The following is a 57,671-nucleotide window of genomic DNA, read 5'->3' as shown; positions in this document are numbered from 1 at the left end:
GTATTTTGTAAAGGTGAAGGAGAACCTTTATGTGTCACACATAATTACTCTGAGTTTAATGATACAGGAGATTATTTTGCAAATTCATTTACTAAATTATTTAAAGTATTTTTAATAAATTTAAGAGAAACAGGTAATTCTGAAAAAGCACATTTCCCTTATGAATTAAGTATGTTAGAAACAATTTTTGATTTAGAAGAAATTAGGAAATCGTTAGGTTATCCAACCTGGAATTTTGCTGGACATTCAACTGGTGGAATGCTCGGAATTATTTATGGAATCTATTTTTCAAACTCATTAAATCATAATATTATTGTTGGAGCTGCAGCGAGAGACTATTCAACATTTACAAAAAACTGTATTTATAACAGAACTCATCCGCAATTTAATAAAATGCAAGAATTAATTGAAAAACTAAAAGGTACTGCATTGTCTAATGAAGAAAGAGAGGCTCTTTTAATTGAGCGGACAAAGTTATCTTTACATAAACCTGAACGATACGATGAGTATTTTAATTTACCAATCTCTAAAAAAATGTCTGCAATCCGACTAAATTATTTTAATAGAGAGTATCAAATCTACGATGTAACAAAAAAGTTAGCGTTAATAAGCTGTCCGACTTTAATTATATGTGGAATACATGATGTACAATGCCCAGTTGAATATTCAGAAGAAATCGCTGAGGGAATTGTAAATTCGAAATTAGTCATTTTAAATGAAAGTAATCATTATCCATTTTTAGAGGAGAAGGAACTGTTTTTTAAGGAAGTAAAACAATTTACCCAAAAAACGCTTGTTTAATTGATTTAATGGAGCTGAAATTAAAAATGTTCTATAGGAAGAAATCATATAAAATAAATCCAAATAAATTAGAGCAATTCAATCATTTTTTTCATCATTACCTATATCCAAACCAAATTAAGCATGGTGCTAAATTAATTGGCAGGTGGGTAAACGAATCAAAAGATAATATTGAAGCGATTTGGCAATATGATAGCCTTGAACAATATGAGGAAATTGAAAATAAAATAAGAGCATCAGAGCTACACCAAAAAGCCAAAGAAATCAGGGCTGGTATAGGAGAATTATTTCTAGAAAGTCGTCAAGAATTTCTTAATTCAACATCTCCAATTGGAACATATGAAGCTCCTAAACATATTGTTTCAGTTAGTGGGTTTATTACAAATAAAGAAGGAGAAGTCTTATTAGTTAGAAACGAGAATCGATCAGATACAATGGAAATGCCTGGGGGTCAAGTAGAAGAAGGTGAAACATTAGAACAAGCAATTCATAGGGAGATATACGAGGAGACCGGTGTTCGTGTTAAACTTTTTGGTGTAACGGGTATTTATCAAAATATAAAAAATAATATCATCTGTGTAGTTTTTAGAGGGAACTATGAATCAGGTGAATTAAGAATCGAAAAAGGGGAAACGACAGAAGTTATTTTTACTAAATTATCAAAAATAAAGCTTGAAAAAATCGTAACGAGACCACACTTGAGAAGTAGAATATTAGATACATTGAATGCCAATTATATTCCATATGAAAGTTTTAACGTTAGACCATACGAATTGATTAATCGATTTGAAGTAAAAAAGGAAATTTAATAATCAAACAAGGATTCTTATCCTAATTCCAAAGCGATTCAACTGAATCGTTTTTTTTGTATTGTTAGAGAACTGTTAATTCATGGTAAAATATTTTTAATATTATTTGTATTTAAAATTTGTTAACTTTTATTTTTAAGGAGAATATAAAATGAATTTGCCTATCCTTTTCGTTATTATTACGTTATTTTTATCATTAGTTTGTGGTTCTGGATTTAGCCCTTTATTAATATCAAATGTTTTACTTGCCTTAATCGCAGGTATATTATATGAGCGAAGAGAAGAAAAACAAGTTAATGAATAATTTACTAAAGCTGGAGGACTAAAGTTGTTAACAATTTATTTAACAAGACACGGTGAAACGGTGTGGAATATCGAAAATCGATTACAAGGCTCAAAAGATTCAGAGCTTTCTGCTAGTGGGATCAGTGATGCTAAATTATTAAGTGCAAAATTAGCAAAAGTGAGTTTTAGTAAAATATATACTAGTTCGAGTAAACGTGCAGTAACAACATCAACTATTTTAAAGAACAATCCCTCTATTCCAATGATTGAAGAAGATGATTTAAAAGAAATTAGCTTTGGTGTTTGGGAAGGAAAAACGAAAAAAGAAATAAATGAGTGCTTTGAAAATGAATTCGAATCACTTTGGAAAACACCACATTTATACGACCATAGTCCACATAAAGGTGAGAGTTTACTCGACTTAAGAGAAAGAGTAGGCAATGTAATTGATAACATTTTAAATTCAAATGAAGAAGGAAATATATTAATTGTTACACATGCAGTTGTTTTGGCAACAATTGTAGCTCATTTAAAACAATCGCCAATTGAAAAATTATGGGATCTACCTTATGTCCACGGAACAAGTTTAACAATCATTCATTTTGAAAATAAAAATATAGAGTTTGAAGTGCTTTGTGATACAAATCATTTAGAGCATCTATAACTCATTTAACAAAAGAATTTGGCCTACCTAATTTAAAAATAGGTAGGCTATTTAAATGATCAAATTGATTGAAAAGATTTTTCATTTTTATTGAATTTGTTCACTTCTTGATCAATCACTTTAATTAATAGGATTGTAACAAATACAAAAACAACGTCTATAAAATAGATTAATATGTTTAAATAAGTTTCCTGGAGCATAATGCCGAGCATTGCTCCCATCATCCCACCCATAATTCCCGCAGTAATACCTTCTAATAAAGCCATCAATGATAAAGGTTTTCCAGTTAAGTATCCTATTAATATGCCGGCAGATATTGAGATAATTGTAGGTATCGTTAAATCTGTATTCCGAAAAAAAATACCAAAGATTGTACCCACGGTGACACTTGTCATCATTGAATTCGTCATGCTGATCATTTTTCCGACTGTACAAGAAAGTTTTTCTTTTTTTCTATTTGCAATTATGATGACATATGATGAAAGTAGAACTGTTAATACAATGCTAGCCCATTCTAATAACATTAAGTTAAACTCCTTCCTATGTTGGATCCTTTGATGTTGAGTTATAACTAACGTTCAATTATATGTTGAAAAAGCTCAAATGTATGAATGAGATAAGAATAAATTTATTTTTATTTATGATTTCACTTTTTTATCACAAATTTAAATTATCCTTTTTAAGTAACGTAAGGGTAAGGATTTTAACTGAAAAAGGAGTGATGTTAATGAAGAAATTACATTACATATTCATGACCGTGTTCTGTATTTTACTAGTTTGTTCTGGTTGTGGGAAAAAGGCTGAAATTAAATCGAGCCCTTTTTTAGATCATATTCAATTATCAATTAACGAAAAAAGTATAACAAATAATAATCATACACATGTATATCAAGTAAATTTAGTAAATTCAGATGGAAAAGAAGTCGATGTGGATTCGGTTAATTTTAAAATGGAAATGAAAAGTATGAATCATCATGTTGAAGCGAGTATGAAGAAAATAAATAAAGGTATATATGAAGTGAGCTTAGAACTGCCAATGGAAGGGACTTGGAGTAAGCAAATTACGTTAAAAAAGGGTAAAAACGAGCGTAAAGTCTCAATAAGATAAAGATGAATCATAAAAAAGATAGTAAATTTAGTAAACTAGACTATATTTACTATCTTTTTTCATGAAATATAAATATTTGGTTGTCCATTTAGGATCGTTATGTTTACCTGCTTCTTTTACTAAAAAATTAATCTACAACAATATAACCAATCATAGGTACTCCGTCATGAGAATGTGTATCACAAATTAATCGGTATGTACCTTCTTTTTTGAAGAATAAAGGTACTTCAGTCGTTTTACCTTTAGTCACTACACCAGTGATATTCGTTCCTTCGATATGAAAACTATGTTCTTTTCCATTTATTCCATGAATTTTTAAATTTACTTTTTGATTTTTTTCAATAACAATCATACCTGGATCCCATCTATAAGCTTCAATTTCCGTTCCATCATCTAGCTTTGTACTGAATTCAGCTGTGATCATATCGATGTCTATTGTTTTTACATGCTGCTGCTCTACTGCAGTTTGAACTGATTTTGGTGCTAAGTAATACCAACCACTTAATCCGATTACTACAAGGAGAAAGGAAAATAATAACCATTTTTTCTTAATAAAAATAAAGTGCATAAGACACCTCCAAAATTAATTTCATATTTTAAAATATGCTTATCCTATTAATAACTTGTCTAATAATTCTACTTTGATTAGTTACATAATTATTTCTTATATTCATAATGTAATAGAAGGGAATAAATACGAAATTAGGATTATTCAAGATTGGTATTCTACTATATAATGGAAATATAGTAATTTTTTTGGAGGGGATCTGATGTTTAAAAAGGTACTAGCTAGACTAGGAATTGGAGCTGCTACTGTAAATACAATTATTCATACAAGAGATTTATATCCAGGAAAAAATGTTGAAGGTGTAGTTGAAATTAAGGGTGGTTCAGTTGCACAAGAAATTAATCATATTGGGCTTAAATTAAAGTCTTATGCTAAAAAGAAAAGTGGAGACGATGAGGTCAACGTTAAAATCCAATTACATGAAGAGCGTTTATCCGGTAAAATGAAAATTGAAGCGAATGAACAAAAAGTAATCCCTTTTTCGTTCCAATTACCATTTTACACTCCGATTACGATAAGACATGGTCAAGTTTGGATTGAGACTGATTTAGATATAGATTTAAGTATAGATCCGATAGATACTGATTTCTTAAAGGTTCATGCGCATGAAGAATTAGCAAACTTTGTAGAAGCATTTACAATTCTTGGCTTCCGTTTACGCCAGGTTGAGGTAGAGGCTCAAAATGGTCGATTCTACCAAGAGTGGGAGTTTGTACCAAGCTCTAAGAGAGAATGGCGATTTGATGAAATTGAATGTATGATTGAACCGAATAAAGATGGTCTGTTTATGATGGTAGCGGTAGATAAAGCTGGTTCACATCGTGGTTTAACAGGTTTATTACAAGAGTCATTAGGGTTAGATGAAAAGAAAACATCACTTAGCTTTAAAAATGAGCAACTTAAAGATGCGCATTCAATCGCAAAATCGGTTAGGGCATTTTTACAGCAATATAACTAATTAAAAAGTAAGAGACAGTTTTTGTCTCTTATTTTTTAATTTTTAAATTTTACAAAGTCGGAAATTCTCATTCTTTAGACTGAATTTAAATGGAATTTATAATAAAAACTATCCGTATATGAATTTATAGAATACAATAATATTATTAGAAAAAATTAACATTTTTATGTTGAAAAGGAGATTTTATGAGATCTAACGTTAAAAATATGAAATGGATTTCAGGTGGATTTGAAGCATTACTCGGTATACCCGTTCTTGGTGGTTCGATCGTAATTGGTTTTGGTTATACGCCATTGTTTATAGCTTTAATTCTCCATATTATTACACTAGTGTTAGCGAAAAAAGCTGGTGTCTCTGCTAATGGGAATATTTTTGGTATTATAACATCTTGTCTTGCATGGATTCCTATATTAGGTATGATCATGCATATTCTATCAGCCATTTTTATTTTAATTGGTGCAGCGACTCAACGTTCAAAATAAATGATTTAATTAAGTTTTCATGTTTATGACTAACACAAGACTAACATCAGGTTAGTCTTTTCATTATTTTTAAGAAAGAGTGGTAAAGTTGGTCTTTTTCTTAATCAGTGGTTTTTTTATACTTCTTATTTTAGGTATCGTTTTAATAGTAAAAGGTTTTTTAGTAAAAGGACTGTTAATGATTACAGCAAGTATCGTTTTTGGAATTGTTATGGTTATTTACTATGAGCGGAGAAGAAAGAAAAGTAGGGGAATCGATTGGTGTGATTGCGGTGATTTTGGCTTTATACCAGATTGTGACCTCCCTGATTGTCATCATCACACTCCTGATTGCACACCGGATTGTACTCCTGATTGTGACTGTAGTCCAGATTGTCCAAGCTAATAAGGGGGGGCATTTTATTTTAAATTGGATTCCATGCCATCGAAAACAAGATAGGTCATTTCATATAGGCTCTTATACTTTTCCACTTTGTGCAAGATGTACTGCAATTTTAATAGGTTATTTGTTTCTCCCATTTTTATTTATGATCTCATCATTCATATTTTGGTGGTACATCCCAATTTTAATGACTCCGTTATTAATTGATGGGTATACACAAAAATGGAAATGGAGAGAAAGTAATAATTTTTTACGTTTCATAACAGGTTTCTTATTTGGAATTGCTCAATCAATGTTGATTGTAAAGTCAGTTCTATTTTTCATAAAAATTCTTATGTAACTTCGATCTCACACTAATATGAATTTTTTCCTACCTGATTGGTTAAAGTAACATTTAGATTCTTTACTAAGGAGGATTAAAAAAATGGAAGATACACATGAATTTGTCGAAAAAATACATGAAAAACAAAGAAAAGACCAAAAAAATAAAGAACACCAAGGTAATGGAACACCTAACGAAAAATTACCTACTAAACAACATGGAACAAATAAATAATTATTTTTTTACTAGCTGTGGCAATTGTCATAGCTAGTTTTATTTATGTTAAAAGAAAGGAAGACATCAAAATGTCTTCCTGCTCCTTAATTATCCTTTTTTACCATCTATGTGCCTTAGCATTGCTTTTTAAAATGATCGTGTTTTGAGACTCCATAGTATGTCCATTGACTTGTGATTTAGCATGTTTAGGTCTAGTCCAATTGTGGTAAAACTTTTGAGAATGAGGATCTAAATGATTTTTTAATGTCATATTTGATTCACCTCTAAGATAATTTAGGATTTCTTTGATATTCAATTGAATATCGTAGTTAGTATTTGAAAATTAGTTAAAAATGATACTATTTTAAAACACTAAAATTAATTTGATCTTATTAAATTTGAAATGTTTTATAAGATAGCAACAAACTTAAGGAATTTTTGGGTGAAAATTGTTAAATCTAAAAAATGAATTGATAATTATGAGCGTTTTAATTGATAATCAACCTTTTTGTTTATTATTATTTAAATAATAGAAATTACATATTGCTGAAGTGAATTTTTTATAGTGTTTTTGCTTCAATTCCAAAAAAATATTTTAACAATTAGTTTATTTTCAAAGAGGAGAACTTAAAATAAATAATTTTTTTCAATTTATTCAAAGGGGAAACCATAATGGAGATTCAAAATGAGGTTTTACAATTTAAAATGGATATTGGCGTAAAAAAACCAGATAGTATTAAAAATAAAGAAGTTAAATGCCCATTCTGTGATCGAGAAAACTTAACTGATATTATCGATACATCTGGCTCGATCATTTATTTAAAGAATAAATTTCCAACATTGGAAGATACTTTTCAAACTGTTATTATTGAAAGCGATAATTGTGAAGGCGATCCATCGAACTATACTTTAACACATTTGACAGAATTATTAACCTTTGCAATTGATAAATGGGATGAAATGGAATCAACAGGAGAATTCAAATCGGTTATTTTATATAAAAACCATGGCCCATTATCTGGAGGAACACTAAGTCATCCACATATGCAAATTGTTGGATTAAAAAAAATTGATTACAACAAAAAGGTAACGGATGTGTATTTCGAGGGTATTACCATTTCATCGGATAATGGATATGAATTAAATATATCTACTCACCCAATTATGGGATTTAGAGAATTCAATATTCTAATTGATGATCAAAAATATATTCCACAAATGGCTGTATATTTACAAACGGTTACACATTATTTACTTAACCATTTTTATAAAGGACTTAAAAGCTATAATTTATTCTTTTATAAATGGAAGCGTAAAATTATTTGTAAAATTATTCCGAGATTTGTTGTATCTCCATTATTTATTGGCTATTCAATTTCTCAAGTGTCTAATCAGTTAGAAGTGCATAAAGATCAAATTCTAAGTCTTTATCAAAAAGAATTAGAGGCAATTTCTTCAATATAAAAAAGAGCTTACGAGTTGTAAGCTCTTTTTTATATTGCTAAGAGGTTTTGTAGTAAACCATAAATAATAAAAGGAAATCAGATGAAAAATATTTTAAAATTTGGTGTAATCAACTTCCAAGATAATGTGTTTATTTAATTAATAATTCGTTTTTTAATTCTCTAATTTGTTCAATATGACGTTTTTCATGAACGCCAATAAAAGGAATCCATTGTTTTAAATTGATTTTTCCAAAAATCGGATGTGGCATGCCTTTATCATCCAATTTATGATCTTTAGTTAGTTCAACAAAATTAAGTAGTGACTTTCTAGATTGGTTCAATTTCTCCGTCATTTCAATTTTCGTAATGAATTGATCAGTTGGTTCAAAATGAGGTGGAGAGGTTACTTTTTGAGTCCGATCAGTTGCTAGATGAATTGGTTTATCTGGTATTAATTCACTAGGTGCTTCATTAAATGTACGTGTCATCAGTTTTACTAATTTAGATTCCATTAAGTATAAATGTTCAAGAACTTGCATAATGGACCATTTTTCATTACTTACTTTCTTATTTAACTGTTCATCTGTTAAATGATCAATAACTTCCATAAGTTCTTCACGGATTTGGATATTCTCGTTCAAAAGATATTCCCCATTTCTATTTTATTAATTGATTAAACCTTTAAAGAAACTAAAACTTATACTAGACTCTATGAATCTAAAAATTGAGTACAACTTAAATTGATAAATAATATGAGTAATCATAAGAAATAATATAAAAAACAAATAAAAATACTAATTTAAGTTTAATGTAGCTTGTAAATTTTTACAAATTTGAGCGTGTTTGATTGATTTTGAACGTTTAAGAATGTTAATGAATGTTTTTGGAAGGAAATGATTGATTTTTTATTTTTTGTGACTTATACTTGGTTTTATGAAAGGATGAATTCTATGTTAACTCCGGAAAGACAACAATTCATTATAGATATGATAAAAAGAATGGGTATTGTGAAATTAAGGGATATTGTAGAAGCTACAAATACTTCTGAGTCGACCATTCGTCGTGATTTAGTTGAGCTTGAGTCTCTTAATCTCTTAAAAAGAGTTCATGGTGGAGCAGCTTCAATCAATAGCAAAGCCACAGAATTAAGTATGACTGAAAAAACATCCAAAAACGTTCAAAGTAAAAAATTAATCGCTGGGCTTGCAGTAACTCAAATTAATGAAGGCGATTGTATATATTTAGATGCTGGTAGTACTACATTCGAAATGATTCCGCTATTAAAGGGTTTAGATGTAACAGTCGTTACGAATGGATTAATGCATGTCGAAGCTCTTTTTGAGAATGAAGTGTCCGCCTATCTGATAGGAGGAAAAATGAAAGGGCATACAAAAGCATTGATAGGAAGTATGGCTTCTGAAAGTCTAAAGAATTATCGGTTTGATAAATGTTTTATTGGAGCGAACGGAATCCATCTCGAGTTTGGCTTTACAACGCCAGATCCTGAAGAGGCATTTGTAAAGAAAACAGCAATCTCTATTTCAGAGAAAGTTTTTATAATAGCTGATTATAGTAAATTTGGTGAAACAAGTTTTGCAAAAATTGGTGAAATTGAAGATGCGATTATTATAACGGACGAAATAGATGATGTACTAGCCAAACAATTAGAGGAAAAAACATCTTTGATAAAGGTAGTGAAATCATGATTTATACAGTAACACTTAATCCTTCAATTGATTACATCGTTGAGGTAGACGAGATTCAATTAGGAAAAATTAATCGAATGAAAAGGGAAAATAAATTTCCTGGTGGTAAAGGAATTAACGTTTCTAGAGTTTTGAAAAGATTAGATGTCGAAAGCATAGCACTTGGTTTCGTCGGAGGGTTTACTGGAGATTTTATTAAAAATGTGTTGGGAAATGAAAAAGTTACTACTGACTTTGTTCAAGTGGAAGGCGATTCTAGAATCAACATAAAATTAAAATCTCAATTAGAAACTGAAATCAACGGACCAGGGCCTGCAATTTCCGAGGAAAAACTAGATCAATTTTTTTATAAGCTAAAACAAATTAAAAAAGGTGATTATGTAGTATTAGCTGGTAATATTCCTAACACATTACCACCTGATTTATATGAACAATTGACATTATGGGGAAAAGAAAATGGGATTCATATCATTGTAGATGCAAGTGGAAAAGTACTTTTAGATGTAGTTAAACATCGACCATTTTTTATCAAGCCAAATCATCATGAATTAGGCGAATTATTTGATGTCAAAATTACCTCAATTGAGCAAGCAATCCCATACGGTAAAAAGTTAGTTGAAATGGGTGCTCAAAATGTAGGGATATCGTTTGCAGGTGATGGAGCGGTTCTTATTACCGAGTCTTCCGTTTATGTTTCAAATGTTCCAAAAGGAGTAGTCATCAATTCAGTCGGTGCAGGTGATTCACTTGTAGCTGGTTTTGTTGGTACTTATGTAAAAACAAATAGTATTGAAACTGCGTTTAAAGTAGGGGTAGCATCGGGTAGTGCTACTGCTTTTTCAGAGGATTTAACAAAAAGAGAGAAAATTGAAGAATTACTTAATCAAGTAAAGATTGAAAAAGTATAGGGGGGGCAATTTATGAGAATAACGGAATTATTAAAAATAGATACAGTTCTCATTGATTTGAATTCATCATCAAAAATGTCAGTAATTGATGAATTAATACAGGTTTTAGATCATGCAGGGAAATTAAATGATAAACAACAGTTTAAAGAAGCGATTTTAACACGTGAAGGTCAAAGTACAACAGGAATTGGAGAAGGAATTGCGATTCCACATGCTAAGACTGCAGCGGTTAAGACTCCTGCAATTGCATTTGGTCGATCAAAAGATGGAATTGACTATGAATCACTTGATGGTCAGCCGGCTCATTTATTTTTTATGATTGCAGCTAGTGAAGGAGCTAATAATGCGCATTTAGAAACATTATCTAGATTATCTTCATTATTAATGGATGAAGAATTTCGTGGCTCATTATTAAGTGCAAATGATGCAAGTGAGATTATTCAATTAATCGATCAAAAAGAAAAATCGTTAAATGCTGAAAATGAAGAAACTATTATTGAAGATTCTTCACGCCCATTAGTCCTTGCAGTAACTGCATGTCCAACAGGTATTGCTCATACTTATATGGCGGCTGATGCTTTAAAGGCAAAAGCAAAAGAGTTAAATATCGATTTAAAAGTTGAAACAAATGGATCAACAGGGATCAAAAATGAATTAACAAAAGACGAGATTAGTAGAGCATCAGCTATTATCGTAGCAGCGGATAAACAAGTAGAAGTAAATCGCTTTGATGGAAAACATGTCATCCAAGTACCAGTAGCAGATGGAATTCGTAAGTCAAAGGAATTACTTGAAAGAGCTGTTAAACAAGATGCACCAATTTTTTCTGCTAATAAAAATGGTGGAGGTAGTTCTTCAACTAATCAAGGTTCTGGTATTTATAAGCACTTAATGAATGGTGTAAGTAATATGTTACCTTTTGTAGTTGGTGGAGGAATTCTGATAGCGTTAGCATTTGCTTTTGGAGGAATTCATACAAAAGGTCCAGTGGCTGAATTACTAATGAAAATTGGAGGAACTGGTGCTTTTAGTTATTTAGTTCCTATATTAGCTGGTTTTATTGCAAGTTCGATTGCAGATCGACCTGGATTTGTACCCGGTGTAGTTGGTGGATTTTTAGCTTCAAGCGCTGGGGCGGGATTCTTAGGTGGTTTAATTGCAGGTTTCCTTGCTGGTTATGTTGTACTAGGATTAAAGAAAGTATTTTCTAAGTTACCTAAATCATTAGAAGGTATTAAACCGGTTCTATTATATCCAGTATTTGGGTTGTTAATTACTGGTATTTTAATGGAGTTAGTCGTAAATCCTCCTGTAACTTATTTAAACTCAGCTTTAACTCATTGGTTAAGTAGTTTAAATGGTGGAAACGCTGTATTGTTAGGTTTAATTCTTGGTGGAATGATGGCAGTAGATATGGGTGGACCTATAAATAAAGCTGCATTCACATTTGGTATAGCGGCAATTGCAGCAAATAATTTTGCACCACATGCTGCTGTTATGGCAGGTGGAATGGTACCTCCATTAGGTATTGCTTTAGCTACGACACTTTTCAAATCGAAGTTTACTGAAATGGAACGTAAATCAGGTATTACAAACTATGTTATGGGGATTTCTTTTATAACTGAAGGAGCGATACCATTTGCTGCTGCAGACCCAGTAAGAGTAATTATAAGTTCTGTTGTAGGTTCTTCGGTAGCAGGTGGACTTACAATGGCATTTGGTATTACACTACCTGCACCACATGGTGGAGCATTTGTTATTCCGTTAGTAAATAAACCGTTGTTGTATTTACTAGCAATATTAATTGGATCAATCATTACAGCGATCATGCTTGGGATTTGGAAAAAAAGAGTGAATGAATAATTAAGTCCAATAAAAAGGCGACCTTAAAGTCAATACTTTGACTTATAGGGTCGCCTTTTTTATTCAATCATTACTGGTTTTACAAATACTGGAATTTCTAAATGAATAAGAACCCTAATTTAACACAAAATAAGTCTAATTTATTGTATGAGTTTGGAAATTGGGTGAAATGCATAATGCGTTCAAATAAATATAACGAAAGTAATCGAAATTCAAAAATTGAAATTAGTGGCGATTTGGATATAAATATAGAGTACGTAAAGAAATCATTATTAAATTCGAGTGATTTAACGATTAGGCATTTAATGTTCCAAAATAAAAAGATTATAGTTGTCTATATTAGTACAATTATAGGTAGAGAAGCTCTTGAAGTCCAAATCATTCAACAAATTATTAATAATCCAAAGGATACGATTCCAAATACAGTATCAATTAATGATGTAAAAAGTTCGAATTCATTTGATGAATGTATTCTAAGTATCGTAAAAGGCAACACGCTCATTTTCACCGAAGATGAAAAAAGTGTATTTATTTTAGAAACGACTTCTTTTCAAAATAGATCAATTCAAGAGCCTAGTAGTGAACAAACAATCAGGGGCTCTCACGATGGATTAGTAGAATGTATATTGACAAATATTAATCAAATAAGACGAAGAATTAGTAATCCTAATCTAGTTGTTAAAACTTTATCAATAGGAGTAGAATCTGACACACGATTAGCAGTCTTATATATTGATACGATTGCAAATGAAGAGTTAGTAAAGGAAGTCCATAGAAGACTTTCATATATAAATGTTGATTATGTACATTCACCAGGTAATCTTGAGGAATTTATAGAAGATGACCCATATTCACCATTTCCACAAGTATTAACAACAGAGAGATCTGACCGAATAGCGGGCAATTTAATGGAAGGGAAAGTTGCAATTCTTACGGATGGCAGCCCTTCAGCACTTGTTTTACCTAGTACTTTTTTTACATTTTATCAATCACCTGATGACTATAATAGCCGATGGATGGTCGCATCATTTGCACGTATTTTAAGATTGGTTAGTTTTTTAATTTCTATATCATTACCGGCATTATATATCGCGTTAGTTTCTTTTCACTTCGAAATTATTCCGATTGATCTAGTGTTTAATGTAAAAAGTTCACTAGAAAACGTACCCTATCCACCATTAATTGAAGCACTAGGTATGCAAATAACATTAGAATTACTAAGAGAATCTGCTATAAGACTACCTAATCCAATTGCACAAACATTAGGTGTTGTAGGTGGTTTAGTAATTGGAACTGCAGTCGTACAGGCAAATTTAGTTTCAAATACGATGATAGTTGTCATTTCACTTACTGCAATTGCATCATTTGTTGTACCAGATAATGAAATCGGAACCTCTGTCCGCTTACTTGGATTTCCGCTAATGTTTGCAGCGTCATTAATAGGATTAATAGGAATTGTTTTTGGACTTAGTATTATCCTCATCCATCTATGTAAACTTGAATCGTTCGGGTCACCATATTTCGCGCCATTTGCTCCATTTAGAAAATCCGATTTAAAAGATACCGTTGTTCGCGTTCAACAATGGAAAATGAAAAAACGACCATTTGCACCTTTGCCAAAGAAATTCAAACGAGAAAATAATTCTAGAGGATGGGAAAATGATGAAAAATGAAAAGATGCTTTCAATAACACAATTTACATTCGTCATCATTCAAGCTCAAATTGGAGTAGGATTACTTTCACTGCCATATGTAGTCCATAAACATGCAGAACACGATGGTTGGATTTCAACATTAGTTGCTGGTATTGGGGTCTTTTTACTACTACTAATCATGTGGATGCTTGGTACGAGATTTCCGAAAGATACGATTTATGAATATTCAACGAAAATAGTTGGGAAATATATTGGGATTGTCATTTCGTATCTTTATATCTTATTTTTCTTTATTGTTGCGATTTATATCGTAATAATCACCATTTCAGTACTTAAAAAATGGATTCTTACATTTACTCCTCATTTTGTATTAATCTTATTTATAGTTGGTACAGGAGTTTATTTAGCAAAAGAAAATATGAAAGTAATCGCACGTTTTTTTACTTTCGTTTGTGTTTTAATTTTATTTTTAATTTTCTTTGAATTTTGTTCTTACAATAATGTAAATTATCGTTATTTATTTCCAGTAGGACAAGCGGGTGTTAAAAATATCCTTTTTGGAGCTCACGATGCGCTAATCTCTATGATGGGATTTGAATTCATATTAGTATTATTTCCGTATATAAAAGGAAGCCCTAACAAAATTTTGAAAGCTGGAACGATTTCCATTAGTTTTGTAAGCCTTTTATATACATTTTTTTTAATTACAAGTTATATGAGTTTTAGTAAAGCTGAAATTGCAATTGTTCCCGAGCCAATTTTATATTTATTAAAATCATTATCATACGAAGTAATTGAAAGGTTAGATCTTGTTTTTCTTTCCATATGGGTTGTACCAATTTTGACTTCATTTGTGACTTATTTATATTTAACTAGTTTTGGAATTAGTAAACTTTTAAAATTTAAAAACCATAGTAAAACAACCATGTTTACAGGACTTGCATTAGCGATAATCTGCTTTTTTATACCAAAAAATGAAGAATTTATAGAGAAATTTGGGACATTTCTTTCTTTTACTACTTATTTATTTATCTTTCTTATTCCCTTAATTTTATTAATTGTTTCGTTTATTAGAAAAAAGAAAGAACTTGGTAAATCATATGAAGTATAAAATAGTTCTTATTTCGTTAATATGTTTCTTACCCTTAACAAGTTGCTGGGACCAAAGACTACTTAAGGAGTCTAGGCTAGTCTATAGTGCAGGATATGATTTAACAGAGGATAATAATATGCTAATAACTGCAGTCATTAAATCAACTAGCCAAGGAGGGAGTGATCCCTCACAGGTTAAATCAACAAATGTTTTTATTAACGCTACAGGAAAAACCTCTGGTGATGCACGGTTAAAAGTTACTCGAAAAGTATCAGGTGATTTTGCTACGAATAAAACAAGGGTTTTATTACTTGGAAATGAGTTGGCTAAACAGGATATTTATCCTATATTCGATATCTTATATAGAGATCCAAGAAGTTCATTAGGGGCTAAAGTTATTTTAGCTAAGGGCCGAGCAGAAGAAATTTTAAAACTAAACACAGTAGAGGAAACTCTTGTAAGTGAAGAAATTTTGGATTTAATTACTACCGCAGAAAACCATACAATCGTTCCGATTGAAAATGTTCAAACAATCTGTACAATTATGTTCGACCCAGGTGAAGATATTGTTTTGCCACTAATTGAAAAAGTTGATGAAAAATTGATCGATATATCTGGTTTAGCTTTATTTAACAATCATAAATATACAGGGTATAATCTTTTAGATGATGAACCTACTATGTTACTTTTATTTAAAAATCAAATGGATAAGTTCGCGAGATTTAATGTCGAAGTTAGTCCGAAAGAAAAAGACATTAGGGAAAGATATATATCGATTGAAGTGAGAAAAAACGATCCAAAAATGAAAATCGAAGTGTCAAAAGAAAATAAAATAACAGTAAATTTAAATTTAAAACTAGAAGTTGATGTGCTTGAGTACGCACATGACGAATTAGATTCAAAAATTGAAATTGAAAAGTTAAACAAATCACTATCAAAGCAATTAACAAAAAAAGCCGAAAAGGTCATAAAGACTGTTCAAGAATCAAATTGTGATGCTTTAGGAATTGGAAGACAATTAATGTCATTCCATCCGGACGTGTGGAAAAAACTGGATTGGAACAAAGACTATGCTAAAATTAAAATTAATCCTAAAGTTGAAGTGAAAATTGTCGGTTCAGGTATCTTAAAATAATAAAAAACCATCCATTGTGTTCAATTTGAATGTTGAAGTGGATGGTTTTTTGTTTATTTAGATTACAAAGTAATAAACACAGAAGAAGTGACAAAGTGTTCCAAGCATAATAAAAATGTGGAAAATTTCATGGAAACCCCAATTTTTAAAAGATAAGAATTTAGGTTTTACGGCATAAATAACGCCACCAACTGTATAGAATATTCCACCTAAAATCAGTGCGAACATTCCTTTCATACTGATCGCATCAGATAAAGGTGCCGAAGCGAGTATAATGACCCATCCTAAAGCTATATAAAGGGACGTTGATAACCATCTTGGACAACTAAACCAAATCAATTTGAACAAAACACCACAAAATGCAATGAAAGAAACAATGGAAAAAATAATCCATCCTAATGTACCTTTTAGACTAATGATACAAAAAGGAGTATATGTACCGGCAATTAAGACAAATATCATTGAATGATCCATCCGTCTTAAAAAAGCGATTAGTTTATCGCTGGCTTTTGCCATATGATATGTAGTTGAAGCTGAATAAAGAAGAATCATACTTATACCGAATGCAATAACCGCAGATGTTTGCAAAACACTTCCACCAGAAAAAGTAGATTTAAAAACCATCGCTATTAACCCAAATAGTGATAATACCGCTCCAACTAAATGTGTCATGGAATTAATAGGCTCACGCATAAAGTTCCCCATGAATATCTCCTCCAACTATGTTATGTAGTTTTGATAACTACATATAAAGTTATCATCAACGATATTATATAGTCAAGTGTTTAAAGAACGATTTTTTTATGATAAGATTAACCCGTAAATTATATAAAAAGAGGACGAATAATGAAAAAGATTAATGAGATAATTGAACAAATAGATTCAGATAAAAAAATAGTATTAGATGATATACCTAATCTTGATTTATACATGGACCAAGTTATCCAACTATTTGATAATAAATTTGCAAAACCGAATTCTAATGAAAAAGTAATGACAAAAACAATGATTAATAATTACGCAAAAGCTAAATTGCTATTTCCAATAAAAAATAAGAAATACACGAAGAATCATATTATTTTAATCAGTTTAATTTATCATTTGAAAGGTGCACTTTCGATTAATGATATAAAAGAATCTTTAAGTGGGTTAAATCAAAGAATCCTTGAAAAAAATGAAATAAATATTGATGATATTTATTCAAGTTTTTTACATTTAAATGACTTAAACTTCGAAAAATTTAAAATTGAACTTCAACAAACTAGTGAAAATGTAAACAATGAAGTTGAACAGATCGATGATGAAAGTAAAGAATATATTGAGCAATTGCTTTTAATTACTTCTTTCGTTAATATGAGTAATTTATATAAAAATGCAGCTGAAAAATTAGTAATGGATATAATTGAGAAGCAGAAATAATTTCATTTTGTATACTTTGGAAATTAATTACATTTGCTAACTAACTTAGTATTCTCTAATTTTAATTGCCATTTTCAGATTTTATTTGGGTTCAGAAGAGAACTCTTTGAAAAAAAATTTCAAAATCTTGCTCTTTCATTCTAATAACAGTCCATTATTCTTAATTAAGTCTATAATAGGTTTTAAATAAGAACTTGAAAAATTAGTAGCAAAGGGTGATTTAAATTGCATTCAAATGAAAAATTAGTTTGGACTTTAATTGAACATAAAGACTGGAAGATTCATATTGCTGCAGCAAAAAAAGGGCTATGTTTCGTAGGTTCACAAAATGGAACTATTCAAGAATTACTTTTATTTAAGGAAAAATACTTTCCTACTTCTGAAATGGAAGAAGATGACGCAATATTAGAAGCTTATAAGACAGAGATTGTTGAATTTTTAGAGGGCGAAAGAACTAATTTTAAAAGCAGACTTGATTTTCGTGGTACAGCATTTCAAAATTCAGTTTGGAATGCGCTATGCTTGATCAATTATGGAGAAACTAAAACATATTCTGACATAGCCAGTTATCTAAATAAGCCAAAATCTGTTCGAGCAGTCGGTAGAGCAATTGGTGCAAATCCATTATTAATTATTATTCCTTGTCATCGAGTAATTGGTAAAGATGGATCATTAACTGGCTATCGTGGTGGTTTAGATATGAAGAAAAGCCTTTTGAAAATTGAAACTATTAACTAAATGTGTAATTAATTAGGAGGTGTTTGGATGAAAAGTGAAATATTTTATAAAAATCCAAAAACCATTCTAAATAAAGGTACAGGTTTTCTCTCAGGTTATACTCACTCTTTAAATCCTTATACTGGTTGCTCATTTGCTTGTTCATATTGCTATGTAAGGCAAATGCCAGTTTCACTTTTTCGGAAAAAAGAATGGGGTAATTGGGTTGATATTAAACAGAGTGCACATATTATACTAGAGAAAGAATTGAAAAAGGCTAAAAGAAAAGATAGGGTGACCATTTTTATGTCATCTAACACAGATCCATATCAACCGATTGAATTTAAAGAAAGATTGACTAGAAGTTTATTAGAAGTCATGCTTCAAAATCTACCTGATTTTTTATTCGTTCAAACTCGGAGTCCGCTTGTTAAAAGAGATATTGATCTTTTAAAGCTATTTAAAGAGAAAGTACGTGTAAGTATGACAGTTGAAACGGATTTAGATGAAATACGAAAGTCTTTCTCACCATATGCACCGTCTATTAATGCTCGACTTAAAACGTTAGAAGAACTTGTAAAAGCCGGAATTCCAACTCAGGCTACAATTGCTCCTATTCTGCCAAGTAGCGAGGATTTCCCAAAAAAGTTATCGGAAATTGTTCAAAGGATTTGTATCGATGATTTTTTCATGGGTGACGGAAGTGGAGGGAAGCGAACAGGTCGTCTTGGTATTGAAAAAATATATTTTGAGCTCAATTTAGAAGAATGGTATAGTCCAGAAGCTTATCAATTAGTATATCGACGGTTTAAAAAATATTATTCAGAGGACCAACTTTTTATTAGTCAAAAAGGTTTTGAACCGTAAAACTAAAAATTTATTTAAAAATATCAATTCATAAAAAACGATACAAAATTACACAAAATTTGGTATTTTTATAATAGAACGTTTTTTGTGAATGGAGAGATAAAAGATGGCAGAAGTAAAAATAATGAGAAGTAATTCAGATATTTTGAAAACGTTTCAAACAGTAAGCCAACTACGTCCGCACCTAAGAGAAGATGAATTTGTTGACACGATTAACAGACTAATCAACACAAATAATTATCACCTTGTAGGCGTGATCGAAAATGATGAAGTAACAGCGGTTGCTGGCTATCGTATGACGGAATCATTAGCATGGGGAAAATATTTTTATGTTGACGATTTAATCACGAGTGAAAATCACCGTAAAAAGGGTTATGCACAACTTTTATGGAACTGGTTAATCGAAGAAGCAAAACAAAATAATTGTGAGCAATTCCACTTAGATTCTGGGGTGCAACGATATGATGCTCATAGGTTTTATCTTAAAAATAGTTTAAATATTACGTGTCATCATTTTCAATTGAATTTTTAAGTAAAACAGTGAGATGATCGTAACTTCTAAAATTAATTAGCAGTTGTACACTTTATACATTGAGGCTGTGAAAAACAGTCTCTTTCTTTTTATTAAAGGTAAAATAATATTACTAATATGTTGTAAATCGCTAACGCCCTATACTAATAAAAAATAAATTTTATTAAATTTGATTTTAGAAAATAGATTAAAGGAATGATATACTATTTTCAAATAGATTTAGGAGGCTTTTAGTTAATGAAAGAAAAAAATTCAAAACGGCTAGCCAATATTTCACTATTTGTGGCTACTTGTGGTTTCGCTGCAACAATGCCGTTCCAATCTAAATTATCTCAAATTCTTTCTGGTGGATTTGAGGCAGCTTTAGTTGGAGGTCTTGCAGATTGGTTTGCTGTAACTGCAATGTTTCGTCATCCTCTTGGTATACCTATCCCACATACAGCTTTATTGCCTAAAAATAGAAAGAAGATTACTGAGGGGATTTTAAATACACTTAATAATCAATGGCTAAGTAAGGAAAGTTTAATTGAAAAAATAGAAGAACGGGAATGGATTAATCAAGGTATTAATGCATTTGAAAAGATGCTAGAAAATGATGAATCAAGAAATAAATTGGTTCAATCAATCAAGCAGTTTGGTGCATCTATTCAGGATGATACAATCGAAAACTATCTATTAAATACTTTTAAACCGACAATTGAGTCCATATCATCTCAGAAATTAATAAGTAAAGCTGTCGATACTGTTATTGAAAAAGAATGGGATGCAAAGACGTATGAATTTTTAATTAATAAAATTGAAGAAACAGTAAGCTTACCACATATTAAGGAATTAATCGGCAAAGAAGTTATTCAATTTATCGAAAGAAAGTTTTTTATGATTAAAGCTTTTCTACCGATGATTGGAGAAGAGAAAATAACCGAATTTATACATAGCGGATTAATTGATTTACTATCTGAATTAAAGCACCCTAATAGTGATCGAAGAAATTTCATTTTATCCTTTATTAGAATGGAAGCTGAAAAAAATAAATCGAATGAAAATATTATTCGCCAATTAGATGAATGGAAAAATAAAGGCTATGAATATATTGTAGATCAAGCAATTAAAATATTTAGAAATAAAATTAACGATGAAGAGTTTATTTTAGATACTATACAAAAAATAATCAGTTTCATTAAAAATTCTAATTGGATTGATACTGTAGAACTAAGTTTTAAGAAACTACTAACCAGCACAGTTGAAAAATACCATCATAAAATTAGTGACTTAGTAAGACACAATATTGAAAAATTATCTACAGAAGAAATAACCGATTTATTAGAAAATAAAATTGGTAATGATATTACTTGGATTCGTGTAAATGGAGCTGTTTGTGGATTTATTATTGGTTTAGTATTAACTTCGCTAAGAATGATTTTTACATAATATTCAAATAACTGTTTTTTTTAATGCCTTAATTAACGTAAAAGTTAATTAAGGTTTTTTGATTGTTGAAATATAAGATAGTCAATATTGATAACGTATATTTAGCAAGAGTTATTGATGTTAAATTTTTCGATGATTTATGAAGGATATTTAATGTTATTATTTTTGAGAAATATTATAATGCCAACAAACTCTAATAAGTCTTAATTTTTTTTTTTCAAAAGTTAAAGAAACACAAGTTCAAATTATTTGTTTATAAATCAATGCCTATTTTAATTGTCATTCAATAATTTTTTTCACATTAAAGAAAGTATAAATTGGCAGCGGAGAAGAAAACTCGACGTTGTTGCCAATTTTAGGAATTATGTATAAGTGCAACTACTCCTCTGTCTTCGCGCTATAGTCTCGCCAATCGAAGAGTTTTCTTTAAATGAAATTAAAAAAACCAATAAATAGAAACAAAAGCATTTTAATGGAAATAAAAAATATTTTCATGTAATATAGGTTTGGGTAAAAAATATTTTCCAAATGAATAATTGGAATGAATTATTTGAACTAACATTAGCTCTAAATAAAAATTAAAGATCGTTTGAAAATATATTTTTTATTATTAGTTATTTTAAGTTCGACTAAAAGGAGGTTTAGTTAATGGATTCTATGTCATTTGTATTGTTCGGAGCCACAGGCGATTTAGCAAAAAGAAAAATTTTTCCTGCATTATATAATTTATATATTGACCAAAAAATGCCGGAGTCTTTTTCAATCATTGGAATTGGAAGAAAAGATTTTTCAAATGACGAATTTCAGAATCAAGTAATGCAATCACTAATTACTTTTTCAAGACGTTCTTTAGATGATCAAAAAATGGTCCAAGAATTTCTAGATTCAATTCGTTATCAACAGCTAGATATTACGAATAAAGAAGGATTCGTTGATTTATTAGATTTAGTCAAAGAAAGAGAACAGGAATTACAAATCCTAGAAAACAGATTATTTTATTTATCGGTAGCACCAGAATTTTTTGAAGTTATTGCTTCAAATATTAAGGAAAGTGGACTAGGTACTACAAAAGGTTGGAAGCGTCTAATCATTGAAAAACCTTTTGGACGTGACTTAAAAACTGCTAGAGATTTAAATGAAAAATTAAGTAAGTCTTTTAAAGAAGATGAGATCTACCGAATAGATCATTACTTAGGCAAACCAATGGTTCAAAATTTAGAAGCTTTAGAGTTTGCTAATCCAGTTTTACAAGCATTATGGAACAATCAATATATTGCAAATGTTCAAATTACGGCAAGTGAAACAGTCGGAGTTGAAGAACGAGCGGGTTATTATGACAAATCTGGAGCAATCAGGGATATGTTCCAAAATCATATGTTACAAATGTTAATGATGTCTGCTATGCATTTAACTAGCCAAAATTCTGCTAGTGATGTTAGAGCTGAGAAGAAAAAAGTTCTTGAATCCCTTCGACCACTATCAAAAGAAGAAGTAGTTTCTCATGTAGTTAGAGGTCAATATGGTTCTGGTGAACAAAATGGTAAGAAAGTAGTTGCATACAGACAAGAACCAGGTATTGAGTTTTCATCTCAAAATGATACGTATGTAGCAGCTAGAGTATTGATTGAAAACGATTTTTGGAAGGGAATCCCATTCTATATCCGTACAGGTAAAAGAATGAAAGAAAAATCTACACGAATCGTTTTTGAATTCAAAAGCCCGATTCAAAACCTTTCTAAAAAGAACAGAGCAGATAATGGACCAAATTTATTGGTTATTGAAATTAATCCAAATGAAAGAGTTTCTTTCTATTTAAATAGCAAAAACGTAGAAGGCAATATAGAACCTGTACAAGCTGAGTATTTTGCAAATAAAGAAGATCGTCCAGAAGCGTATGAGTTATTAGTTTACGATGCGTTACGAGGCGATTCGAAATTTTTTGCTCATTGGAATGAAGTAGAATTGTCATGGCAATGGGTTCAACCAATTTTAGAAGCATTTGAAGAAAATTTAGTACCACTTCATACTTATAAATCCGGTTCATTTGGTCCAGAAGCTGCGGAAAAATTATTAGCAGCAGATGGTTTCAAATGGTGGTTAGATACAGATTTTGTACACGAAAAAGAAAACAACAAAACAGATCTAAAAAGGAGTATTTAAATTATGAGTTCGATTTCTACATTATCAATTAATACGATCCGTACACTTTCAATTGATGCAATTAACCAGGCTAATTCTGGTCATCCAGGTTTACCAATGGGTGCAGCGCCAATGGCATATGCATTATGGGCAGAGCATTTAAAACATAATCCAAAAAGTTCAAAATGGTTTGACCGTGACCGTTTTGTTTTATCAGCTGGTCATGGTTCAAGTATGTTATATAGCTTACTACACCTTGCAGGCTACGATGTTTCAATCGAAGACCTTAAAGATTTCCGTAAACTAAATAGTAAAACACCTGGACATCCTGAATTTGGTCACACTGATGGTGTTGAAGCTACGACTGGTCCATTAGGACAAGGTATTGCTACTGCTGTTGGTATGGCAATGGCTGAAGCACATTTAGGGGGTAAGTTTAACAAAGAAGACCTTTCTATTATTGATCATTTCACTTATGCATTAGTTGGTGATGGTGATTTAATGGAAGGTGTTGCATACGAAGCGATGTCACTTGCTGGCCATATGAAACTTGGAAAGTTAGTTGTATTATATGATTCAAACGATATTTCATTAGATGGAACATTAAATCTTTCTTATTCTGAAGATATGAAAAAGAGAGCTGAATCATTTAACTGGCAATATTTAAGAGTAGAAGATGGAAATGATCATGTAGAAATTTCTAAAGCAATCGAATTAGCTAAACAAAATACAGACCAACCGACAATTATTGAAGTTAGAACAATTATTGGATATGGAAGTCCAAAAGTGGCTGGTACAAATAAAGCCCATGGTAATCCGTTAGGTCTTGAAGAAGCAAAAGAAACGAAAAAAGCATATGCTTGGAACTACGAAGAAGATTTCTTTGTGCCAGAAGAAGTTAAATCACATTTTAAAGAGATCCAAGAAAAAGGTAGTGAAAAAGAAGCTGAGTGGAATCAATTATTTAATGCATACCGTGAAGCTTACCCAGAATTAGCAATTCAGCTAGAAAAAGCAATGAAAGGTGAAGTTTTAATCGAAACAGAAGATTTATTAACTTTTGACGAGAATAAAACAATTTCTACACGTGTTGCAAGTGGAGAGGCAATTAATCACTACATTAAAACAGTTCCTGAAATTTTCGGTGGAAGCGCAGATTTATCTCATTCAACAATGACAGATATTAAAGATGAAAGTAAATTTGCGGTTGAGTCATTTGCTGGACGCAATATTTATTTTGGCGTACGTGAACATGCTATGGGTGCTGCTGCAAATGGTATGGCATTACATGGTGGAGTTAAGCCTTTTGTAAGTACATTCTTCGTATTTAATGATTACTTACGTCCTTCAATTCGATTAGCAGCATTACAAAAATTACCAGTAACTTATGTATTCACACATGACTCAATTGCAGTTGGTGAAGACGGTCCTACACATGAACCAGTTGAACATTTAGCTGCTTTACGTGCAATTCCTGGTTTAACAGTTATTCGTCCATCAGATGCAAATGAAACAGCTAATGCTTGGGCATATGCTCTACAAAATACAAATGGACCAATCGCTTTAGTATTAAGTCGTCAAAATTTACCAGTATTTGAAAAAACAGCTGCTAGATTAGATAACCTTTCAAAAGGTGGATATGTTTTAACAGAAACGAACGATCAACCAGACTTAATCTTAATCGCTACTGGTTCAGAAGTTGCACTTGCAGTGAACAGTAAAAATGAGTTAGAAAAAGAAAACTTATCAGTTCGAGTAGTAGCATTACCAAGTTGGGAATTATTCGATAAGCAATCAGATGAATATAAAGAGTCAGTTTTACCATCACACATATTAAACCGTGTTTCAATTGAAATGGGGATTTCACTTGGATGGGAACGTTTCGTTGGTTTCAAAGGCAAAAAAATCTCAATTGAGACTTTTGGAGCATCTGGAACAGGTAACGAAGTAATGGAATTATTTGGTTTCAGTACTGAAAACGTAGTAAACGTAAGTAAATCTTTATTAAATTCTTGATCAAATAATATTTTATATATTTTTTTAACATAAAAATTTTTACTTAGAGAAAAACATTAATATTACTGAAGATATTAAGGGAGGATAACATAATGAAAGTTGGTTTAATTGGATTAGGGAAAATGGGTCTAAATTTAGGTCAAAATTTAATGGATCATAATCATGAAGTAGTAGCATTTGACTTAAATACAACTGCAGTAGAAGAAATGAAAGGCTTTGGTGCAATCGGTACTACAAGCTTAGAAGAATTAGTTAAAAATCTTGATACTCCAAGAGTTTTATGGATTATGGTACCACATGGAGTTGTAGATTCTGTTATTAATGATGTTAAACCATTCTTATCAGAAGGCGATATTATCATTGAAGCAGGTAACTCACACTATAAAGAGTCTATTAGACGCTATGAAGAATTAAAAGAACATGGTATCCGATTTATGGATGCTGGTACATCTGGCGGTATGGAAGGTGCACGTAATGGTGCTTGTTATATGGTTGGTGGTGACCAAGAAGCTTGGGAAATCGTAGAACCAATATTTAAAGATACTTCAGTAGAAAATGGTTTCCTATACGCTGGTAAAATTGGTAGTGGACATTTCCTAAAAATGGTTCATAATGGTATCGAATATGGTATGATGGCTGCAATTGGTGAAGGATTTGAAGTACTAGAAAAAAGTGACTTTGATTATGATTATGAAAAAGTTGCGAAAGTATGGAATAATGGTTCTGTCATTCGTTCTTGGTTAATGGAACTAACTGAAAATGCATTCTCAAAAGATGCTAAGCTTGATGAAATTAGAGGCGTAATGCATTCATCTGGTGAAGGAAAATGGACAATTGAAACAGCTCTAGACCTTCAAGCTGCTACACCAGTTATTGCAATGTCATTATTAATGCGTTACCGTTCATTAGATAACGATACGTTCAATGGTAAAGTTGTTGCGGCTCTTCGTAACGAATTTGGTGGACATGCAGTTGAAAAGAAATAAATAAAGTATAAAATAGGAAATATCCCGAAAAAATTGGAGGAATTTAAAAATGAAATTTTTTATTGACACAGCTAATGTAGAAGACATTCAAAAAGCTTACAAAATGGGCGTATTATCAGGTGTAACTACAAACCCTTCTTTAGTAGCAAAAGAAGGAGTAAAATTCGAAGATCGTATCGAAGAAATTTTAAAATTAGTTCCTGAAGTAGAATCAGTTTCTGCTGAAGTTACGCCAAACGCTGTTTCTGCTGAAGAAATGATTGCTGAAGCTGACGAGCTTATTAAAATAAACGGTGGAGATAAAAATATTACAATTAAATTACCAATGACACTTGCTGGTTTAGAAGCATGCCGCTACTTAACGAAAAAAGGTGTTAAAACAAACGTAACATTAATCTTTACAGTTAACCAAGCATTATTAGCAGCTAGAGCAGGTGCTACATATGTATCTCCATTCTTAGGTCGTTTAGACGATATTTCTGAAGATGGCGTATTATTAGTTGCTAAAATTGCTGAATTATTCCGAGTTCATAATTTGGATGCTCAAATTATTGCAGCGTCAGTTCGTCACCCAGACCATGTTACTCGCGTAGCATTAGCTGGAGCTCATATCGCAACAATTCCTTACAGTGTTATTGAACAATTATCTAAACACCCATTAACAGATCAAGGTATTGAAAAATTTGCAGCTGACTGGGCAAAAACAACATTATAATTTGTAAGAAACTTTAAATCTAATAAGTATAAAACCCCCATCTTCATACAAACTGTTTTGCAGCTATGAAATGGGGGTATTTACATAAAAACAAGGAATAGAGGAGGAAGTAGTAATGAATTCGAATCAGAAATTTGTTGGTTATGTAGGTACATATACAAAAAGTGAAAGTAAAGGGATTTATCAATTTACGCTTGATACAGAAAAAGAAAGAATTACCGACGTTAAAGCAGTTGCTGAACTAGGTAATCCAACTTATTTAACAATTAGTGAAGACAATAAAAATTTATATGCTGTTGCAAAAAAAGGAAACTTAGGTGGAATTACTGTTTATTCAATTGATGAAAACAGTGGGGAGCTTAAAAAATTAAATGAACAGCTAAATGAAGGCGCTTCACCTTGTCATATTAGTGTTGACTCAAGTAAGCAAAATATTGTTACAGCAAATTATCATAAAGGTACAATTGAATTATATAAAATTAATCAAGATAATGGTTATGCGAGTGAGGCAAAATCGATTATGCAACACGAGGGAACAGGTCCTAATAAGGAGCGCCAAGAAAAATCTCATGCCCATTTTTCTGGTTATACGCTAAATGAAAAATATGTAGTTGCAGTAGATTTAGGAATCGATAAATTAATTACATATAAAATCGAAAACAATTCTTTAATTGAAGTAAGCAGTCTAACTGTTAAACCTGGAAGTGGTCCACGTCATATCACATTCCACCCGAATGGAAAGTTTGCCTATATTATGACTGAACTTAGTTCAGAAGTTATTACTCTACAATTAAATGAAGATGGAAGCTTTACAGATCTACAATATATTTCTACAATTCCTAGCGATTTTACTGAAAACAACCAAGGAAGCGCCATCCATATTTCAAAAGATGGTCAATTCGTGTATGCAGGAAATCGTGGTCATAACAGCATCGCAGTCTTCTGTGTAAATCAAGATACTGGTAAGCTTGAATTAGTTGAAATCACTTCAAGTGAAGGTAATTGGCCAAGAGATTTCGTTTTAGATCCATCTGAAAACTATTTAGTTGGTTCAAATGAAATGTCAGGCAATCTAGTTTTATATACAAGAAATAAAACGAATGGAAAATTAACAGTCATTCAATCAGACGTTCAAGTACCTGAAGCAGTATGTGTGAAGTTTTTAAACGTTTAATATAAATTAGGAGACTTTAATATGGATTTTAAAATAACTGATGCAGCCAAAGAAGTACTTGGCGCAGTCGATAAAAATAAAATACTTCAATTAGAATTTGACCGTGGAAGTTGTGATGTAGTTAATAACATTTATGAGATAAAAGTTATAAATAAAAGAGAATGCGGTCCAAATGAAAAAATGATTATTGGAGACCAGTTTGAATTTATGGTAAATAAAAATTTTGAAGATGTTTACGAAGACCAACTAGTAATTGATTATGCTGATGGTTCATTTATTTTCAAAAATCGTAATCAAATTTTTAATAATCGAATCGGATTAACTTATATTAAAGAGGATTAATACAAATCCTTATGTTCTGAGAGTAATTAAATAACAAATATTTTTGAGATGTGATTCTGATGAATTGGCATCTCTTTTTTTGTGATTTCTAACTTTGTAACAATCGATCATTTTAAATTAATAAAATAATATTATCTATTACCCATGATTTTACGTAATGAATAAATAATTAAGAACAGATGAAATAATAAATAAGATGACGTTGATAGTATTAATTGTCGACGGAAGATAAACTGTGATTATACAGGAAAAAATTTGCATATTTGCAAAATGATTCGCTAGTATAATCTCATAAAACAATAAATTATTTAAAGATATATTGTTTACACCATATTGAAAGAAAAAGGAATGAAGAGTATGGAAAACATTCGATTCGCTACGGAAGAAGACTTTGATGCGCTACTGGAGCTTGATGCTAGCGTATATCCACCCAAGTGGCAAGTGTCTCTGGAATTTGTGAAAACAGCTTGGGGGAGAAACAATGAGATCTATCGGCTGCTGGAAAATGAAGTAGGGATTCAAGGGTTCATTGCGTTGTTCGGGTTGGATCAGACAAGTTTTGAAAGTTACTTCGCAGGTGAACTTGATGAAACGGAATTGTGTCATCACATCTTGCCATATAAAAAAGGAAAACAAGTGTATATTTATTTGGCCACGATGGTTGTGAACCAACAACATCAGAACAAACGACAGTACGGGAAACGAATCATACAAGAAATACAACACGAAATCTATCGTGTCCGAGCGTTTGGTTGCAATGTCCCCGAAATTGGCGCAATCGCGATTACGAACGACGGGAAACGAGTACTGGATCGATCAGCTCTACGAAACTATGGACCGTATGCTGCGGATCCAACAGCTACTGTGTATCGAGGAGAACAGTTCTAAAAAACGCCTTGAATAGTATAGATTCACAATAGTGACTCTTATATATTAGTGTAAGAATTAGTATTTTTTATTAAATAATTGCAAAGCATAAATCGATACCTGTGAGGATACGGGATTAATTGGATTGTTTGTGATATGATTTAAAATAAAAACATACACTTTAGTGATGTATATTTTTAACACTATAGGGGATGGAGAAATGAAATTTGAGATGCAAAAAGCGAATATGTTGGCTGAAGATATAAACGATTTTGTCAAATTAGTACATAATAGTTATGAAAATAGTAAATACACATCTACTAATAATAAAGATAAAATATATCAAATAAAACTATTAATTGAAGAATTTAGGTTTCAAGTATTAGCAGATGAACTGATAAGAATTAATCGGTTTGCCTGGGATGGAAAATATACATATTTATTGATTGATAATTTTATAAAAGGAATAAGCATTATCGATGAATACGTGGAAAATAATTATAATGAGCTTTATATTTTCACTGCAAAACTCTACACTTTAAAAAATGCTATCATTTCATTTAGTAATAAGTAATTTCATGGGACAAAAATATTTCAATAAAAAATAAAAATGCTATTTCCTCTTCAGAAGGTAATAGCATTTTATATTAAAGTTTTTTAAACCTGATCGGACTAACCATTAAGAAAGCGAGAATTAAAGTAATCCATGCATTACTATATAAAAACATTCCCATACCAGCTAAAGGTAATCCAGCAGCTGGGATAGGCAATCCTTTAAAATAGCCTATTGTTGGGTTAGCACTAAATTTTGCTAATCTTAATGCCCCCATTGTAGGAAAAAGGATAAATGCAAGTGAAGTTAGAATTGATGGTGCTGAAATGGAATGAAATAACAGCGCAGGGGCAACTCCGAAACTGACAATATCGGCTAAAGAATCTAGTTCTACCCCAAATTCACTATTCACTTTTAGTTTTCTTGCGACTCTTCCGTCAAGAAGATCAAAAATAGCAGCGATGAAAATAAAAATTGAGGATATAATGATTAAACCACTCATATTTAACGTAATCGAGAGAACTCCGCATAATAAATTTCCGATTGTAAGTAAATTGGGTATAGATTTTACGACCTGGCTAAACAAAGTATCCCCCCTAAAACAGTAAAAACCTTTCAATAGTATTTTCTAACTATTTATACTTTATTCAAAAATCGTTCATAGTAATTATTTTTATTAGGTTATTAAAATAAAAAAAGGGGAAAATTACCACATATCGAATAATAATTTACAAATGAACAAATTAAAAAAGATTAAAAGACTATAGGAGGCATTAAATGAAGGCATTATCCGTTTCACTTGGATTAATATTAGAAGTGATTAGAATAATATTGATTTTCGGGTTACTTGGTGCTTTATTTTCAACAGTTGTATCAGAAGCATATAAAGAAATGGGTGTGAATCTTACTTACACTGGATGGTGGAGTTCGATTGGTATACTTGTTTTAATATTTGTCCTTTATCGAAATAAATTTCAATTCAGTGGATGGTACAATGGAAAAGGAGGGCAGAAATTAACTAAAGTAGTCACAAAACTATTAATTTCTTGTTCAATTATTATGATTTTAATTCCTGGAATAAGTGAATTATTTCAATGGTTGTAAAATAGTCAAAATAGCAGTTTCTTAAATGAATTTTAAAACAACAGGATCGACATCTCGTCGATTTTTATTTTGCCTATACAATTGATCATAGGAGGCATTGATTTGACACTATTTGGCTATATATTTTGGGGATTTTTTTTTGTCGCCATCGCATTTGGTTACTTTATGCAAAAAAAATTCGGAACAAAAGCACCAGATAAAACAGAAAGTCAAAAATTGCATGAAGAAATTACTAGACAGACACATAATAATGATCGACCAAGATTTTAAATAGCGGTTATAATTTCCAAATACAGTTAAAGATTGAAAAAGTTTAATATAATAGAAATAGTAATACTTGTATCAAGAAAGGAAAATAACATGAAAAAAATAGATGAATACTTTGAAACAGCAATGGAAGCATGGAGCATGATGCAAAAAACGACTGATGATGAAGGAGCAGAATGGGCAGAAAGATTTGAACGCTATTTCTATGAGTTTATTGATGAATTGAAGAAATGGTGGGAAAGACTTGATCCAAAACCAACAAATATAGAAGATGCTGAAGAGTTGCCCGAAATTAAAAAATGGATGGAGCAAATTCCTGGACCAGTGCAAATAAACTTTTTAACTGAATTAGAGGATATATTGGATGGTTTTGATACAGTACGGTTTGATTAAGGAGGAATACATTTGTTTAGTAAAGATTCAGAAAATAGATTTAATGTAGTTTATAAAGAAGGTAAATTGTCGGGAGTAAAAATATTCGAAGATAAAGAAACTCCGAGTACAATATTTATTTAGTTGGGATGGCTAGCTGGAGGAATCACCCCATTATTAGATAAGGATGGGAATCCTGTTATAAATAAAAAGATGAATAATTCATTTTTAATAATGTTGTATTCAAAAAGTCACATCGAAAAGACGATGTGACTTTCTTAATTTACTCAGTAAGTAATCCGGCAAATAATACTCTTAATCCATAAAGAAATTGTTCTTCAAAATCAAAACTATAATGGTACTGTTCACCTAAAAAAGATGTAAATGCAGTTACTTCTTCCGGAGTGTATGTGAACTGTTTAGCACGATGTTCATCTGCTACAAATGATAAGACATAATTGTTAAAAAGGTTACCAGCAACTAGACAGTTTTTATCAGATACACCGTATTTAGTCAAATTTTCTAAAGTGAATTTGACTGCTTTTAATCTACTCGGTGTAGTTGGCATTGACTGTGCAAAAACCTCTACTGCATCTCTTGTCTTTAATAAAACTCTTCGTACTTCAAATGCAAGGGCTGTTAAAGCTTCCTTTGCATCATCCATTTCTTCAGGTAAGACAATTTCGTTATTTAGGTGCTCAGCAATTAGATCATACAAAGCCTGCTTATCTTTAATATGCCAATATAAGGATGCGGCTTTGATCTCAAGCTCCTTTGCCAATGTGCGCATCGATAAATTACTTATTCCGTCACGATTTAAAATATCGAGGGATGCTTTTACTATTGCTTCTTTCGTTATAGCCATAAAATCTCTCCAAAAATTTATTAATTACCATTGACTCTAACAGTGTTAGATGTTAATCTAACGGTGTTAGATAACTAATGTTGTTAGACGTTTTTGTTACCTTATTGTACTAGAAATACAAACTACTTTAAAGCTCAATCAAATTATCTTCTAGATAAATCAAATTAAATAAAAAATGTTTTGAACAATGATTGATAAATTAAAAAGAGATAGGGTGGATAATATGATGAAAAATATGCGTGAGAAAAAAGATGTTGGTATTTACGGACTAACAGCAAAATGGTATGACAAAAATTCACGAAAAAGTCGAATGACACAAATGCAAGAATATGCTTACGAAATTAAATCTTTAGTTGAAGATGGAGCAAGGATTTTAGAAGTAGCCCCTGGACCAGGATATTTGTCTATTGAGCTAGCAAAAATGGGTTTTGATGTTACAGGAGTAGAGTTAAGTTCGGATTTTGTTAACATCGAAAAAAATAATGCAATGGAAGCAAATGTTTTAGTTGATTTTAAAGAAGGCAATGCCTCAAATCTACCTTGTGATGATAACACATTTGATTTTATTGTTTGCAGTGCAGCATTTAAGAACTTTAAAGATCCAGTAAAAGCACTTAAAGAAATGTACAGAGTATTAAAGCCAGGTGGTACGTCTCTTATAATCGATATGAATTATAATGCGACTTCAAAAGACATTGAAAGTGAAATAAAAAGAACAGGAATGAAAGGCTTTGATAAGTATTTTGTAAAATTTGCATTTAAAACTTTCTTGAAAAAAGGTGCATATACGAAGGAAAATTTTGAGATGTTTTTAAATGACACAGAATTTAAACAATATAAAATAAAGCAAGAAGATATCAGTTTATATGTATACCTTAATAAATGAAAAGATTTAATTGAAATTTATATATAATGAAACTATTAATCTTAAAGTACAATTTGGCATTTAAGTTGAAGAAAGATAATTTATACCAATTTTTGTAAAAAATAACCCGTTTGAATGCTAGATTGTTATAATAAATAGATATAATCATAGAAAGTTGGGATCTGTTTGAGAAAATATCTTCTATATATTTTGTATTTTAAGCTTACTTGGGATCTCACTCTTTTTGTATATAGGGTTTGGGGAGAGCATAAATCACAAAATCTACTTTATGATACCATTTCAATATTGATCGATTTATTTATTATATTTCTTTTACTAAAAACAAGAAAGTCTAGTAAAAGTTTTACTAAGTTTGAGCATTTCTATAATGAAGCTTTTAATTGTGATAGAAGAAAAGAATATGAAAAAGCTCTTCAAATAAGAGAAGAAGGTATGAAATTGCCATCACTAAATGATTTACAAAGGGCAGAATTACATGTTGGTAATGGTGGAACATATTATTATTTCAAAGATTATAAAAATGCTTCGATCAGCTTCGAACGAGCTTTTGAGCTAGTTAAACAAAAGAAAATACCATATGATGAACAATATAAAGTAATTATAGAATGCTACGTAAGAGCAAATCGAAAAGAGGATGCTATAAAATTAGTAGGAGAATTGTTAGAAAGACAATCTTACAATAAAAAATTTAAAAGGTTACAACCTATAATGGATAACTTAATAACTTAATTTTACTATTGCTATTTAAATTTTAGTAAAGTGATAGGAAGTATTAAACATTCCATTTTAATAGAGTAAAGAAAAAAGTCGATTCCCTTGAAATGGAGTACGACTTTTTTGTTATGATTATTTGTTATTCATAAAATTCTGTTTCTTTAGATATTCTAGAACTGTTTGGGAATATTCATGATGAGATTCTTGTGTATACTTAGCGATTGTATAAATTTGAGCTAAATTCTTTAATCCTAGTCTTTCTGTCATTTCTTTAAGCTTTGGAACATCCATGTAACGTTGCCAACCTTTTTCATCTCTTTCTTTATAAATTTCAAGAATATCTTCATCCGTATAATCTTTATATTGTTCATAATGTACTAGACCATGCCTTGGAAGTCGGTCACGTAAAGCTGGGTTTTCTTTAGGATAGCCTAATGAATAACCTACAATTGGTACGACATTTGGTGGTAAATTAAGGATTTCTCCAATTTGATCACAATTTGCAAGAGTAGAGCCCATATAACAAATACCTAGTCCAGCATTCTCTGCAGCTAAAGCACAGTTTTGAGATGCTAAAGTAGCATCAATTGCACCGATCATAAAGCTCATGAAATTATCAAAATGTACAGGCGCATCATTTTGCGTAAGCCATTTTCTCATTCGATTAAAATCTACACAAAAAGTTAAAAGGATTGGTGCATCAACAACCATTGATTGCTCCATATGTGCACTATATAATTTCCTTCTAATTTCTTTGTCTTTTGTGACGATAATCGAATAAGATTGCATATTGCCACTTGATGAAGCACGAATACCCGCATCTAAAATTTGATCTAAAACCTCTTGGCTAACTTCCTTGTCCTCATATTCTCGTATTGATCTGTGCCCATGTAAAACATCATTAAATTCCAAAACATTCACTCCTCATATCAAAAAAATTTCATTAGAAACGTGATGAATATAAAATAATTCGACATATTATTTTAATTCATAATTATTTCTGAATAATCAAATTATAAAGTAAACATATCACAAAAAAACTTTATCGTACACAAATTTGTAGTTTAAATCAATTTTTAGTAAAAATTACTCAGATTAATATTTTTCCAGAATAGTAGAGGTTTATAACGGTGTCTAAATATGTCAAAATTTAAAAGCGGTAGTAGTTAAGGTACAATATGCAGATTTATGCTATATACGAATAAATCTGTTAAATAAAATATAGTAAAAGATGAGCATTAAAAACAGGAAGACAAGGGAGGAAAAAGTGAAAAATTTACTTTCAGGAATTATTACACTCGTAATCTTGATTCTGACACCTTTTGGATTTTCTCATACAATGGGTTCCACTTGGATCGATTGGCTTTTTGTTAGTTCATTGTTCATTACAGCTATAATCGCTTTTTTTAATACAAGTGGAGATGGCTTAATTGGAAGATTAGATAAATCAACTGTACAAGCAAAAACAGGGATCACAGCAAGAATTGATCATGAAACAGAAGTTTTTAAGGTGCCATTTTCATTTTATGTTTCTTCTATATTTACAATTGCAAGCCTATTTATTTCGCATATAAATTGATTTAGCAGTATTTGTTCTAAATAAAAAAAGCTCAGCCTATTATTTTAGACTGAGCTTTTTTTTGTTTACTTATCAAGCAAGTTCTTTATTCTAACTTTAAATTCTTAAATTCAATTCGATACAAATCGCGTCGTCGATCGCGTAATTGACGGACTGATCCCGTATTTCTTGAACGTCTTAATTTTTCAAGATCAACATCACCGACTACGACAGTATCAACATTTGCATCACATTCACCAACAATACCATCTCTTGCAAACCCAAAATCGGAAGGGGAGAAAATACCAGATTGTGCATATTGAATGTCCATATTCTCTACATGTGTTAAGTTCCCAACGGTACCTGCGATACAAGTATATACTTGGTTCTCGATTGCTCTTGCTTGAGCGCAATAACGAACACGGAGATAGCCTTGGCGATCATCAGTACAAAATGGAACGAAAATAATATTTGCTCCTTGATCAACTGCAATACGAGCAAGTTCCGGAAACTCGATATCGTAGCATATTTGAATAGCGATTTTTCCGCAATCTGTGTCAAACACATGAATCTCGTTACCCTCTGAAATTCCCCACCATTTTCGCTCATTAGGAGTTGCGTGAATTTTTAATTGCTTTTCAATCGTACCATCTCGTCTAAATAAATAAGCAACATTGTAGATATTACCTTCTTCCTCAACAAAATGAGATCCCCCGATAATATTGACATTGTAACGTACAGCAAGTTCTGTAAAAAGTTCGATGTATTGCTCAGTGTAAGTCGCAAGCCTACGAACAGCCTGATCGGGGCGTTTTTCTTCTAGAAAAGACATCAATTGTGTTGTAAACAACTCTGGGAAAACAGCAAAATCTGAACCGAAATCAGCGGCGACGTCTACATAATACTCGATTTGCTTCGTGAAATCAGAGAATGAATCGATCTTTTTCATCATGTATTGTATTGCACATATTCTAACTGGGAATGATGCTCGATAAACGCGTTTAGATTTTGGAAGATAGTCAATATTACTCCATTCCATCAAAGTGGCAAAGGAATCTGACGCTTTATCATCCGGAAGGTAACGTGTATTAATCCGTTTAATTGTAAAACCTTCCATTAATTGGAAAGATAAAACTGGGTCATAAATACTGTGTTTTTCTACGGCTGCAACATATTCACGTGGTGACATTTCATCTCTATGTTTATGATAATTTGGGATTCGGCCACCAATGATAATACTTTGAAGATTTAATTGTCGAGCCAGTTCCTTTCGAGCTTCGTAAAGACGATGGCCAATTTTCATCCGACGGTATTCTGGATCAACCATAACTTCAATTCCATATAAATTAAACCCATTAGGATCATGATTTGTAATATAACCATTATCTGTTATGACATTCCAAGTGTGCTGATCATCATACTCATCAAAATCAACCATTAAACTTGAACATGAACCAATAATTTTATCTTCATACTCTACACAAAACTGACCTTCAGGAAAAATTCGAATATGACTTTCTAATTGTTCGCGTTTCCATCCTTCCATACCAGGAAAACAACGGCTTGATAACCTCATAATCTCATCAATATCTTCCATACGTATATTTCGAACTTCAATTTTCTTCTCGTATTTTGACATATCTGTCTCTGACATAATCTCACGTCCTAAATATAAATGTTTCACCTACGAAGAATCCATATTAGATGGTCTATGGATTTTCGATTCTCACAGTTAGGATACCCATAATTTACCTTTTCAATATGGAATAAATACGAGTAAAAGGATTAATATTTCCATTTACAATTGATTCTGGTTCAGATAATGAAAACGCAAGAGCTTTTTGCAGAGAAATATATTCATTTAATAGAAAATTTAACGACTAGACTACTCATAAGAGGTTCATGAGTAAGTAAAAAAGCATAAAAGTGAAATATAGTTACTCATAAGGGGTTCATGAGTAAGTAAAAAAGCATAAAAGTGAAATGTAGTTACTCATAAGGGGTTCATGAGTAAGTAAAAAAGGAAAAAAGTGAAATATAGTTACTCATAAGGGGTTCATGAGTAAGTAAAAAAGCAAAAAAGTGAAATGTAGTTACTCATAAGAGGTTCATGAGTAGTAAAAAAGGAAAAAAGTGAAATATAGTTACTCATAAGAGGTTTATGAGTAAGTAAAACAGGTAAAAACGTGAAAATAACATACTCATGAAGAGCTCATGATCTAAAAATGTTAACTTTAGCACCTGTTAATGAGTTATTACGTTGTAGAATAGTATCAAATAATATTATTATGTAAACTAGTAAAAGTTATAGTCATCATTAAATGAATGAAAACATAATAGGACATTGACTACTTATAAGAAATACTTTAAAATTATCTTTAATTCAAGATAGTTGAAAGGAGTTGAAATAAGATAAATTATAATGAAATTTCAACTAATTCGCTCCAATTATATTCTGAAATTTGTAAAGCAAATCGAATTTTGACTGATGCTTCGATTAATAATATTAAATGTATCGGTTTGAATTTAACTGAATTTGCTGTTTTAGAATTGCTTTATCATAAAGGAGATCAGCCAATTCAACAAATTGGAAAAAGGATTTTAATCTCAAGCGGAAATATGACTTATGTATTAGATAAATTAGAGGCAAGGCAATATATTAAACGCATTCATTGTCCAAAAGATCGACGAGTTATTTATGCGGCGTTGACTGAAGAGGGGAGAAGAGTAATAAGTTGCATCTTTCCAGAACATAGTGAAATGATTCATTCTTTATTTTCTGAACTAAATTCAGCTGAAAAAGATATGTTGGTCTATTTATTAAAAAAGATTGGATTAAGCAAAAATCAACCTCAATGTTGAGATAATTTATTTCGAACTAAATAGAATATAAAAGCTGTCGGTTGACGGCTTTATTTGTTAAGGCTGGAAATAATAATAATAGACTAATTGTTAAATGAGGTATAAAAATATGGAAGCAAAGTTTAAAGGAAAGTCAATTATTATTACTGGAGGTGCGAATGGAATTGGCGAGGGGATTGCAATTGCATTTGGAAAATTAGGAGCAATTGTTTGTATAGCTGATGTAAATGAACAAAGAGGGAATAAAGTTGTACAAAAAATTGAGGAAAATGGTGGAAAAGCAATATTTTATCGGACCGATGTTAGTAAAGAGGAAGACATCGTCAATCTTATTCACTCGGTAATCGACAAGGTTGGTAAACTTGATATTTTAATTAATAATGCAGGAATTTCCGTTTTTAAGCCATTTTTAAGTTTATCAACAGACGAATGGGATCAAGTGATCAATACAAATTTGCGAAGTGTATTTATTTCATCTAGAGAAGCTGCTAAAGTCATGAATAATGGTGGAAGAATAATCAATATGGCATCAACAAGAGCGATTATGTCGGAGCCAAATTCAGAAGCTTATGCAGCATCAAAAGGTGGGATTATCTCAATTACTCATTCATTAGCAGCATCGCTTCAGTCAAATGGTATAACAGTAAACTGCATTAGTCCTGGATGGATTCAGGTTAATCAAAATGAAGAATTAAAAGAAACTGATCATCTTCAACATTGGTCAAATCGAGTAGGTAAACCTGAAGATATAGCTAAAGCTTGTATTTATTTAGCTGATCCAGATAATAGTTTCATAAACGGTCAAAATATGATAGTTGATGGAGGTATGACAAGGAAGATGATCTACGAGGAATAGAAAAAGCAAGGAAATTTACTTTCCTTGCTTTTTTATATTCTTTATCCATTTCTTAATCGTTTTATTTTACGATCCTTTATCCCTGCTCTAAAAATATATCTTAATAGATAGGGTACTACGATAAAGATAAAAAGTGTTCTAAATAGTTGGTAGCACATAATAATAGAGATATCTGCGTTTACTTCTTTTGCAATAAGTGCCATTTGATCCATTCCACCAGGTGCGAGACTTAGCAATGCGGTTATATTATCGATGGAATGAATATGTGTTAAGAAAATACTTGATAAGAATGAAAAAGTTAATAAAATTACACCACTAAAGATTGAGACTAAGATAATTTTTAATTTGTTTTTTAAGTTTTCTGGTTTCAATAATAAGCCAATATAGCTTCCCATCATTAATTGGGAACAATTTAAAATAATAGTTGGTAATGCTGGTCCGTGTAGTCCAGATAGATTAAGAATGATTGTGGCGATCATTGGCCCCAATAGTAATGCAGTTGGAAAATTTATTTTCTTCCCTGCTATCCCAAGTAGAGTACAAGCAATCGCAAAAATAAATATATTAGGAAACAAACCATGCCAGCTTGGAGATGAATGTTGAATTGCTTCTGAAATCGTATGTTTATGTACGTTAAAAATAAGGCTAAAAATTAATAATGGCACCATAAAAATAATCATCATTAGCCTGGAGATTTGTAAAAAAGTCACTATCGTAAAATCAACATCATCTATTTCTTCTGCAAGAGTGATCATTTGGCTTAATCCACCTGGAATACTACCAAGTAATACAGTCGGATAATGAATCTTGAATAGTTTAGAAATAACAATTGATATTATGATAGTAAAAAGAATTAATAAAAAGGTCATCAAAACCATAGATGTTATTTGATTTCCAATTTGAATAAATGTTGAAGCTGTAAAAGATAACCCAATTGTGTAGCCGACAATAATCATTGCAGTATCTCGAATTTTACTTGGCCAATACAATTTTATCCCTTTAATTTTAGAAAATATAAGTACGAAAAACATTGGACCAAGTAGCCAAGGTATTGGTAGTTTAATCAATTGAAATAAAAATCCACCAATCATTGCAATAATGAAAGTAAATAAAAGTTGATTCCATTTATTATTTTTGTAATTAATTACCATATTGTCACTTCTTTTCAAATTATAAAATTTTAATGAACAGATCATGTTTACATTTATTCATCGCGCTTGTTATGTTAATATCATTATTGACCTTAAGTTTATGGTATGCAAGGATTTTGCTCGGTTAGTCGCATTTAGTATATTAACAGGATAGCGAAACTAATCGGAGGTTATATTAAAGATAGTAAATATTTTACAATTTTTAATTTGAAAACCCTTGCAAATTTTAATTAGAAAGGACTAATTGAATTGGCTAAACAACAAATAGGCGTAATTGGTTTGGCAGTAATGGGAAAAAACCTGGCTTTAAATATTGAAAGTAGAGGTTTTTCAATTTCTGTATATAACCGATCAGTTGAAAAAACAGAAGAATTTTTAAAAGAAGCAGAAGGTAAAAATGTAGTTGGAACATTTTCAATTGAAGAATTCGTAAATTCTCTTGAAACACCTAGAAAAATATTGATAATGGTAAAAGCAGGTGCACCAACTGATTCAACAATTGAAATGTTATTACCTCATCTTGATAAAGGTGATATTTTAATTGATGGTGGAAATACATACTATAAAGACACTCAAAGACGAAACAAAATGTTATCTGATAGTGGCATTCATTTTATTGGAACAGGTGTTTCAGGTGGAGAAGAGGGAGCTTTAAAAGGACCTTCAATTATGCCTGGTGGACAAAAAGAAGCATTTGAACTAGTAAAGCCGATTTTTGAAGCGATTGCTGCAAAAGTAAATAATGAGCCTTGTACAACATATATTGGACCAGATGGTGCCGGCCATTACGTAAAAATGGTTCATAATGGAATTGAATATGGTGATATGCAATTAATCTCAGAAGCTTACTTTTTATTAAAAAATGTACTGGGCTTAAGTGCTGATGAATTGCATCACGTATTTAGTGATTGGAATAAGGGTGAGCTTGATAGTTATTTAATTGAAATAACGGCTGATATCTTTACTAAAACAGATGAAGAAACAGGTAAACCACTTGTAGATGTAATTTTAGATAAAGCAGGGCAAAAAGGTACTGGAAAATGGACTAGTCAAAGTACACTAGATTTAGGCGTACCTACTTCTATTATTACGGAGTCTGTATTTGCACGTTTCATTTCTGCAATGAAGGATGAAAGAGTAAAAGCTAGTAAATTATTATCTGGCCCGTCAACCAATACATACAGTGGAGATAAAGAGCAACTGATTGAAGATGTACGTAAAGCCCTTTATATGAGTAAAATTTGTTCATATGCTCAAGGATTTGCTCAATTAAGAGCTGCATCTGATGAGTATAACTGGGATTTACAATACGGTGATATTGCAATGATTTTCAGAGGTGGATGTATTATTCGCGCCGCTTTCTTACAAAAAATTAAAGAAGCTTACGATCTAGATGCTAATCTTTCTAACTTATTACTTGATCCATACTTCAAAGAAATCGTAGAAAGTTATCAAGGTGCTTTAAGAAAAATTAGCGTTGTAGCAATTGAAGCTGGTGTACCAATTCCATGTTTCTCTGCTGCATTAGCTTATTATGATAGCTATCGTACTGAAACACTTCCTGCTAATTTAATTCAAGCACAAAGAGATTATTTTGGTGCACATACTTATGAACGAATTGATAAAGAAGGAAAGTTCCATACTCAGTGGACATAAATTAAAGAATAAAAAAGTTACCCCCTCGTAATTTTGGAGGGGGTAACTTTTTTATTTATAAGAATCGTTCTTAATTTTCATTTAAACGATCAGTAACAGGCCACCATTTATGACCATCAACTGTCAATAAAGTATCAGCTTCGTTTGGACCCATCGATCCAGAATCATAAGTTGTTAGTGGTGCTTGATTATTTTCCCAAGCTTTTGAAATGACATCAACAAAGCTCCAAGAATATTTTACTTCATCCCAATGAGTAAAGTTTGTTCCATCACCTAACATACAATCATAAATTAATCGCTCGTATGCTTCTGGGGTATTTATACAATCAACACAATTATTATTAAATGTTAATTGAATTGGCTTTGTATATCCTTCATCAGCGCCAGATCTTTTTGCATTTAATTGTAATGTAATTCCTTCATCTGGTTGAATATGTATAATTAATAAATTTGGAGACATTGTCTCTTTTGTATTGTAATAAAGATTCATCGGTATATCTGAGAATTGAACAATAATCTTAGTCGATTTTGTAGCCATTCTTTTCCCTGTTCGAATATAGAATGGAACACCAGCCCATCTAAAATTATCGATATAAAGTTTGCCCGCAACAAATGTTTCAGTTTGAGACTCTGGTGCAACGTTGTTCTCATTTCGATATGCAGGAACTTCTTCTCCGTTAATTACACCAGCATTATATTGACCGCGAACAAAGTATTCTTTCACTTCATTTTCATCAATTTTTCGAAGAGCTTTAAATACTTTAACTTTTTCACTACGAATTTCATCAGTTGTTAATTTAATCGGAGGCTCCATAGCAAGTAGTGCCGCCATTTGAAGCAAATGATTTTGAACCATATCTTTTAGAGCTCCAGAATTCTCATAGTATTTTCCACGGTCTTCAACACCAAGGATTTCACTAGAAGTAATTTGGATATTTGAAATAAATCGATTATTCCAAAGAGGTTCAAACATTGCATTCGCAAAACGAATAACTTCAATATTTTGAACCATTTCTTTACCTAAATAATGGTCGATACGGTAAATTTGATTTTCTGAAAATGCTTCACGTATTTCATCATTCAATTCAATTGCACTCGGTAAATCATGTCCGAATGGTTTTTCGATCACAATTCGGCTCCAACCTTCTGTATCAGCCAAACCATTTTGTTTTAACTGCTTAGCAATTGTACCGAAAAATTCAGGTGCCATTGCTAGGAAGAAAACACGGTTACCAGGAATTAAATAATGGTTATCCAAGTTTGTTAATAAATTTCCTAATTCTAAATATGAAGACGGTTCTAATACTTCAAATTGATGGTAATAAAAATGAGATAAAAAGCTTTCAAGTTCAGTATCAGATGAAGCAATAGATTGAACTGATTTTTTTACAGTTTCACGAAACTCATCATTTGACCAAGGTCTTCTACCTACACCTACAACCGCGAAACCTTCATCAATTTTTTGACTTAAAAATAATCTATATATTGAAATAAAAAGCTTTCTTTTTGCTAGGTCTCCTGTTGCTCCAAAAATGACAATCACTGCTTTTGGGTTTACTGTAGTTTTCAATGAATTTACCTCACTTCTTAAACATAAATTACTAACTTATTTTAGTAATAATCAAGGCTGATTATACAAAATATGTAAAATCACTTTCAAAAAAATATTTTGAAAGCATTTTCATTAATTATTAAAAAATAAATTAAATTTCCAAATTATTCATCTTATATCATAAACAAAACGAACAGATTCGTAAACAAGAGTCTTGATAAAATTTCACTTTTTTCTTATTATTCCTTATAAACAAAGGGGTTTTTAATGAAATAAGGGTTTATACAATTTTTCATATTATATACAGTAATCTGTAATTATTTGGTTGAAAATTAAAAAACAATTAAAAAAAAGAAAGGGGAATTTGTCAAAATCTCAGTTTTTTAGTAGAATTATAATGTAGTTTAATAGATACTTGGAAAATAAAGTAAAATTGAAATCGTAATGATTTCTGTTATACTGTTTTTTATAACTTTTTTTGATTGTAAATTCTGAATATAATCAAAAAGTAAATATGTAAATGATGGGTCATTTTTGAGAGTTCCATCGATATCTTAATAAGCCAAGTAGTGCTTAAAAACATTTAACAAACTTTAAATAGCTTTGTTATTTTTAGTAAATTATAAAACTTGGCAAAATTCTACTACAAGGGGGACTTTTATTATGAAAAAAATTGGCTTAGCTTGGCAAATATTAATTGGTCTTGTTATCGGGATCATTGTTGGCGCAATTTTTTATGGAAATCCAAAGGTTGCAGATTATTTACAACCAATTGGAGACATCTTTTTACGTCTGATTAAAATGATTGTTATACCAATCGTTGTTTCAAGTATCATTGTAGGTGTTGCTAGTGTTGGTGACACGAAAAAACTTGGCCGTTTAGGCGGAAAAACGATTCTTTACTTTGAAATTATCACAACAGTTGCAATTTTAATCGGTTTACTTGTAGCGAATATCGTAAAACCAGGTGCTGGTGTAGATATGAGTATTCTTCACAAAACTGATATAAATACTTATGTTGAAACAGCTAAAGAAGTAAAAAGTCACGGTTTTGCAGATACATTTGTAAATATCGTACCGCCAAATATTTTTTCAGCTTTTGTTGATGGGAATATGTTAGCGATTATCTTCTTCTCCGTGTTATTTGGTCTTGGTATCACAGCGGTAGGTGAAAGAGGAAAGCCAGTATTAGCGTTCTTCCAAGGAACAGCTGATACGATGTTCTACATTACAAATCAAGTTATGAAATTTGCTCCATTTGGTGTATTTGCATTAATCGGGGTTACAGTTTCAAAATTTGGACTAGAGTCTTTAATTCCATTAGGAAAATTAGTTATAACTGTTTATATAACAATGGCATTCTTTATAGTTGTAGTATTAGGTTTAGTAGCTAAAATGGTAGGAGTTAATATTTTTAAGTTTATTAAGTTAATTAAAGATGAACTGATCTTAGCATACTCTACAGCAAGTTCTGAAACAGTTTTACCAAGAATTATGGAAAAAGTTGAAAAATTCGGTGTACCTAAATCAATTTCTTCATTCGTTATTCCGACTGGGTACTCATTCAATCTTGATGGATCAACTTTATACCAAGCATTAGCAGCAATTTTCATCGCTCAAATGTACGGCATTCATTTATCAATCACTGATCAAATTTCATTAATGTTAGTACTAATGGTCACTTCGAAAGGTATCGCAGGTGTACCAGGCGTATCGTTTGTTGTATTATTAGCAACACTAGGTACAGCAGGAATTCCAGTTGAAGGTTTAGCATTTATTGCTGGTATCGATCGTATTCTAGATATGGCTAGAACAGCAGTAAACGTAGTAGGTAACTCTTTAGCAGCAGTTGTAATTGCTAAATGGGAACGTGCGTTTAAACCAGAAGTAGTGAAAAACGATAATAACGTTGCAATGTAATAAATAAAATTAGATAGATTGTAAAAAAGGAGAAGCTGATCGCTTCTTCTTTTTTTATATTAGTACATCTTTCATTTAAGTAAGAATCCAAGACAGGGTGAAGTTGAGTTTGTCCGGCAGTTAACATGGTAGATTTAAAAATAGCAGATGCAAATTACTTCACAATTGCTTATTTTTATGTTAGAATTTTCAGAAATATAGATGTGCTGAGTTTTCGTCTATGTTTATCTTCAAAAATCGAAAGCCAAAGGGAAAATAATCTTGATAACTTTGAAAGGGAGGAATGAAGAATGGATGTCAAATTTACATCAAAGGAAGTCATTACTCAGATCCAGAAGTTACATAACGAAGGTAATTCTCTACGTAAAAAAGAGGTGAAACAAAATTACCCTGATTTAATGAGGAGTGCTTTACATTATTACCCAAGTTGGCAACATGCATTAGTTGAAAGTAAAATAAGCTAAAAAATTTATTATTGAACGAAACAAACGAATGATCGATTTACTAAGTCATAACCACCAGTTAAAATGATGGTTATGACTTTTTTTATTGCACAAATAATTCCAAGTTCATTACGATGATTACTAAACAGTATCTTTAGTTAACACTTTAAGCCTAATGAATATTTCTATGCTTTAGATTGCAAATGATTGTTACCGGATTAATGCGTTTTAGAATTTCCAAGAGATGAATTAAATAGATGGTTAATCCCAGCAGTACCTGATGGAGATTATTATTTCTTTATTCAAGAAAAGTTAGTAAAGTAATAATCTTTTTAGATGATGATAAGGAAAAAGAAGTCCGACTTATGACCTGAATGAAATGGAAATTTTAGAAGTAAAGCAACAGACTGATTGAACTTTCATATATGAAATGTTTGGTACAGATTGGAAATTAAATAATTTTTGTAGTATTAAACTTAAGGCTAAAAGTTTTAAAGTCAGATTTGATTTCTATATTATATGTTTGAAACTTTTGACCTTTTTTCGCCATAAGAAAACCCCTTAAAATCAATGTTGCCCAACTGTGGGTTTTTCAACATCTACATTAAGGGGTGCAGTCTAATAGGTTCTGTTTTTATTATATTATCACTTAACAAAAACACCCCTAATTAAGTCACAGTTTTGTGTTGCTTTTCCTCTAGAAAATGATTATCTTTGATTTCTTTTTTTCTAAAATAATTTACACCAACAACTCCAGAGATAATAAGAAAACTACCAATTATATGATAATATTGAAATGATTCATTAAGATATTTAATACCTAATAGAATTGTGACAAGTGTAGATAAATTTTGAAAGATACTAATTTGAAAAGCAGGTAACTTTGATAAAGCATAATTTGAAAGATAGGATGAGCCTAATGACGAAAAAATTCCTAAATATAAGATAGCCATAATAAAATCAATTTGTTTAAAGGGCAGTATAAATTGTTGAATTGTACCATTTTTTAAATGTATAAAAAGAGCAATTGAGTTAAATACAATGAACCCTATAAAAGTAATGGTATATGTGATTGTAAATAATGAATATTGTTGAATTATTTTTTTTGTTAAAACATTATATATTGCATTTGCAAGTGCTGATAGTAAAATTAATATACTACCTAGTATACTAGGATTTATATTTTTCGCACCATTCATGTACATAATGAACATTACCCCGAGTACAGAAATGAGTATAGAAATTTTTTGTACGCCTGTAGAGGATTCCTTTAATAGTATACTTGCAAGAATTAAAGTGAAAATTGGAACCGTAGCTTGAATAACTCCTGCTTCAGAAGAGGTTGTATGCATTAGTCCAAATATTTGCAACCCGAAAAAAAGTACAGGATAAAATGTAGAAAGTAATGTAATTTTCACGAAATCTTTTTTCTTTATTTTGATTCTTTCTTTTTTAAAAAATAATATGACCGTGGCAACAATCCAAGCCATTGTAAAACGATGAGCTAAGGTATCAAGTGGTGTTGCAATTGTTAATGTTTGTTTTACAAATAAAAATGATAACCCTATGATTAATGAACAAATAGTAATAGCTAAATAAGCTTTTCTTTTATCTGTCATAAGTTTTTCCCCCTATCAATCTGAACTATTACTTTAATTTTATGCAAAGTAGTTAATCCTATCGAGGCAAAGAATGTTAATCTGTATCGGTACAGATAAGTTTGTAAACTAAGCATAAAAAGAGCAGGTTTTAAATCACCTGCTCTCCTTCTTAATAAAATGTGCTTATTTTATCTAATTCAAAACGATGATGTTCATAACCATCTGTGTCTGGTTTACCAAAAGGTACCATAGCGGTAAATGTAACATGTTCAGGTAGCCCTAAGAGTGTTCTTACTTTCTCTTGATCAAAGCCTAACATTGGGACACTAGTATAACCAAATCCTTGAATTGTTAGTAAAAGAAAGCCAAGTGCAATATTTGCTTGTGTTTGTCCCCATGCTTTTCTTTCTTCTTCACTCATCTTTTCAAATACGGAAGTAAGATTGGACACCTCAATTTGCTTTTTATCTTCAGAAATACCAGGATGAATTGTTTCTGAAATACGATTAATAGAATCAACCATATCGACCGAAATAATCACAACAGCTGGGGCTGAAGTTACTTGTGTTTGTCCATATGCTGCTTTTTGAAGTTTTTCTTTTAGTTGAATATCCTTAATAATATGGAAATGCCATGGTTGTATATTCCATGCACTGGGTGTTAATCTAACTAGGTTTAAAATTTCATTTATTTCTTCGTCTTGAATTGTTTCTTGAATAAATTTACGAATACTACGTCGTGATTCTATTGCCTCTTTTATAGTTAAAGTGCTATTAATTTTTTGACCTGACATAATGCATCTCTCCGTTTCCCTAAGTTTTGAACCAGCCGGTAATAATATTTTATCTATCATTTAAATTTGAAACATTTAAATATTTCACAACTGTACCGATACAGTTTTGATGGAATACAATTAGAAGGGGGTATTTAATGCTAAAACATGAATACGTTTATCAAACATTACTAACTCAGATTCAAGGTGGACAGTTAAAGGCGGGGACAAAAATTCCGTCCATTCGAAAATTAGCAGAACTCTTTTCTTGTAGTAAAAGTAGTATTTTAGCTGCTCTTGAGAAATTGGAAAATCAGCACCTAATTTATGCAATACCTAAAAGTGGCTATTATGTTGTTGAGCATAAAATATTTAAAGAACCATCTAAAATAAACAAAATCGATTTTGCAACTTCAGCCCCTAATTGGCATTCTTTTCCGTACCAAGATTTTCAACATTGTTTAAATAAAGCAATTGATACATTTCAATCTGACTTATTTAGATATGGTACTCAAAAAGGATTACCTTCTTTAATAAATGAGGTTGAAAAATTATTACAATCTTATCAAGTATTTGCACAAAAAAAACAAATTTTTATTACTTCTGGGGTTCAGCAAGCTCTTTTTTTACTGAGTACAATGCCTTTTTTAAATAATCGGTCAAAAATTTTAGTCGAGCAGCCAAGCTATCATATATATATGGATTTAGTTAAACTTTATCAATTACCTATAGTTGGGATTAAACGTACAATAGACGGGATCAATTTAGAAAAACTTGAAGAAATTTTTAGCGAAGGTGATATTAAATTTTTTTATACTATGCCTAGATTTCAAAACCCTTTAGGTACATCATTAAGTAAAAAAGAAAAATTAGAAACCTTAAAATTAGCTCATAAGTACGATGTCTATATTGTCGAGGATGATTATTTAGTAGACTTTGAATATACGAAGAAAAATGACCCACTTTTTGCAAATGATCTATATGGACGTGTTATTTACTTAAAGAGTTTTTCCAAGATTATGTTCCCAGGTTTACGTATAGGTATTGCAGTTTTACCTGATTCGTTAATCGAGACGTTTCAACAATTTAAAACCGTCATTGATATAGATAGTTCAATGATTTCACAGGCTGCTTTAGAACTATATTTAAAAAGTGGTATGTTTGAACATTATCAAAAAAATGTTCGAGATAAATACCTTGTCCGAGCAAAAATATTACAAACATCACTAGAAACTCATTTAACAAATTACGACTTTGCGTCTGATATCGTAATGCATAGTCATATTGTCCTGCCAAAGCAAGTTGATATGAATGCATTAATAAACCAATTAGATGAATATGATATTCTAATTGACTCTATTAAAAAAAATTATTTAGATAACTTTTATCAAGAAAGAATTTTAAAACTTAATGTTTCAAATTGTGAGCCGATAGACATTGAAAAAGGTATAAAGCAAATTTCTTACTCATTAAAAGACACTAACAATTACTTTTAATGAACAAAAACTATTGGGTACTTTTTACATTGAAACAATAAGTATATAAAATTACGTATCAAGTTATAGTATGGAATAGAGAACAGTGATCCATCATTAGAAACTATTCAAATTAATGCAACTAAACTCAGTGCGTTAGTTACATAAATAAACTCTAAAGGCTGCCTAAATAGACAGCCTCTTTTCAGTTAAAAAAACCACATTTTAATTTAACTGAACCTACATTAAAAGACAAAAAAAGACCCTCCGTACCAATTGGAACGAAGGGTTACTTTTTGAAACATTATAAATGTAAATTTAAAACCTATTTATTTTAATACACATCACGTTGGTAACGATGTTGTTTTTGCATATCTTTAAGATACGCTTCAGCTGCATCGCGATCCATCGTACCTTCTTTTTCTAAAACAGTAATAAGGGCTTCGTGGACGTCTTTTGCCATATATTCCTTATCCCCACAAACGTAGAAATAAGCACCTTTTTCGATCCATTCAAACAATTCTTTGCTATGTTCAAGCATCTTATGCTGCACATAAACTTTTTGAGCTGTATCACGAGAGAATGCAGTATCAAGTTTTGTTAATACTCCGTCTTGTTGATATTTTTCTAACTCGCTTTGATAAAGGAAATCTGACGCTGCATGTTGGTCTCCAAAAAATAGCCATGATCTGCCATTGACTTTATTGACTGCTCGTTCTTGGATAAATGAACGGAAAGGTGCAATACCTGTTCCAGGTCCAACCATAATAATATCTTTGTCTTGTGACTCTGGTAAGAAGAAATGTTTATTTGTTTGAACATAGACAGGAAGAGTATCTCCTTCTTTAACACGCTCTGAACATAAAACAGAACAAACACCTTTGCGTTCGCGTCCGTGAGCAGTGTAGCGTACAGCACCTATCGTCAGATGAACTTCGTCTGGATTCGCAGCAATACTGCTTGCAATAGAATATAGACGCGGAGTCATTTTTCTTAATAATGATACGATTTCTTGAGCAGAAGCACTCCATGGACCAAAATCACGTAAAAGATCAAGTAAATCTCGTCCATAGCAATATTCCTTAAGCTGACTTGTATTTTCAACCAAAATAAGGTTTTTCAGTTCTTCGTTTTCTGTGAATGCAGCTGCCTGTTGTAAAATCTTCTTCGATAGAAGTGTAATTTCAAAATAAGATGTAAGCGCTTCTTTTAAAGATAGTGTTTCACCTTGCTTACCAACAGTTACAACAGCCTCTTCATCCCATTTCATTTCATTTATAAGAGAAGCAACTAGTTCTGGATCATTTGATGGAATTACGCCAAGTGCATCACCTGGAACATAAGAAAGTCCTGAACCTTGTAATGATAACTCAATATGTCTTGTTTCCTTGTTTGAGCCTGTTCCATTTAAATTAATATTTTTGAGAACCTTCGCTTGAAATGGATTGGTCCTTGAAAATGGGAGTTTCTCATTTGTAGTCTCGTTTAAAGTAGATTTCATAACTCTTTACCTCCAAGAATTGTGTATATAACTAAGATAACATAGAAATGGGAATTAATGTATTAGAATCTAGGTCTTTTTTAACGTTTTCGTGCTTTTATTTTAGTCATTTGTCCAGACTTACATATTTTAAGGGAACACAACTTATCTTTAAACAGGAAATTTTTAAATATAGACTGATAATTGTAGAGGATAAATAAAATATTAGTAGTATCTAATTTATAAGCCAGCAGTTATTAATCAGTGGGAGGAAAAACTCATGAAGAGTTATTCGAAGCAAGAAAGTAGTTGGATTTTCTATGATTGGGCCAATTCAGCTTATTCTATTATTATTAGTACTGCCGTATTTCCACTATTTTATAAAGCTTCTGCATCAAAAGCTGGAATAAGTGCATCCGATTCTACTGCTTATTTAGGTTATACAATTGCAATTTCTACATTTATATTAGCTATGTTAGGTCCAATACTTGGAACAATTGCCGACTACAAAGGATATAAAAAGAAGTTCTTTTCTTTCTTTTTTACTCTCGGGGTTTCTTTTACTGCACTACTTACTTTTATTCCTAATGATAACTGGCTTTTACTGTTGATTTGTTATACGATTACAGCTATTGGTTTTGCTGGTGCGAATGTATTTTATGACGCTTTTTTAGTAGATGTGACTTCACAAGAACGAATGAATAATGTATCTGCACGAGGCTTTGGTTTTGGATATATAGGTAGTACTATTCCATTTATCATTAGTATTGCTATTATCGTATTAGCTCAGAAGGAGATCCTTTCAATTTCAACAACTCTTGCAAGTCAAATTGCCTTTCTCATAACCGCAGCATGGTGGGGCATTTTTGCAATTCCTTTGTTACGAAACGTTCGCCAAAATTATTTTATTGAACCTGAACAAAATCCTATATTAAATAGTTTTAAGAGACTAGGGAATACCTTTAAAAATATACGACAATATCGTGCTTTATTTTTATTTTTACTTGCATATTTCTTCTATATTGATGGCGTTGGAACAATCATTACAATGTCAACTGCTTATGGAACTGACATTGGAATCAGTTCAACAAATCTACTAATTATTTTGTTTGTCACACAGGTTGTTGCTGCTCCATTTGCAATTATTTATGGAAAACTTGCAGATTGGTTTACAGGTAAAATGATGCTTTTTGTTGGAATTATTATTTATATGTTTGTTTGTATATATGCTTACTTTTTAAATTCAACTTTAGACTTTTGGATATTGGCCATGCTCGTTGCCACTTCTCAAGGTGGAATCCAGGCTTTGAGTCGTTCGTATTACGCAAGACTTGTTCCTAAAGAAAAATCAAATGAGTTTTTTGGATTCTATAATATTTTTGGTAAATTTGCATCGATAATGGGACCATTATTAGTCGGTTTGACAGCACAAATTACAGGTCGTTCTAATATGGGGGTTTTTAGTTTAATTATACTATTTGTTATTGGAATTTTCTTTTTAACTCGTGTACCTGAATCTAAAAACGCAGAAGTATCAAAAACTACAACTTATTAAAAAGAGATAGAGTGTCTCCAAAAAGAATCACTTATAGGGGCACTCTATTTTTTTATGTAATCGAGGGCTTTTTTCTTTTCAAAAATGAAGAAGGGACTCCGTTTAATATTGGAGTTCTTTACCATGCAAAAAATGGATTAATTATAGAGGCAGTTATTAACAGATTTTTTAAAAGGGAAAAGATTAAAAATATAGAATATTCTTAATTATAATCAATTTTATATTTAATTACGCAACCTTTCTAAAGGAACCCGAATAAGGAGGAAAAGATGACAAATTTACTAGATTTAACAATAGGGAAACTATTAGAAGAAAAAGCGAAATTACATCCTACTCATGAGGCTGTTGTCTATGCGGATAGAGGTTTAAGGATGAATTACGAACAATTTGAAAACCATTGTAGAGAAGTAGCAAAAGGTTTGATGAGTCTTAGAATTCAAAAGGGTGATCATATCGCAATTTGGTCTTCAAATACACCAGAATGGCTTACTTCTCAATTTGCAACTGGCAAAATGGGTGGAGTTCTTGTTACAGTGAACACAAATTATCGTACAGCTGAACTAGAATATTTGTTAAAGCAATCTGATTCCACAACGATTATTTTAATGGATCAGTATAAAGATTCTTCATATATTGAAATGCTTTATGAAATCATACCAGAATTAAAGGATGCTGTTCCTGGAGAACTTCATAGCAGTCGACTGCCATCTTTACGTAATGTAATTGTCCTTGGTAAGAAAAAATATCCTGGAACTTTTTCATGGAATGAGCTTCTTTCTATTGCAAAACATACATCAGACATAGAGTTGGATAAGCGAATTGCATCAATGAGTCCATTTGATGTTATAAACATGCAATATACATCTGGAACGACTGGTTTCCCTAAAGGCGTAATGCTAACACACTCAAATATCGTCAATAATGGGTTTAATATTGCCAATTGTATGGAATTAACAAAGGCTGATCGTCTATGCATACCCGTTCCATTTTTCCATTGCTTTGGATGTGTTTTAGGAACCATGGCTTGTGTCACTGTTGGAGCAACGATGGTACCTATACAAGACTTTAGTCCAAAAAGAGTGCTTCAGACTGTACAAGATGAAAAATGTACTGGATTACATGGAGTTCCTACAATGTTTATTGCCGAATTAAATGAACCTGATTTTTCTAAATATGATTTATCAACATTACGAACTGGAATTATGGCAGGATCAAACTGTCCAATTGAAGTGATGAAGGCAGTAATCGAAAAAATGGGAATTACAGAGATAACAATTGCATATGGACAAACGGAGTCTTCACCAGTTATTACACAAACTAGAACGAATGATCCAATTGAATTACGAGTCGAATCGGTAGGTAAAGCATTACCAAATGTTGAAGTGAAAATAGTAGAACCGGGTACATCAAATGAAGTAACACGCGGGGAACAAGGTGAACTTTGCACTAGAGGTTATCATGTAATGAAGGGCTACTACAAAAATGAAGAAGCTACCCGTGCTGCAATAGACGAAGAGGGATGGTTACATACTGGAGATTTAGCGATCATGGATGAGAATGGCTATTGTAAAGTAACAGGTAGGCTAAAAGACATGATTATCCGTGGTGGAGAAAATATTTACCCTCGTGAAATTGAAGAATTTTTATATACTCACCCAGATGTATTAGATGTTCAAGTTGTTGGAGTACCTGATCATGTGTATGGGGAAGAAGTGATGGCTTGGATTATCCTTAAAGAAGGTATAAAAATTACACCAGAAGACATTCGCATGTACTGTAAAGGAAAAATCTCAAAACATAAAATTCCTCGTTATATAGAATTTATAAAAGAGTACCCAATGACTGCCTCGGGAAAAATACAAAAATTCCGACTTAGAGAGCAAGCAGTAGAAACTGCACAAAAACAAGTTTAATAGATTTGATTTAATCATTAAAAAATAGCAAAGTGAAAAAGTTAACTTTGCTATTTTTTAAGAAATAGTTGTAAGGAAAATTCAAGCAATTAATCTAATTATGTTAAAATGTGGAAACAAAAAATTTAAAGGGGATACAAAGTTGAAAATACGAAAAAAGGATTCTACATGGCAATCTTTTAAAATAATAATCTATTCTTTTACGATCGCATTAATTGTTAAGATTTTTATTTTTTCACCCTTTATTGTTCAAGGTGCCTCGATGCAACCCACCCTACATAATCATGATTACTTGGTTGTAAACAAAGCTTCTTTTCATATTTCATCAATAAATAGAGGCGATGTTGTCATTATAAAAAAACAAAATGACCCTAAGTATTATGTCAAAAGAATAATTGGTTTGCCAAGTGACAATGTTAATTTAACGAATGGACTCCTATTTATTAATGGAAAACATATATCTGAAAACTATTTAAATGACCATTTAAAAAATGTTTATAAAGAATATCTTCAATTTAATCAAGTTAAAGTACCTAACGGGTCATATTTAGTAATGGGAGATAATCGATTAAATAGTAAAGATAGTAGAAATGGTTTAGGGTATATAAAGCAGTCCGAAATAGTCGGTAAAGTTGAAGGTGTTTTTTTTCCGTTTGATCGTGTAAGAATAATACATTAAAAGGAAAAGTAAAATGGTTTAAATAGGAATAGTTGAAGCAATAAAAAAGGTTTTTCATTAAAATTTCATTTTCATTATATAAAGTAAAAAAGTAATAAAATTAATACTTACAGGTATTTTAAGCTTTATTTAAGGAAATAAATCTTAAATATAAGAATAAATTAATCAAAACTGAAAGTAGGAATATATAATGAAAAAAAGTGAAGAGCTTTTATTGGAGGAAGAAATTACTCATATTAAGAAGAATAATTGGTTATTAATGATCGTAGCGATCATCACGATACCATTCTTAGTAATAAATATGTAAAGATGTAAAGCCTGGTGTAGTTAGTTACCGGGCTTTTATGCTGTTTAAAAAGAAATTTAATTTGCCATTTTTTTATCAGATTAGAGAGTAACTCTACTTTTTCTTTTAATCTAAAATGGAAGATGACAATTTATTTGACTTCATACCTATCTGGGTATATAGTTCATTTTAACTAATGTAAAAATTTTACTTAGAAAGGAAGTATTTTTATGACTTATGATGATCAAATAAAAAATAGAGTAAAAAGAATTGAAGGGCAACTTAGAGGCATTTTAAAAATGATGGATGAGGATAAAGGGTGTAAAGATGTTATTACTCAATTATCAGCAGTTAGAGCGGCAATGGACCGTACAATTGGAGTCATCGTAAGTACAAATCTAATTGAATGTGTAAGACTAGCTGATGAAAATGGAGAAAGTGCAGAAGAGCTTGTAAAAGAAGCAGTTAACTTATTAGTAAAAAGTAGATAAAAAACATATGTGAAACGAGCACTGGTATCATATATTTGAACATCAACTTGAAAGTGGGACTTAAATGGATTTGTTCAATATTCTAATCATCGTATTAATTGCTTATTTTCTAGTACAAACTTTTCTTCCAATTAAAGGGGTTAAGCAAATTTCAACAAATGAATTAAAAAATGAATTGAAAAATAAGGAAAAACAATTCATTGATGTTAGAACTTCTGCAGAATATAAAGGAAAACATATTAAAGAATTTAAAAATATACCATTGCATTTGTTAAAGCATAATGTAATTAATCTATCTAAAGATCAAGAAACAATTATTATTTGCCAAAGCGGAATGAGAAGTAAAAAAGCATGTAAAGTTCTTAAAAAAATGGGTTATACCAATATTACAAATGTAAAAGGCGGAATGAGTTCCTGGTCTTAAAAAAGGAGAAAAATTAATGAAAGAAATTACAGCAGAAAAACTTGAAGAGCTATTAAAGAATGGAAATACAGTTAATATTATTGATGTTCGCGAGGCTGATGAAGTATCGAACGGAATGATCCCTGGAGCGACGCATATTCCACTTGGTTTAATTGAGTTTCGTATGGCTGATTTAGATAAAAATAATGAATATATCGTTGTGTGTCATGCTGGTGGGAGAAGTAGTCGAGCAGTACAATTTTTAGAAAGTCATGGTTTTAATGTTGTGAATATGACTGGCGGTATGCTTGCTTGGACAGGAGAAATTGAATAAATAAAATGCTAAAAAATTGCTTATAAAAGAGTATAAGCAATTTTTTTATTTGTATTGAAAGATCATAATATACTCATGTTCATGAGTTGGAGAAAACACAAAAATATGAAAATACCATACTTGTAACAGGTTATGATGTGTAAAGAAGCAAAAATATTGGATTTTGTAACTCAAGGTATTCATGAGTAAGTAAATAAGCAAGAAGATGAAATATAGTAACTCATAAGGTGTTCATGAGTAAAGAAAGAATCAAAAACCTAGGATTTAGTAACTCATAAGGTGTTCATGAGTAAGTAAAGAAGCAAAATATGAGATTTAGTA

The 57,671-nt window shown here is 31.1% G+C and carries 61 protein-coding genes and 2 pseudogenes (1 of these 63 running past the window's edge); 49 read left to right on the top strand and 14 right to left on the bottom strand.

Annotated features, from left to right (window positions below; translation table 11 throughout):
* The 4 genes from B6K90_RS21080 to B6K90_RS21070 form a co-directional block, all read left to right on the top strand.
* On the top strand, positions 1 to 801 hold the 3' portion of the coding sequence (locus B6K90_RS21080; RefSeq protein ID WP_088014693.1) for an alpha/beta fold hydrolase. It extends 51 nt beyond the left edge of the window; 801 of the gene's 852 nt are visible here — the last part of the coding sequence; its start codon lies off the left edge, out of view; its stop codon occupies positions 799 to 801.
* 26 nt (positions 802 to 827) lie between these two features.
* Complete coding sequence (locus B6K90_RS21075) at positions 828 to 1,610, top strand: NUDIX domain-containing protein (protein ID WP_167555453.1); 783 nt, start codon at positions 828 to 830, stop codon at positions 1,608 to 1,610.
* A gap of 151 nt (positions 1,611 to 1,761) precedes the next feature.
* A complete protein-coding gene (locus tag B6K90_RS23865) occupies positions 1,762 to 1,914 on the top strand; it encodes a hypothetical protein (protein ID WP_167555452.1) in 153 nt (50 codons plus the stop codon).
* 24 nt (positions 1,915 to 1,938) lie between these two features.
* Positions 1,939 to 2,559: a histidine phosphatase family protein gene (locus B6K90_RS21070; RefSeq protein ID WP_088014691.1), complete on the top strand. Its 621-nt coding sequence runs from the start codon at positions 1,939 to 1,941 to the stop codon at positions 2,557 to 2,559.
* Positions 2,560 to 2,618: 59 nt separating this feature from the next.
* Here B6K90_RS21070 and B6K90_RS21065 read toward each other — a convergent pair whose 3' ends face one another.
* Positions 2,619 to 3,083, bottom strand: a complete 465-nt coding sequence (locus B6K90_RS21065) for a hypothetical protein (RefSeq protein WP_088014690.1) — start codon at positions 3,081 to 3,083, stop codon at positions 2,619 to 2,621.
* A gap of 203 nt (positions 3,084 to 3,286) precedes the next feature.
* On the opposite strand from B6K90_RS21065, the gene B6K90_RS21060 reads away from it, so the two are divergent.
* Positions 3,287 to 3,667: a FixH family protein gene (locus B6K90_RS21060; RefSeq protein ID WP_167555451.1), complete on the top strand. Its 381-nt coding sequence runs from the start codon at positions 3,287 to 3,289 to the stop codon at positions 3,665 to 3,667.
* 127 nt (positions 3,668 to 3,794) lie between these two features.
* Here B6K90_RS21060 and B6K90_RS21055 read toward each other — a convergent pair whose 3' ends face one another.
* Positions 3,795 to 4,235 (bottom strand): cupredoxin domain-containing protein, encoded by a 441-nt coding sequence (locus tag B6K90_RS21055; RefSeq protein WP_088014688.1) that lies wholly within the window; start codon positions 4,233 to 4,235, stop codon positions 3,795 to 3,797.
* A 202-nt stretch (positions 4,236 to 4,437) separates the two neighbouring features.
* Between B6K90_RS21055 and B6K90_RS21050 the strand changes: the two genes are divergently transcribed.
* The 4 genes from B6K90_RS21050 (at position 4,438) to B6K90_RS21030 (ending at position 6,613) form a co-directional block, all read left to right on the top strand.
* Positions 4,438 to 5,193 (top strand): sporulation protein, encoded by a 756-nt coding sequence (locus B6K90_RS21050; protein WP_088014687.1) that lies wholly within the window; start codon positions 4,438 to 4,440, stop codon positions 5,191 to 5,193.
* Positions 5,194 to 5,378: 185 nt separating this feature from the next.
* A complete protein-coding gene (locus B6K90_RS21045; RefSeq protein WP_088014686.1) occupies positions 5,379 to 5,675 on the top strand; it encodes a hypothetical protein in 297 nt (98 codons plus the stop codon).
* Positions 5,676 to 6,076: 401 nt separating this feature from the next.
* Complete coding sequence (locus tag B6K90_RS21035; RefSeq protein WP_088014698.1) at positions 6,077 to 6,397, top strand: DUF2085 domain-containing protein; 321 nt, start codon at positions 6,077 to 6,079, stop codon at positions 6,395 to 6,397.
* 84 nt (positions 6,398 to 6,481) lie between these two features.
* On the top strand, positions 6,482 to 6,613 hold the full coding sequence (locus B6K90_RS21030; RefSeq protein ID WP_088014684.1) for a DUF4023 domain-containing protein: 132 nt from the start codon (positions 6,482 to 6,484) through the stop codon (positions 6,611 to 6,613).
* Between the two features lie 100 nt (positions 6,614 to 6,713).
* On the opposite strand, the gene B6K90_RS21025 is transcribed toward B6K90_RS21030, so the two are convergent.
* On the bottom strand, positions 6,714 to 6,866 hold the full coding sequence (locus B6K90_RS21025; RefSeq protein ID WP_088014683.1) for a YpzG family protein: 153 nt from the start codon (positions 6,864 to 6,866) through the stop codon (positions 6,714 to 6,716).
* Between the two features lie 407 nt (positions 6,867 to 7,273).
* Here B6K90_RS21025 and B6K90_RS21020 point away from each other — a divergent pair, with 407 nt between their 5' ends.
* On the top strand, positions 7,274 to 8,059 hold the full coding sequence (locus tag B6K90_RS21020) for a DUF4931 domain-containing protein (protein ID WP_456237255.1): 786 nt from the start codon (positions 7,274 to 7,276) through the stop codon (positions 8,057 to 8,059).
* A gap of 130 nt (positions 8,060 to 8,189) precedes the next feature.
* Here the strand turns inward: B6K90_RS21020 and B6K90_RS21015 are convergent, their stop codons facing one another.
* Positions 8,190 to 8,681 carry a DinB family protein gene (locus B6K90_RS21015; RefSeq protein ID WP_088014681.1) on the bottom strand — a complete coding sequence of 164 codons (492 nt, stop codon included), beginning with the start codon at positions 8,679 to 8,681 and terminating at the stop codon, positions 8,190 to 8,192.
* A gap of 309 nt (positions 8,682 to 8,990) precedes the next feature.
* Here B6K90_RS21015 and B6K90_RS21010 point away from each other — a divergent pair, with 309 nt between their 5' ends.
* The 7 genes and pseudogenes from B6K90_RS21010 (at position 8,991) to B6K90_RS20985 (ending at position 16,400) form a co-directional block, all read left to right on the top strand.
* Positions 8,991 to 9,746: a DeoR/GlpR family DNA-binding transcription regulator gene (locus B6K90_RS21010; protein ID WP_328588128.1), complete on the top strand. Its 756-nt coding sequence runs from the start codon at positions 8,991 to 8,993 to the stop codon at positions 9,744 to 9,746.
* Positions 9,743 to 10,654 (top strand): 1-phosphofructokinase, encoded by a 912-nt coding sequence (pfkB, locus tag B6K90_RS21005; protein WP_088014679.1) that lies wholly within the window; start codon positions 9,743 to 9,745, stop codon positions 10,652 to 10,654. The genes B6K90_RS21010 and pfkB overlap by 4 nt, the downstream gene beginning before the upstream one ends.
* 12 nt (positions 10,655 to 10,666) lie before the next feature.
* A pseudogene (locus B6K90_RS24615) lies at positions 10,667 to 11,084 on the top strand (PTS sugar transporter subunit IIA); the annotation flags it as partial.
* Positions 11,085 to 11,167: 83 nt separating this feature from the next.
* Positions 11,168 to 12,517, top strand: a pseudogene (locus B6K90_RS21000) (PTS fructose transporter subunit IIC); the annotation flags it as partial.
* Between the two features lie 176 nt (positions 12,518 to 12,693).
* Positions 12,694 to 14,190 carry a spore germination protein gene (locus tag B6K90_RS20995; RefSeq protein ID WP_088014677.1) on the top strand — a complete coding sequence of 499 codons (1,497 nt, stop codon included), beginning with the start codon at positions 12,694 to 12,696 and terminating at the stop codon, positions 14,188 to 14,190.
* Entirely contained in the window at positions 14,180 to 15,283 is a 1,104-nt protein-coding gene (locus tag B6K90_RS20990; protein WP_167555450.1) for a GerAB/ArcD/ProY family transporter, read from the top strand. The genes B6K90_RS20995 and B6K90_RS20990 overlap by 11 nt, the downstream gene beginning before the upstream one ends.
* The gene (locus tag B6K90_RS20985) at positions 15,273 to 16,400 is read left to right on the top strand and encodes a Ger(x)C family spore germination protein (RefSeq protein ID WP_088014675.1); all 1,128 of its coding nucleotides are present in this window, start codon (positions 15,273 to 15,275) and stop codon (positions 16,398 to 16,400) included. Before B6K90_RS20990 ends, B6K90_RS20985 begins: the two co-directional genes overlap by 11 nt.
* A 57-nt stretch (positions 16,401 to 16,457) precedes the next feature.
* On the opposite strand, the gene trhA is transcribed toward B6K90_RS20985, so the two are convergent.
* Complete coding sequence (gene trhA, locus B6K90_RS20980) at positions 16,458 to 17,105, bottom strand: PAQR family membrane homeostasis protein TrhA (protein WP_088014674.1); 648 nt, start codon at positions 17,103 to 17,105, stop codon at positions 16,458 to 16,460.
* Between the two features lie 141 nt (positions 17,106 to 17,246).
* Between trhA and B6K90_RS20975 the strand changes: the two genes are divergently transcribed.
* The 13 genes from B6K90_RS20975 to B6K90_RS20915 all read left to right on the top strand — a co-directional run bounded on the left by B6K90_RS20975 (position 17,247) and on the right by B6K90_RS20915 (position 30,176).
* Positions 17,247 to 17,819, top strand: a complete 573-nt coding sequence (locus B6K90_RS20975; protein WP_088014673.1) for a DUF1836 domain-containing protein — start codon at positions 17,247 to 17,249, stop codon at positions 17,817 to 17,819.
* 225 nt (positions 17,820 to 18,044) lie between these two features.
* Positions 18,045 to 18,557, top strand: a complete 513-nt coding sequence (locus tag B6K90_RS20970) for a methylated-DNA--[protein]-cysteine S-methyltransferase (RefSeq protein WP_088014672.1) — start codon at positions 18,045 to 18,047, stop codon at positions 18,555 to 18,557.
* 27 nt (positions 18,558 to 18,584) lie between these two features.
* Positions 18,585 to 19,403 (top strand): SPL family radical SAM protein, encoded by an 819-nt coding sequence (locus B6K90_RS20965; RefSeq protein WP_088014671.1) that lies wholly within the window; start codon positions 18,585 to 18,587, stop codon positions 19,401 to 19,403.
* 106 nt (positions 19,404 to 19,509) lie between these two features.
* Positions 19,510 to 19,935, top strand: coding sequence for a GNAT family N-acetyltransferase (locus tag B6K90_RS20960; RefSeq protein WP_088014670.1), 426 nt, complete (start codon positions 19,510 to 19,512; stop codon positions 19,933 to 19,935).
* Positions 19,936 to 20,172: 237 nt separating this feature from the next.
* Entirely contained in the window at positions 20,173 to 21,363 is a 1,191-nt protein-coding gene (locus B6K90_RS20955) for a DUF445 domain-containing protein (RefSeq protein WP_088014669.1), read from the top strand.
* Between the two features lie 648 nt (positions 21,364 to 22,011).
* Positions 22,012 to 23,523 (top strand): glucose-6-phosphate dehydrogenase, encoded by a 1,512-nt coding sequence (zwf, locus tag B6K90_RS20950; protein WP_088014668.1) that lies wholly within the window; start codon positions 22,012 to 22,014, stop codon positions 23,521 to 23,523.
* On the top strand, positions 23,524 to 25,518 hold the full coding sequence (tkt, locus tag B6K90_RS20945; RefSeq protein ID WP_088014667.1) for a transketolase: 1,995 nt from the start codon (positions 23,524 to 23,526) through the stop codon (positions 25,516 to 25,518).
* Positions 25,519 to 25,610: 92 nt separating this feature from the next.
* On the top strand, positions 25,611 to 26,504 hold the full coding sequence (gene gnd / locus B6K90_RS20940) for a phosphogluconate dehydrogenase (NAD(+)-dependent, decarboxylating) (protein WP_088014666.1): 894 nt from the start codon (positions 25,611 to 25,613) through the stop codon (positions 26,502 to 26,504).
* 49 nt (positions 26,505 to 26,553) lie between these two features.
* Complete coding sequence (gene fsa / locus B6K90_RS20935; RefSeq protein WP_088014665.1) at positions 26,554 to 27,219, top strand: fructose-6-phosphate aldolase; 666 nt, start codon at positions 26,554 to 26,556, stop codon at positions 27,217 to 27,219.
* 115 nt (positions 27,220 to 27,334) lie between these two features.
* A complete protein-coding gene (locus B6K90_RS20930) occupies positions 27,335 to 28,393 on the top strand; it encodes a lactonase family protein (RefSeq protein WP_088014664.1) in 1,059 nt (352 codons plus the stop codon).
* Positions 28,394 to 28,414: 21 nt separating this feature from the next.
* Positions 28,415 to 28,735: an iron-sulfur cluster biosynthesis family protein gene (locus tag B6K90_RS20925; protein ID WP_088014663.1), complete on the top strand. Its 321-nt coding sequence runs from the start codon at positions 28,415 to 28,417 to the stop codon at positions 28,733 to 28,735.
* A 534-nt stretch (positions 28,736 to 29,269) separates the two neighbouring features.
* Positions 29,270 to 29,623, top strand: coding sequence for a hypothetical protein (locus B6K90_RS23495; protein WP_167555449.1), 354 nt, complete (start codon positions 29,270 to 29,272; stop codon positions 29,621 to 29,623).
* Between the two features lie 199 nt (positions 29,624 to 29,822).
* Positions 29,823 to 30,176: a hypothetical protein gene (locus B6K90_RS20915; RefSeq protein WP_088014661.1), complete on the top strand. Its 354-nt coding sequence runs from the start codon at positions 29,823 to 29,825 to the stop codon at positions 30,174 to 30,176.
* 73 nt (positions 30,177 to 30,249) lie between these two features.
* On the opposite strand, the gene pssA is transcribed toward B6K90_RS20915, so the two are convergent.
* The gene (pssA, locus tag B6K90_RS20910) at positions 30,250 to 30,741 is read right to left on the bottom strand and encodes a CDP-diacylglycerol--serine O-phosphatidyltransferase (protein ID WP_088014660.1); all 492 of its coding nucleotides are present in this window, start codon (positions 30,739 to 30,741) and stop codon (positions 30,250 to 30,252) included.
* Positions 30,742 to 30,932: 191 nt separating this feature from the next.
* On the opposite strand from pssA, the gene B6K90_RS20905 reads away from it, so the two are divergent.
* The 4 genes from B6K90_RS20905 to B6K90_RS24610 all read left to right on the top strand — a co-directional run bounded on the left by B6K90_RS20905 (position 30,933) and on the right by B6K90_RS24610 (position 32,171).
* Complete coding sequence (locus tag B6K90_RS20905; RefSeq protein ID WP_088014659.1) at positions 30,933 to 31,259, top strand: hypothetical protein; 327 nt, start codon at positions 30,933 to 30,935, stop codon at positions 31,257 to 31,259.
* 102 nt (positions 31,260 to 31,361) lie between these two features.
* Positions 31,362 to 31,529, top strand: coding sequence for a hypothetical protein (locus B6K90_RS23860; protein ID WP_167555448.1), 168 nt, complete (start codon positions 31,362 to 31,364; stop codon positions 31,527 to 31,529).
* Between the two features lie 90 nt (positions 31,530 to 31,619).
* Positions 31,620 to 31,919, top strand: a complete 300-nt coding sequence (locus tag B6K90_RS20900) for a hypothetical protein (protein ID WP_088014658.1) — start codon at positions 31,620 to 31,622, stop codon at positions 31,917 to 31,919.
* 123 nt (positions 31,920 to 32,042) lie between these two features.
* Positions 32,043 to 32,171, top strand: coding sequence for a DUF6440 family protein (locus tag B6K90_RS24610; RefSeq protein WP_407920544.1), 129 nt, complete (start codon positions 32,043 to 32,045; stop codon positions 32,169 to 32,171).
* A 10-nt stretch (positions 32,172 to 32,181) separates the two neighbouring features.
* Here the strand turns inward: B6K90_RS24610 and B6K90_RS20895 are convergent, their stop codons facing one another.
* Positions 32,182 to 32,763 (bottom strand): TetR/AcrR family transcriptional regulator C-terminal domain-containing protein, encoded by a 582-nt coding sequence (locus tag B6K90_RS20895; RefSeq protein WP_088014657.1) that lies wholly within the window; start codon positions 32,761 to 32,763, stop codon positions 32,182 to 32,184.
* 226 nt (positions 32,764 to 32,989) lie between these two features.
* Between B6K90_RS20895 and B6K90_RS20890 the strand changes: the two genes are divergently transcribed.
* Complete coding sequence (locus B6K90_RS20890) at positions 32,990 to 33,649, top strand: class I SAM-dependent methyltransferase (protein WP_235821880.1); 660 nt, start codon at positions 32,990 to 32,992, stop codon at positions 33,647 to 33,649.
* A 432-nt stretch (positions 33,650 to 34,081) separates the two neighbouring features.
* The gene (locus B6K90_RS23490; RefSeq protein ID WP_139840774.1) at positions 34,082 to 34,378 is read left to right on the top strand and encodes a hypothetical protein; all 297 of its coding nucleotides are present in this window, start codon (positions 34,082 to 34,084) and stop codon (positions 34,376 to 34,378) included.
* Between the two features lie 117 nt (positions 34,379 to 34,495).
* Here B6K90_RS23490 and B6K90_RS20880 read toward each other — a convergent pair whose 3' ends face one another.
* Positions 34,496 to 35,275: a nitroreductase family protein gene (locus B6K90_RS20880; RefSeq protein WP_088014654.1), complete on the bottom strand. Its 780-nt coding sequence runs from the start codon at positions 35,273 to 35,275 to the stop codon at positions 34,496 to 34,498.
* A gap of 355 nt (positions 35,276 to 35,630) precedes the next feature.
* On the opposite strand from B6K90_RS20880, the gene B6K90_RS20875 reads away from it, so the two are divergent.
* Positions 35,631 to 35,942, top strand: coding sequence for a hypothetical protein (locus tag B6K90_RS20875; protein WP_088014653.1), 312 nt, complete (start codon positions 35,631 to 35,633; stop codon positions 35,940 to 35,942).
* Positions 35,943 to 36,027: 85 nt separating this feature from the next.
* Here the strand turns inward: B6K90_RS20875 and B6K90_RS20870 are convergent, their stop codons facing one another.
* A complete protein-coding gene (locus B6K90_RS20870; protein WP_088014652.1) occupies positions 36,028 to 37,575 on the bottom strand; it encodes a bifunctional GNAT family N-acetyltransferase/carbon-nitrogen hydrolase family protein in 1,548 nt (515 codons plus the stop codon).
* A 758-nt stretch (positions 37,576 to 38,333) separates the two neighbouring features.
* Between B6K90_RS20870 and B6K90_RS20865 the strand changes: the two genes are divergently transcribed.
* Entirely contained in the window at positions 38,334 to 38,783 is a 450-nt protein-coding gene (locus B6K90_RS20865; RefSeq protein WP_088014651.1) for a MarR family winged helix-turn-helix transcriptional regulator, read from the top strand.
* Between the two features lie 109 nt (positions 38,784 to 38,892).
* The gene (locus B6K90_RS20860) at positions 38,893 to 39,639 is read left to right on the top strand and encodes an SDR family NAD(P)-dependent oxidoreductase (RefSeq protein ID WP_088014650.1); all 747 of its coding nucleotides are present in this window, start codon (positions 38,893 to 38,895) and stop codon (positions 39,637 to 39,639) included.
* A 41-nt stretch (positions 39,640 to 39,680) separates the two neighbouring features.
* Here B6K90_RS20860 and B6K90_RS20855 read toward each other — a convergent pair whose 3' ends face one another.
* Positions 39,681 to 40,790 carry an AbrB family transcriptional regulator gene (locus tag B6K90_RS20855; RefSeq protein WP_088014649.1) on the bottom strand — a complete coding sequence of 370 codons (1,110 nt, stop codon included), beginning with the start codon at positions 40,788 to 40,790 and terminating at the stop codon, positions 39,681 to 39,683.
* A 249-nt stretch (positions 40,791 to 41,039) separates the two neighbouring features.
* On the opposite strand from B6K90_RS20855, the gene gndA reads away from it, so the two are divergent.
* Entirely contained in the window at positions 41,040 to 42,446 is a 1,407-nt protein-coding gene (gndA, locus tag B6K90_RS20850) for an NADP-dependent phosphogluconate dehydrogenase (RefSeq protein ID WP_088014648.1), read from the top strand.
* 70 nt (positions 42,447 to 42,516) lie between these two features.
* Here gndA and zwf (B6K90_RS20845) read toward each other — a convergent pair whose 3' ends face one another.
* Complete coding sequence (zwf, locus tag B6K90_RS20845; RefSeq protein WP_088014647.1) at positions 42,517 to 44,016, bottom strand: glucose-6-phosphate dehydrogenase; 1,500 nt, start codon at positions 44,014 to 44,016, stop codon at positions 42,517 to 42,519.
* Positions 44,017 to 44,661: 645 nt separating this feature from the next.
* Here zwf (B6K90_RS20845) and B6K90_RS20840 point away from each other — a divergent pair.
* The gene (locus tag B6K90_RS20840; protein WP_088014646.1) at positions 44,662 to 45,918 is read left to right on the top strand and encodes a cation:dicarboxylate symporter family transporter; all 1,257 of its coding nucleotides are present in this window, start codon (positions 44,662 to 44,664) and stop codon (positions 45,916 to 45,918) included.
* 290 nt (positions 45,919 to 46,208) lie between these two features.
* Positions 46,209 to 46,382 (top strand): hypothetical protein, encoded by a 174-nt coding sequence (locus B6K90_RS23855; protein ID WP_167555447.1) that lies wholly within the window; start codon positions 46,209 to 46,211, stop codon positions 46,380 to 46,382.
* A gap of 647 nt (positions 46,383 to 47,029) precedes the next feature.
* On the opposite strand, the gene B6K90_RS20835 is transcribed toward B6K90_RS23855, so the two are convergent.
* Together B6K90_RS20835 and B6K90_RS20830 are read right to left on the bottom strand one after the other, a co-directional pair.
* A complete protein-coding gene (locus B6K90_RS20835; RefSeq protein WP_088014645.1) occupies positions 47,030 to 47,980 on the bottom strand; it encodes a DMT family transporter in 951 nt (316 codons plus the stop codon).
* Positions 47,981 to 48,131: 151 nt separating this feature from the next.
* A complete protein-coding gene (locus B6K90_RS20830) occupies positions 48,132 to 48,755 on the bottom strand; it encodes a nitroreductase family protein (protein WP_088014644.1) in 624 nt (207 codons plus the stop codon).
* 137 nt (positions 48,756 to 48,892) lie between these two features.
* On the opposite strand from B6K90_RS20830, the gene B6K90_RS20825 reads away from it, so the two are divergent.
* Entirely contained in the window at positions 48,893 to 50,230 is a 1,338-nt protein-coding gene (locus B6K90_RS20825) for an aminotransferase-like domain-containing protein (RefSeq protein ID WP_088014643.1), read from the top strand.
* 313 nt (positions 50,231 to 50,543) lie between these two features.
* Here B6K90_RS20825 and B6K90_RS20820 read toward each other — a convergent pair whose 3' ends face one another.
* A complete protein-coding gene (locus tag B6K90_RS20820) occupies positions 50,544 to 51,710 on the bottom strand; it encodes a sulfite reductase subunit alpha (RefSeq protein ID WP_088014642.1) in 1,167 nt (388 codons plus the stop codon).
* 259 nt (positions 51,711 to 51,969) lie between these two features.
* Here B6K90_RS20820 and B6K90_RS20815 point away from each other — a divergent pair, with 259 nt between their 5' ends.
* The 6 genes from B6K90_RS20815 (at position 51,970) to B6K90_RS20785 (ending at position 57,350) form a co-directional block, all read left to right on the top strand.
* Entirely contained in the window at positions 51,970 to 53,244 is a 1,275-nt protein-coding gene (locus B6K90_RS20815; RefSeq protein ID WP_088014641.1) for an MFS transporter, read from the top strand.
* 269 nt (positions 53,245 to 53,513) lie between these two features.
* On the top strand, positions 53,514 to 55,157 hold the full coding sequence (locus B6K90_RS20805; protein WP_088014639.1) for an AMP-binding protein: 1,644 nt from the start codon (positions 53,514 to 53,516) through the stop codon (positions 55,155 to 55,157).
* A 142-nt stretch (positions 55,158 to 55,299) separates the two neighbouring features.
* The gene (gene lepB / locus B6K90_RS20800) at positions 55,300 to 55,836 is read left to right on the top strand and encodes a signal peptidase I (RefSeq protein ID WP_167555446.1); all 537 of its coding nucleotides are present in this window, start codon (positions 55,300 to 55,302) and stop codon (positions 55,834 to 55,836) included.
* Positions 55,837 to 56,352: 516 nt separating this feature from the next.
* Positions 56,353 to 56,613, top strand: a complete 261-nt coding sequence (locus B6K90_RS20795) for a metal-sensitive transcriptional regulator (protein WP_088014637.1) — start codon at positions 56,353 to 56,355, stop codon at positions 56,611 to 56,613.
* Between the two features lie 64 nt (positions 56,614 to 56,677).
* Entirely contained in the window at positions 56,678 to 57,037 is a 360-nt protein-coding gene (locus B6K90_RS20790) for a rhodanese-like domain-containing protein (RefSeq protein ID WP_088014636.1), read from the top strand.
* Positions 57,038 to 57,053: 16 nt separating this feature from the next.
* The gene (locus tag B6K90_RS20785; protein ID WP_088014635.1) at positions 57,054 to 57,350 is read left to right on the top strand and encodes a rhodanese-like domain-containing protein; all 297 of its coding nucleotides are present in this window, start codon (positions 57,054 to 57,056) and stop codon (positions 57,348 to 57,350) included.
* Positions 57,351 to 57,671 lie beyond the last annotated feature (321 nt).

This window comes from Gottfriedia acidiceleris (assembly GCF_002128425.1).
In the GTDB taxonomy this organism is placed as follows: Bacteria; Bacillota; Bacilli; order Bacillales; family Bacillaceae_G; genus Gottfriedia; species Gottfriedia acidiceleris.
Note: the sequence above shows the minus strand (reverse complement) of the source record. Positions and strands in the feature narration are given on the sequence as shown.

What these genes read in the sequence shown, in the direction of transcription:
- B6K90_RS23490 (WP_139840774.1), top strand. Translation starts at nt 34,082, where the DNA reads ATGAAATTGCCATCACTAAATGATTTACAAAGGGCAGAATTACATGTT.
- B6K90_RS20860 (WP_088014650.1), top strand. Translation starts at nt 38,893, where the DNA reads ATGGAAGCAAAGTTTAAAGGAAAGTCAATTATTATTACTGGAGGTGCG.
- B6K90_RS20985 (WP_088014675.1), top strand. Translation starts at nt 15,273, where the DNA reads ATGAAGTATAAAATAGTTCTTATTTCGTTAATATGTTTCTTACCCTTA.
- B6K90_RS20825 (WP_088014643.1), top strand. Translation starts at nt 48,893, where the DNA reads ATGCTAAAACATGAATACGTTTATCAAACATTACTAACTCAGATTCAA.
- B6K90_RS20995 (WP_088014677.1), top strand. Translation starts at nt 12,694, where the DNA reads ATGCGTTCAAATAAATATAACGAAAGTAATCGAAATTCAAAAATTGAA.
- fsa (WP_088014665.1), top strand. Translation starts at nt 26,554, where the DNA reads ATGAAATTTTTTATTGACACAGCTAATGTAGAAGACATTCAAAAAGCT.
- B6K90_RS20855 (WP_088014649.1), bottom strand. Translation starts at nt 40,790, where the DNA reads ATGGTAATTAATTACAAAAATAATAAATGGAATCAACTTTTATTTACT.
- B6K90_RS23865 (WP_167555452.1), top strand. Translation starts at nt 1,762, where the DNA reads ATGAATTTGCCTATCCTTTTCGTTATTATTACGTTATTTTTATCATTA.
- B6K90_RS20955 (WP_088014669.1), top strand. Translation starts at nt 20,173, where the DNA reads ATGAAAGAAAAAAATTCAAAACGGCTAGCCAATATTTCACTATTTGTG.
- B6K90_RS20840 (WP_088014646.1), top strand. Translation starts at nt 44,662, where the DNA reads ATGAAAAAAATTGGCTTAGCTTGGCAAATATTAATTGGTCTTGTTATC.
- B6K90_RS20900 (WP_088014658.1), top strand. Translation starts at nt 31,620, where the DNA reads ATGAAAAAAATAGATGAATACTTTGAAACAGCAATGGAAGCATGGAGC.
- B6K90_RS20805 (WP_088014639.1), top strand. Translation starts at nt 53,514, where the DNA reads ATGACAAATTTACTAGATTTAACAATAGGGAAACTATTAGAAGAAAAA.
- B6K90_RS20960 (WP_088014670.1), top strand. Translation starts at nt 19,510, where the DNA reads ATGGCAGAAGTAAAAATAATGAGAAGTAATTCAGATATTTTGAAAACG.
- B6K90_RS23855 (WP_167555447.1), top strand. Translation starts at nt 46,209, where the DNA reads ATGGATGTCAAATTTACATCAAAGGAAGTCATTACTCAGATCCAGAAG.
- B6K90_RS21060 (WP_167555451.1), top strand. Translation starts at nt 3,287, where the DNA reads ATGAAGAAATTACATTACATATTCATGACCGTGTTCTGTATTTTACTA.
- B6K90_RS20835 (WP_088014645.1), bottom strand. Translation starts at nt 47,980, where the DNA reads ATGACAGATAAAAGAAAAGCTTATTTAGCTATTACTATTTGTTCATTA.
- B6K90_RS20790 (WP_088014636.1), top strand. Translation starts at nt 56,678, where the DNA reads ATGGATTTGTTCAATATTCTAATCATCGTATTAATTGCTTATTTTCTA.
- pfkB (WP_088014679.1), top strand. Translation starts at nt 9,743, where the DNA reads ATGATTTATACAGTAACACTTAATCCTTCAATTGATTACATCGTTGAG.
- zwf (WP_088014668.1), top strand. Translation starts at nt 22,012, where the DNA reads ATGGATTCTATGTCATTTGTATTGTTCGGAGCCACAGGCGATTTAGCA.
- B6K90_RS20815 (WP_088014641.1), top strand. Translation starts at nt 51,970, where the DNA reads ATGAAGAGTTATTCGAAGCAAGAAAGTAGTTGGATTTTCTATGATTGG.
- B6K90_RS21045 (WP_088014686.1), top strand. Translation starts at nt 5,379, where the DNA reads ATGAGATCTAACGTTAAAAATATGAAATGGATTTCAGGTGGATTTGAA.
- B6K90_RS20830 (WP_088014644.1), bottom strand. Translation starts at nt 48,755, where the DNA reads ATGTCAGGTCAAAAAATTAATAGCACTTTAACTATAAAAGAGGCAATA.
- gnd (WP_088014666.1), top strand. Translation starts at nt 25,611, where the DNA reads ATGAAAGTTGGTTTAATTGGATTAGGGAAAATGGGTCTAAATTTAGGT.
- trhA (WP_088014674.1), bottom strand. Translation starts at nt 17,105, where the DNA reads ATGGGGAACTTTATGCGTGAGCCTATTAATTCCATGACACATTTAGTT.
- B6K90_RS20785 (WP_088014635.1), top strand. Translation starts at nt 57,054, where the DNA reads ATGAAAGAAATTACAGCAGAAAAACTTGAAGAGCTATTAAAGAATGGA.
- B6K90_RS20905 (WP_088014659.1), top strand. Translation starts at nt 30,933, where the DNA reads ATGAAGGCATTATCCGTTTCACTTGGATTAATATTAGAAGTGATTAGA.
- B6K90_RS20975 (WP_088014673.1), top strand. Translation starts at nt 17,247, where the DNA reads ATGAAAAAGATTAATGAGATAATTGAACAAATAGATTCAGATAAAAAA.
- B6K90_RS20990 (WP_167555450.1), top strand. Translation starts at nt 14,180, where the DNA reads ATGAAAAATGAAAAGATGCTTTCAATAACACAATTTACATTCGTCATC.
- B6K90_RS21065 (WP_088014690.1), bottom strand. Translation starts at nt 3,083, where the DNA reads ATGTTATTAGAATGGGCTAGCATTGTATTAACAGTTCTACTTTCATCA.
- B6K90_RS21010 (WP_328588128.1), top strand. Translation starts at nt 8,991, where the DNA reads ATGTTAACTCCGGAAAGACAACAATTCATTATAGATATGATAAAAAGA.
- B6K90_RS20915 (WP_088014661.1), top strand. Translation starts at nt 29,823, where the DNA reads ATGAAATTTGAGATGCAAAAAGCGAATATGTTGGCTGAAGATATAAAC.
- B6K90_RS20930 (WP_088014664.1), top strand. Translation starts at nt 27,335, where the DNA reads ATGAATTCGAATCAGAAATTTGTTGGTTATGTAGGTACATATACAAAA.
- B6K90_RS21050 (WP_088014687.1), top strand. Translation starts at nt 4,438, where the DNA reads ATGTTTAAAAAGGTACTAGCTAGACTAGGAATTGGAGCTGCTACTGTA.
- B6K90_RS21055 (WP_088014688.1), bottom strand. Translation starts at nt 4,235, where the DNA reads ATGCACTTTATTTTTATTAAGAAAAAATGGTTATTATTTTCCTTTCTC.
- B6K90_RS20870 (WP_088014652.1), bottom strand. Translation starts at nt 37,575, where the DNA reads ATGTCAGAGACAGATATGTCAAAATACGAGAAGAAAATTGAAGTTCGA.
- B6K90_RS20895 (WP_088014657.1), bottom strand. Translation starts at nt 32,763, where the DNA reads ATGGCTATAACGAAAGAAGCAATAGTAAAAGCATCCCTCGATATTTTA.
- B6K90_RS21025 (WP_088014683.1), bottom strand. Translation starts at nt 6,866, where the DNA reads ATGACATTAAAAAATCATTTAGATCCTCATTCTCAAAAGTTTTACCAC.
- B6K90_RS20925 (WP_088014663.1), top strand. Translation starts at nt 28,415, where the DNA reads ATGGATTTTAAAATAACTGATGCAGCCAAAGAAGTACTTGGCGCAGTC.
- B6K90_RS20820 (WP_088014642.1), bottom strand. Translation starts at nt 51,710, where the DNA reads ATGAAATCTACTTTAAACGAGACTACAAATGAGAAACTCCCATTTTCA.
- B6K90_RS20965 (WP_088014671.1), top strand. Translation starts at nt 18,585, where the DNA reads ATGAAAAGTGAAATATTTTATAAAAATCCAAAAACCATTCTAAATAAA.
- B6K90_RS21030 (WP_088014684.1), top strand. Translation starts at nt 6,482, where the DNA reads ATGGAAGATACACATGAATTTGTCGAAAAAATACATGAAAAACAAAGA.
- B6K90_RS20890 (WP_235821880.1), top strand. Translation starts at nt 32,990, where the DNA reads ATGAAAAATATGCGTGAGAAAAAAGATGTTGGTATTTACGGACTAACA.
- B6K90_RS21075 (WP_167555453.1), top strand. Translation starts at nt 828, where the DNA reads ATGTTCTATAGGAAGAAATCATATAAAATAAATCCAAATAAATTAGAG.
- B6K90_RS20795 (WP_088014637.1), top strand. Translation starts at nt 56,353, where the DNA reads ATGACTTATGATGATCAAATAAAAAATAGAGTAAAAAGAATTGAAGGG.